Origin of the sequence: Buttiauxella brennerae ATCC 51605 (assembly GCF_001654925.1) — a bacterium.
Classification (GTDB): domain Bacteria; phylum Pseudomonadota; class Gammaproteobacteria; order Enterobacterales; family Enterobacteriaceae; genus Buttiauxella; species Buttiauxella brennerae.
This window is the reverse complement of the sequence record NZ_LXER01000023.1, coordinates 1-57,671: the sequence shown is the minus strand read 5'-3', so window position 1 is coordinate 57,671 and position 57,671 is coordinate 1. Positions and strand designations below refer to the sequence as shown.

At 49.8% G+C, this 57,671-nt stretch carries 49 protein-coding genes, 1 other RNA gene, 1 pseudogene and 1 other annotated feature (1 of these 52 running past the window's edge); of the genes and pseudogenes, 22 read left to right on the top strand and 29 right to left on the bottom strand.

Features of this window, described 5'->3' with window-relative positions; genetic code table 11:
- Together nrdH and M975_RS14300 are read right to left on the bottom strand one after the other, a co-directional pair.
- Nucleotides 1–47, bottom strand: the start of a protein-coding gene (nrdH, locus tag M975_RS14305) for a glutaredoxin-like protein NrdH (RefSeq protein ID WP_064560471.1). 190 nt of this gene lie to the left of the window's left edge; 47 of the gene's 237 nt are visible here — the first part of the coding sequence; its start codon is at nt 45–47; the stop codon falls past the left edge of the window.
- Between the two features lie 184 nt (nt 48–231).
- Nucleotides 232–663: a carboxymuconolactone decarboxylase family protein gene (locus tag M975_RS14300; RefSeq protein WP_064560469.1), complete on the bottom strand. Its 432-nt coding sequence runs from the start codon at nt 661–663 to the stop codon at nt 232–234.
- 89 nt (nt 664–752) lie between these two features.
- Here M975_RS14300 and pdxR point away from each other — a divergent pair, with 89 nt between their 5' ends.
- Nucleotides 753–2,126, top strand: coding sequence for a MocR-like pyridoxine biosynthesis transcription factor PdxR (gene pdxR, locus M975_RS14295; RefSeq protein ID WP_064560467.1), 1,374 nt, complete (start codon nt 753–755; stop codon nt 2,124–2,126).
- Between the two features lie 84 nt (nt 2,127–2,210).
- On the opposite strand, the gene M975_RS14290 is transcribed toward pdxR, so the two are convergent.
- Complete coding sequence (locus M975_RS14290) at nt 2,211–2,537, bottom strand: ElaB/YgaM/YqjD family protein (RefSeq protein WP_034457412.1); 327 nt, start codon at nt 2,535–2,537, stop codon at nt 2,211–2,213.
- Nucleotides 2,538–2,697: 160 nt separating this feature from the next.
- Here M975_RS14290 and M975_RS14285 point away from each other — a divergent pair, with 160 nt between their 5' ends.
- Nucleotides 2,698–3,039, top strand: a complete 342-nt coding sequence (locus M975_RS14285) for a DUF2002 family protein (RefSeq protein ID WP_034497867.1) — start codon at nt 2,698–2,700, stop codon at nt 3,037–3,039.
- Between the two features lie 46 nt (nt 3,040–3,085).
- Here M975_RS14285 and alaE read toward each other — a convergent pair whose 3' ends face one another.
- Nucleotides 3,086–3,541: an L-alanine exporter AlaE gene (gene alaE, locus M975_RS14280; protein ID WP_064560465.1), complete on the bottom strand. Its 456-nt coding sequence runs from the start codon at nt 3,539–3,541 to the stop codon at nt 3,086–3,088.
- Between the two features lie 335 nt (nt 3,542–3,876).
- On the opposite strand from alaE, the gene M975_RS14275 reads away from it, so the two are divergent.
- On the top strand, nt 3,877–4,164 hold the full coding sequence (locus M975_RS14275) for a DUF2623 family protein (RefSeq protein WP_064560463.1): 288 nt from the start codon (nt 3,877–3,879) through the stop codon (nt 4,162–4,164).
- Nucleotides 4,165–4,281: 117 nt separating this feature from the next.
- Here M975_RS14275 and M975_RS14270 read toward each other — a convergent pair whose 3' ends face one another.
- Both M975_RS14270 and M975_RS14265 read right to left on the bottom strand, forming a co-directional pair.
- A complete protein-coding gene (locus M975_RS14270; protein WP_064544059.1) occupies nt 4,282–4,461 on the bottom strand; it encodes a hypothetical protein in 180 nt (59 codons plus the stop codon).
- Between the two features lie 81 nt (nt 4,462–4,542).
- Nucleotides 4,543–5,067: a rhodanese family protein gene (locus M975_RS14265; protein ID WP_064560461.1), complete on the bottom strand. Its 525-nt coding sequence runs from the start codon at nt 5,065–5,067 to the stop codon at nt 4,543–4,545.
- A gap of 148 nt (nt 5,068–5,215) precedes the next feature.
- Between M975_RS14265 and M975_RS14260 the strand changes: the two genes are divergently transcribed.
- Nucleotides 5,216–5,917 (top strand): GNAT family N-acetyltransferase, encoded by a 702-nt coding sequence (locus M975_RS14260; protein WP_064560459.1) that lies wholly within the window; start codon nt 5,216–5,218, stop codon nt 5,915–5,917.
- Between the two features lie 72 nt (nt 5,918–5,989).
- Here M975_RS14260 and M975_RS14255 read toward each other — a convergent pair whose 3' ends face one another.
- The 6 genes from M975_RS14255 to M975_RS14230 all read right to left on the bottom strand — a co-directional run bounded on the left by M975_RS14255 (nt 5,990) and on the right by M975_RS14230 (nt 13,066).
- Nucleotides 5,990–6,850 (bottom strand): PA4780 family RIO1-like protein kinase, encoded by an 861-nt coding sequence (locus M975_RS14255; protein WP_064560457.1) that lies wholly within the window; start codon nt 6,848–6,850, stop codon nt 5,990–5,992.
- A gap of 219 nt (nt 6,851–7,069) precedes the next feature.
- Complete coding sequence (locus M975_RS14250) at nt 7,070–7,714, bottom strand: Qnr family pentapeptide repeat protein (RefSeq protein WP_064560455.1); 645 nt, start codon at nt 7,712–7,714, stop codon at nt 7,070–7,072.
- Nucleotides 7,715–7,885: 171 nt separating this feature from the next.
- On the bottom strand, nt 7,886–8,290 hold the full coding sequence (locus M975_RS14245; protein WP_064560453.1) for a hypothetical protein: 405 nt from the start codon (nt 8,288–8,290) through the stop codon (nt 7,886–7,888).
- 237 nt (nt 8,291–8,527) lie between these two features.
- Complete coding sequence (locus tag M975_RS14240) at nt 8,528–10,753, bottom strand: sensor domain-containing phosphodiesterase (protein WP_064560451.1); 2,226 nt, start codon at nt 10,751–10,753, stop codon at nt 8,528–8,530.
- Nucleotides 10,754–11,253: 500 nt separating this feature from the next.
- Nucleotides 11,254–12,348, bottom strand: coding sequence for a GGDEF domain-containing protein (locus tag M975_RS14235; protein WP_064560449.1), 1,095 nt, complete (start codon nt 12,346–12,348; stop codon nt 11,254–11,256).
- Between the two features lie 427 nt (nt 12,349–12,775).
- A complete protein-coding gene (locus M975_RS14230; protein WP_064560447.1) occupies nt 12,776–13,066 on the bottom strand; it encodes a helix-turn-helix domain-containing protein in 291 nt (96 codons plus the stop codon).
- A gap of 494 nt (nt 13,067–13,560) precedes the next feature.
- Between M975_RS14230 and uraH the strand changes: the two genes are divergently transcribed.
- The 4 genes from uraH (at nt 13,561) to M975_RS14210 (ending at nt 16,379) form a co-directional block, all read left to right on the top strand.
- Nucleotides 13,561–13,962: a hydroxyisourate hydrolase gene (gene uraH, locus M975_RS14225; RefSeq protein WP_064560618.1), complete on the top strand. Its 402-nt coding sequence runs from the start codon at nt 13,561–13,563 to the stop codon at nt 13,960–13,962.
- A gap of 133 nt (nt 13,963–14,095) precedes the next feature.
- On the top strand, nt 14,096–14,509 hold the full coding sequence (locus M975_RS14220; protein ID WP_074388378.1) for a phage polarity suppression protein: 414 nt from the start codon (nt 14,096–14,098) through the stop codon (nt 14,507–14,509).
- Nucleotides 14,510–14,862: 353 nt separating this feature from the next.
- Nucleotides 14,863–15,720 (top strand): hypothetical protein, encoded by an 858-nt coding sequence (locus tag M975_RS14215; RefSeq protein WP_064560616.1) that lies wholly within the window; start codon nt 14,863–14,865, stop codon nt 15,718–15,720.
- Entirely contained in the window at nt 15,720–16,379 is a 660-nt protein-coding gene (locus M975_RS14210) for a hypothetical protein (protein WP_064560442.1), read from the top strand. Before M975_RS14215 ends, M975_RS14210 begins: the two co-directional genes overlap by 1 nt.
- Before the next feature lie 29 nt (nt 16,380–16,408).
- Here the strand turns inward: M975_RS14210 and M975_RS14205 are convergent, their stop codons facing one another.
- The 7 genes from M975_RS14205 to smpB all read right to left on the bottom strand — a co-directional run bounded on the left by M975_RS14205 (nt 16,409) and on the right by smpB (nt 35,631).
- Nucleotides 16,409–17,602, bottom strand: coding sequence for an integrase domain-containing protein (locus M975_RS14205; protein ID WP_064560440.1), 1,194 nt, complete (start codon nt 17,600–17,602; stop codon nt 16,409–16,411).
- A gap of 205 nt (nt 17,603–17,807) precedes the next feature.
- Nucleotides 17,808–18,171: a transfer-messenger RNA gene (ssrA, locus tag M975_RS14200) on the bottom strand.
- 57 nt (nt 18,172–18,228) lie between these two features.
- Nucleotides 18,229–19,392, bottom strand: a complete 1,164-nt coding sequence (locus M975_RS14195; RefSeq protein WP_157093391.1) for an HlyD family type I secretion periplasmic adaptor subunit — start codon at nt 19,390–19,392, stop codon at nt 18,229–18,231.
- 7 nt (nt 19,393–19,399) lie between these two features.
- Entirely contained in the window at nt 19,400–21,586 is a 2,187-nt protein-coding gene (locus tag M975_RS14190) for a type I secretion system permease/ATPase (protein ID WP_064560436.1), read from the bottom strand.
- On the bottom strand, nt 21,583–22,989 hold the full coding sequence (locus tag M975_RS14185) for a TolC family outer membrane protein (RefSeq protein ID WP_064560434.1): 1,407 nt from the start codon (nt 22,987–22,989) through the stop codon (nt 21,583–21,585). Before M975_RS14185 ends, M975_RS14190 begins: the two co-directional genes overlap by 4 nt.
- A 150-nt stretch (nt 22,990–23,139) precedes the next feature.
- A complete protein-coding gene (locus tag M975_RS14180; RefSeq protein WP_064560432.1) occupies nt 23,140–34,374 on the bottom strand; it encodes a BapA/Bap/LapF family large adhesin in 11,235 nt (3,744 codons plus the stop codon).
- A gap of 774 nt (nt 34,375–35,148) precedes the next feature.
- Nucleotides 35,149–35,631, bottom strand: a complete 483-nt coding sequence (gene smpB / locus M975_RS14175; protein WP_034457335.1) for an SsrA-binding protein SmpB — start codon at nt 35,629–35,631, stop codon at nt 35,149–35,151.
- A 154-nt stretch (nt 35,632–35,785) separates the two neighbouring features.
- Between smpB and M975_RS14170 the strand changes: the two genes are divergently transcribed.
- Nucleotides 35,786–36,223: a type II toxin-antitoxin system RatA family toxin gene (locus tag M975_RS14170; RefSeq protein ID WP_064560430.1), complete on the top strand. Its 438-nt coding sequence runs from the start codon at nt 35,786–35,788 to the stop codon at nt 36,221–36,223.
- Nucleotides 36,216–36,494, top strand: a complete 279-nt coding sequence (locus tag M975_RS14165) for an RnfH family protein (protein WP_064560614.1) — start codon at nt 36,216–36,218, stop codon at nt 36,492–36,494. The genes M975_RS14170 and M975_RS14165 overlap by 8 nt, the downstream gene beginning before the upstream one ends.
- Before the next feature lie 49 nt (nt 36,495–36,543).
- On the opposite strand, the gene bamE is transcribed toward M975_RS14165, so the two are convergent.
- The 3 genes from bamE to nadK form a co-directional block, all read right to left on the bottom strand.
- The gene (bamE, locus tag M975_RS14160) at nt 36,544–36,885 is read right to left on the bottom strand and encodes an outer membrane protein assembly factor BamE (protein ID WP_064560428.1); all 342 of its coding nucleotides are present in this window, start codon (nt 36,883–36,885) and stop codon (nt 36,544–36,546) included.
- 223 nt (nt 36,886–37,108) lie between these two features.
- The gene (gene recN, locus M975_RS14155; RefSeq protein ID WP_064560426.1) at nt 37,109–38,770 is read right to left on the bottom strand and encodes a DNA repair protein RecN; all 1,662 of its coding nucleotides are present in this window, start codon (nt 38,768–38,770) and stop codon (nt 37,109–37,111) included.
- 86 nt (nt 38,771–38,856) lie between these two features.
- A complete protein-coding gene (gene nadK, locus M975_RS14150) occupies nt 38,857–39,735 on the bottom strand; it encodes an NAD(+) kinase (RefSeq protein WP_064560424.1) in 879 nt (292 codons plus the stop codon).
- A 142-nt stretch (nt 39,736–39,877) separates the two neighbouring features.
- Between nadK and grpE the strand changes: the two genes are divergently transcribed.
- Nucleotides 39,878–40,462 carry a nucleotide exchange factor GrpE gene (gene grpE, locus M975_RS14145; protein WP_034459893.1) on the top strand — a complete coding sequence of 195 codons (585 nt, stop codon included), beginning with the start codon at nt 39,878–39,880 and terminating at the stop codon, nt 40,460–40,462.
- A gap of 70 nt (nt 40,463–40,532) precedes the next feature.
- Here grpE and M975_RS14140 read toward each other — a convergent pair whose 3' ends face one another.
- Both M975_RS14140 and M975_RS14135 read right to left on the bottom strand, forming a co-directional pair.
- Nucleotides 40,533–41,822, bottom strand: coding sequence for an HlyC/CorC family transporter (locus M975_RS14140; RefSeq protein WP_064560422.1), 1,290 nt, complete (start codon nt 41,820–41,822; stop codon nt 40,533–40,535).
- Between the two features lie 25 nt (nt 41,823–41,847).
- Complete coding sequence (locus M975_RS14135) at nt 41,848–42,636, bottom strand: cytochrome C assembly family protein (protein WP_064513211.1); 789 nt, start codon at nt 42,634–42,636, stop codon at nt 41,848–41,850.
- A 191-nt stretch (nt 42,637–42,827) separates the two neighbouring features.
- Between M975_RS14135 and ffh the strand changes: the two genes are divergently transcribed.
- The 5 genes and pseudogenes from ffh to rplS all read left to right on the top strand — a co-directional run bounded on the left by ffh (nt 42,828) and on the right by rplS (nt 46,347).
- Complete coding sequence (gene ffh / locus M975_RS14130; RefSeq protein WP_064560420.1) at nt 42,828–44,189, top strand: signal recognition particle protein; 1,362 nt, start codon at nt 42,828–42,830, stop codon at nt 44,187–44,189.
- A 137-nt stretch (nt 44,190–44,326) separates the two neighbouring features.
- Nucleotides 44,327–44,575, top strand: coding sequence for a 30S ribosomal protein S16 (gene rpsP, locus M975_RS14125; protein ID WP_064560612.1), 249 nt, complete (start codon nt 44,327–44,329; stop codon nt 44,573–44,575).
- A gap of 18 nt (nt 44,576–44,593) precedes the next feature.
- The gene (rimM, locus tag M975_RS14120) at nt 44,594–45,142 is read left to right on the top strand and encodes a ribosome maturation factor RimM (protein WP_064513207.1); all 549 of its coding nucleotides are present in this window, start codon (nt 44,594–44,596) and stop codon (nt 45,140–45,142) included.
- A gap of 45 nt (nt 45,143–45,187) precedes the next feature.
- Nucleotides 45,188–45,956: pseudogene (gene trmD, locus M975_RS14115) on the top strand (tRNA (guanosine(37)-N1)-methyltransferase TrmD).
- Nucleotides 45,957–45,996: 40 nt separating this feature from the next.
- Nucleotides 45,997–46,347 (top strand): 50S ribosomal protein L19, encoded by a 351-nt coding sequence (gene rplS / locus M975_RS14110; protein WP_064513203.1) that lies wholly within the window; start codon nt 45,997–45,999, stop codon nt 46,345–46,347.
- Nucleotides 46,348–46,404: 57 nt separating this feature from the next.
- Here the strand turns inward: rplS and M975_RS14105 are convergent, their stop codons facing one another.
- Nucleotides 46,405–46,791, bottom strand: coding sequence for a DUF2799 domain-containing protein (locus tag M975_RS14105; protein ID WP_083967898.1), 387 nt, complete (start codon nt 46,789–46,791; stop codon nt 46,405–46,407).
- Between the two features lie 253 nt (nt 46,792–47,044).
- On the opposite strand from M975_RS14105, the gene aroF reads away from it, so the two are divergent.
- The 3 genes from aroF to M975_RS14090 all read left to right on the top strand — a co-directional run bounded on the left by aroF (nt 47,045) and on the right by M975_RS14090 (nt 50,197).
- The gene (gene aroF / locus M975_RS14100; RefSeq protein WP_064513198.1) at nt 47,045–48,115 is read left to right on the top strand and encodes a 3-deoxy-7-phosphoheptulonate synthase AroF; all 1,071 of its coding nucleotides are present in this window, start codon (nt 47,045–47,047) and stop codon (nt 48,113–48,115) included.
- Between the two features lie 11 nt (nt 48,116–48,126).
- Nucleotides 48,127–49,248: a bifunctional chorismate mutase/prephenate dehydrogenase gene (tyrA, locus tag M975_RS14095; RefSeq protein ID WP_064560414.1), complete on the top strand. Its 1,122-nt coding sequence runs from the start codon at nt 48,127–48,129 to the stop codon at nt 49,246–49,248.
- 76 nt (nt 49,249–49,324) lie between these two features.
- A complete protein-coding gene (locus tag M975_RS14090) occupies nt 49,325–50,197 on the top strand; it encodes an SMP-30/gluconolactonase/LRE family protein (RefSeq protein WP_064560412.1) in 873 nt (290 codons plus the stop codon).
- Nucleotides 50,198–50,229: 32 nt separating this feature from the next.
- On the opposite strand, the gene pheA is transcribed toward M975_RS14090, so the two are convergent.
- From pheA to bamD, 4 genes are all read right to left on the bottom strand, one after another.
- Nucleotides 50,230–51,390, bottom strand: coding sequence for a bifunctional chorismate mutase/prephenate dehydratase (gene pheA / locus M975_RS14085; RefSeq protein ID WP_064560410.1), 1,161 nt, complete (start codon nt 51,388–51,390; stop codon nt 50,230–50,232).
- 21 nt (nt 51,391–51,411) lie between these two features.
- Nucleotides 51,412–51,539: a sequence feature (Phe leader region), on the bottom strand.
- Complete coding sequence (locus tag M975_RS23215) at nt 51,491–51,538, bottom strand: hypothetical protein (RefSeq protein WP_209438134.1); 48 nt, start codon at nt 51,536–51,538, stop codon at nt 51,491–51,493. Its footprint overlaps the feature before it by 48 nt.
- A 106-nt stretch (nt 51,540–51,645) precedes the next feature.
- Nucleotides 51,646–51,984 carry a ribosome-associated translation inhibitor RaiA gene (gene raiA, locus M975_RS14080; RefSeq protein WP_064513185.1) on the bottom strand — a complete coding sequence of 113 codons (339 nt, stop codon included), beginning with the start codon at nt 51,982–51,984 and terminating at the stop codon, nt 51,646–51,648.
- A 270-nt stretch (nt 51,985–52,254) separates the two neighbouring features.
- A complete protein-coding gene (gene bamD / locus M975_RS14075) occupies nt 52,255–52,992 on the bottom strand; it encodes an outer membrane protein assembly factor BamD (RefSeq protein ID WP_064560408.1) in 738 nt (245 codons plus the stop codon).
- A 130-nt stretch (nt 52,993–53,122) separates the two neighbouring features.
- On the opposite strand from bamD, the gene rluD reads away from it, so the two are divergent.
- The 3 genes from rluD to clpB all read left to right on the top strand — a co-directional run bounded on the left by rluD (nt 53,123) and on the right by clpB (nt 57,535).
- Nucleotides 53,123–54,103 (top strand): 23S rRNA pseudouridine(1911/1915/1917) synthase RluD, encoded by a 981-nt coding sequence (rluD, locus tag M975_RS14070; protein WP_064560406.1) that lies wholly within the window; start codon nt 53,123–53,125, stop codon nt 54,101–54,103.
- Nucleotides 54,100–54,831, top strand: a complete 732-nt coding sequence (gene yfiH / locus M975_RS14065; RefSeq protein ID WP_064560403.1) for a purine nucleoside phosphorylase YfiH — start codon at nt 54,100–54,102, stop codon at nt 54,829–54,831. The genes rluD and yfiH overlap by 4 nt, the downstream gene beginning before the upstream one ends.
- Nucleotides 54,832–54,961: 130 nt before the next feature.
- Nucleotides 54,962–57,535 carry an ATP-dependent chaperone ClpB gene (gene clpB / locus M975_RS14060; RefSeq protein ID WP_064560401.1) on the top strand — a complete coding sequence of 858 codons (2,574 nt, stop codon included), beginning with the start codon at nt 54,962–54,964 and terminating at the stop codon, nt 57,533–57,535.
- The last annotated feature ends 136 nt before the right edge of the window (nt 57,536–57,671 follow it).

Sequence of the window (57,671 nt, the reverse complement as noted above, 5' to 3'; positions counted from 1 at the left end):
GCGTGGCATTGGACACAGTCATTTCGAGTGTATATGGTAATGCGCATGATTCTTATTCTCTGTGTTGTTGAGAATATGAATACTAGATGTGGGAAATAAAATAATCAACCATACAAGATATAGTATTTTTAGATAACGATAGAAAGGGTGATGAGCGTGGCGGGATGTAAACAACCCTCACCCTAGCCCTCTCCTGGGGGAGAGGCCGGGGTGAGGGCTGAGGGCAAAAAATTACATCCGCATACTGATCGCCAGGCGGTTGAACGCATTCATCAGGCTTGCAGTGAAAGTCAGATCGCTAATCTCTTGCGCCGTGAAGAATTGCAGCAGCGGTTGGTATACCGCATCTTCTGCGCCACCTTCGCTAATTAAGGTTATTGCTTCGGCCCAGGCCAATGCCGCGCGCTCTTTTTCGCTGAAGTGATTACTCACTTTCCAGCCGGCCAGGGCATCTAGCTTGGTCTGGTCTACGCCATCTTTGCGCAGCGCTTTTGAGTGCATCTCGAGGCAATAGGCGCAGCCGTTAATTTGCGAGACGCGCAGGAAAACAAGTTCAATCAGGGTTGAGCCGAGCGAGCTTGATTCCAGGCCTTTCAGTGCCTGAAGCATAGGCTTAAATACGGCTGGGGAAAGGTCGTAATAAGGCTGGCGTAATTCAATCATGGGGTAATCCTCGTGTTGGTGTGCGGGCAATTTAGCACTATGATGGACTACTAAAGAGAGCCATAAATTAACTGATTAAGCAGGCCATAATGGCAAGGTCAATTGAACCCGTAGTGAGTGCTCACCATTCGATTCCGCGTTACCAGCAAATCGCAAGGCAACTCAAACAGGCTATCAGCGACGGTGAACTCAGTGCCGGTAGCCGCCTGCCATCGAGCCGAACCATGGCGCTTGAACTGGGAGTGGCGCGTGCGACGGTAGAAAATGCCTATGGGGAGCTGGTCGCTCAGGGCTGGCTGGAAAGACGTGGCCAGGCGGGAACTTTTGTCAGCCCATCAGCCACCACCGGTGCTAATAACCCGACATTTTCGAGCAGCCAACCGCAAGGTGCGCCGCTCCCATTTCAGGCAGGCTTACCGGCGCTGGATGCTTTCCCGCGAGCGTTGTGGGCGCGGATTATGGGGCGGCGTGTTCGCCTGCAAACGCGATATGATTTGGTCCTGCCGGAAGCTAACGGGGAGTCCACATTGCGTCAGGCGATTGTCGACTATCTGCGTTTTTCGCGCAGCATAGATTGCCAGCCGGAGCAGGTTTTTATCACCGCAGGTTTTCAGGCGGCTATGCGCCTGGTAGTGCATACACTGGCGAAACCCGGTGATGGGATCTGGCTGGAAGATCCAGGCTATCGTTATGTGCGCCCGGTTTTTGCCGAAGCGGGGATGGCGCTGCACGCTGTACCGGTTGATGGTGAGGGGATGCAGATTGACTACGGTATCAACCATTTCCCGGATGCGCGTTTTGCGTTACTGACGCCTGCGCACCAAAGCCCGCTGGGAGTGGCGTTGTCGCTGACTCGCCGCCGTCAGTTGCTTGACTGGGCTGCGACTAACGAAAGCTGGGTGATTGAAGATGATTACGACAGTGAATTTCGCTACCAAGGGAAACCGTTACCGCCGATTAAAAGCCTCGATGGCCCGCAGCGCGTTATCTACGCCGGGACATTCAGCAAATCCCTGTTTCCCGCTTTGCGCGTGGCCTGGCTGGTGGTACCGCAACAGCATGTTGAGGCGTTCTCACGGCATACGCACTACTTGCCGTGTACCGCTCCGTTATTGATTCAGCAAACCATTGCTGACTTTTTACGCGAAGGTCACTTCTGGCGGCACCTTAAAAAAATGCGTCTGTGCTATAGCGAGCGGCGGTTATGGCTCGAACATGCGCTGCAACAGCAAGGTTTCGATGTGGTTCCCCAGGCAGGCGGGATTCAACTGGTCATGGGCGTAAAGGGTGACGACCGTGCGCTGGTGGCAAAAGCGCGAGAAGCCGGGCTTGCCGTGCAGGCACTGAGTGACTGGCGTATGGTTTCAAAAGGGGAAGGGGGGATTTTGATGACTTTTACTAATCTGACTTCAGAAGCCATGGCCCATCAAGTGGTGAAACAATTGCGTGAAGCCATTTCCTGAAACAACCTGAAATTATGACGCATAAAGAAACCCCGGAAATCTCCGGGGTTAAGACGCATCTTTATTATCACTACACTTTTATCGCTAGCGGCGGGAAGCTAACAACGCTCCGATGAAGATACCGACAGCTGCGCTGATACCCACGCTTTGCCATGGTTTGTCGCGCACATAAGTATCGGCACAACCGACTGCATCACAGGCGGCCTGTTTCACACGAGTGCGGCCATGCAGGCGTGCACGTGTCTCTTTCAATAGAGACTCCGCTTTTTTACGGGCGGCTTCCCCTTCTTCTTTAACATCGCTACCGAACGATTTTAGAACCTCTTCTAGCGTATCGGCCAGCTGGTTCACGTCACGGTTAATATCATCAACGCCTTCGTCTACATCATTTCGATTTACGCGGTTAAACATTGGTTTCTCCCTTTTTGCGATGTACTTCTCAGTGTAGACCATAATTTTTAGTAATGAGCCGTGTTGCGTTCTTTCGGGGTCTTTATGGACTAATCTGAAAGCGTTGCTAATGCTGGTTATTGTAAGGTTGCGCTGCAATAGAAGCTGATGAGGAAAAATTATGTATTTACGACCTGATGAGGTGGCCCGGGTTCTTGAAAAAGCCGGTTTTACCATGGATATCGTGACACCAAAAACGTACGGATATCGCCGCGGTGAGAATTACGTCTACGTGAACCGCGAAGCGCGCATGGGGCGCACGGCGTTAATTATTCACCCAACACTAAAAGAACGAAGCCAGACCCTGGCAGACCCGGCGACAGATGTAAAAACCTGCGACCATTACCAGCAATTTCCGCTCTACCTGGCTGGCGAAACTCATCAGCATTATGGAATTCCGCACGGCTTTAGTTCACGCATTGCCCTGGAACGCTATTTATCAGGTTTGTTCGGCGAGCATTAATCGCCAGAGGCGTTGCTGCGCTTACGCGTCAACGCTTTTTGCGTTATCAAACCCCCGCTTTTGCGTTCCGGTAACCACTGATACGGAACAAGCGACGGCAATAATCGAGAAAATAGCCATAAGCTGCACCCATGAGCATCGACACGATAATGTTCGAGCTGACCGCAGCGGCTATCTGGTTCCAGTCTGCACCCACCGACCACAAAATGGCGACGTAAATTGGCGACTGAAAGGTCACGTAAGCCAGCACATCAGCGAGATTTTTTGCCCACGTAGCCTGGCTGTAGCGTTTGGTAAAACGCATGAAAGCGTCACGGTAAAAACCGTATGGCCAGGCGATCAGGATGTTGACGGGTACGGCGACCAGCCTTGACGAGAGCGACTGCTCAAAGCTCATGCCTGAGAGAAAGATCTCAATCATCATGTTCACCACCGAGCAATACACTACCATCGCAAAAGTATCTGCGACTGCATGGCGCAGGCGTGACTCAGGAGAAAACATTATTCCAGCTCCGCATGATAATAAGAGATATACACTGCCATTATGGGTTAATGGCAGTGCTAACAAATGTGATTATTTGACGTGGCTAGATTATATCCCTACGTGCAATTCGACAATTAGTGATAAATTTTTATTTAATGGCGTTTCGTCAATAAAATCCGCTAAATGAGACTTAACAGGCAGCGTTTCCTGATTTTGTCGCTCCGCTTCTTCTTTTTTATTTAAAATCATAGAGTTAATTTTTTACGTCATGCTGATGTGTTTTTGGCTATCCAGTGATGAAAAAATCGTTATATAATTATTTATATAACGATATAAATAACAGGAGCAAAAGCGTGGATAACCATTTTGGTAAGGGATTGATGGCAGGGCTGAAAGCCCGTGAAGCTGACAGTGTCACCAGGGTGACTCGCTTCTGTTCTGACTACAAACGCGGGTTTGTGTTGGGGTTCAGCCATCGCATTTCAGAGCAGACCGGCGACCGCCAGCGTGCTGCATGGGAAGCTGGGGTTTTGACGCGCCGATACAATCTCGATAAAGACCTGGTGGCTGACTTTTTCAAAGAAGTTAATGCGGATGCAGCAGTGAAATGTTTTTTTGCGGGCTATGAAAGAGGCTATTGATTTTATTGGCTCATTTTCGCCATGCCCGGTTGTTGATAACTGGCGACGACAAGGACAGGGCATATTTTATTGCGTTATTTCAGGCGGGTAAGCACAGCCCGCCTGAAGATGAAAACATCAGCAAACCCCAAAATCATCGTCTTCTTTATACAAAACAACGTCTTCAGCTTTTAACGTGACCTTTTCGCCGCTCAAGATATTTCTCGGTGTACAGAACAACGTGTCGCCCTGAACATCCAGTACTTCATATTTCGGGCCGCCTTTTTTGGGTTGCACGAGATCGCCTGCTTTGAACATAGTTAACCTCATTCAATTAAGAGAAATGAACAACAGATACCGTTAACCATAGCCCAGCCAACCGGGTTATATCGAGTAAACTTAACGCTTATTCCACGGCATTTTTTCCAGTAAGCGAGCCATGCCGCAAAATCCGCTGATCCCGGCAAATACTAAACCTGCGCCAACAAAACCAGACAATAAAAAGAAAGCGGGATTAACCGCAAACCCAAGTACAACTCCTGCCAGTACCAACGTCCCGGCAGCGATTTGCACCTGGCGCATGAGCGGTAGCGGTTGTGATTTATCAGCCAGAATTTCCTGCCCGTCTTTCTTCCAGGCATCTAACCCACCGGCGAGAAGCAATACTTTTGCCGGATCCACGGCATCGGCCAGTTTTTGTGCATTTTGAGTCGTGCGCATTCCGGACTGGCAATGAAAAATCACGGTATCGAAAGGGTCGAATGGGCCCAAACGGTCACCGTTTTCGATGGCCGAAAGCGAGAGCAAATGCGCCTCCGGGATATTCTCACGCGCATGTTCGTCGCGTTCGCGGATATCAATCAACGCAGCCCCTTGGGCGACCAGAATTTTGGCTTGCGCCGGGGAAATAGTCTCAATAGTCATGCGCTTCCTCACGGACAATAAATAGCTTTAAGCGTGCCCTTAAGGTATCACAGCCAGCAAGTTAAGTTTTATGCTCGGGGGTTTAGTGGATAAACTGCGGCTATCGGTATAACTGACTGGCAACGCATTTTTTTGTGGAGATGGCGTATTGAACACCAACGAATATGGGCAACCGGTTGGTTTTGCTCTGCCTGACTGGCAGCCACTGGTTTTCCCGGCACGCATTCAAATCAGCGGCCAACATGGTCATCTGGCACCGCTGGATATCAACCATTGCGAAGATCTTTTTAAGGCATTTTCATTAGCAACAGATGACCGCGACTGGACATGGCTTGGCGCGCAGAAACCCGCTTCTTTGCAGGACATGACGCAGTGGGTAGAAAACAAAATTAACGATGCCGGGCTCGTCCCCTGGGCTGTTCTTGACGCAAAAAATGGCTCCCCGGTTGGTGTTGTTTGCTTTAGCAATATTGATACCGACAACGGTATTCTGGAAATAGGTCACGTAACCTGGTCGCCTCTGATGCAGCGAACAGCAATAGGTACTGATGCCATTTATTTATTGCTGAATTATGCCTTTTCACTGGGCTACCGGCGTGTTGCCTGGCGTTGCGACTCATTGAATCTAGCTTCGCGGCAGGCAGCAGAAAGAGTGGGGTTCACATTTGAAGGCCGCTTCCGCCAGGCTATGACACGCAAGCAGCGTAACCGTGATACTGACTGGCTTTCAGTCATTGATAGTGAATGGCTGGCAGTGAGTAAGGCGGTTTCTGGTTGGCTTTCGCCGGAGAATTTTACTAAGGATGGGCTACAGATACGCAAGCTGGGTGAGTTTTTTAACGGTGTCTGAATTCAGGTGCTTTAGCTGCTGACGGCTTCTGTTGCAACGAGCCTTATCTGCCGCTAAAGCGCCTTAATTTCATTATTCGTACTGCTGATCGCGTTCTTTAGCTGCCCGCTGACGATCGTAATACTCATCTTCGGCGGTAATGATCTCATCAATCAGTGAATCCATATCCACGTCATGCTGTTCTTCAACGAAGAGGCCGGTTAGCACTGATTCTGGTGTGAGTTTACCGTCTTCATATAACGCCCAGATCTCTTTTGCATAGCGTGTCTGCAACAGGTGCGGTGCAAACTGACCGTAGTATTCGGTGATGTTATTAACATCACGTTCAAACATGGATTCAGCGTGGTTGTTGGCGGCGGCATCGACAGCTTGCGGCAAGTCGATGATGACCGGGCCTTGCTCATCAAGCAGCACGTTAAACTCTGACAAATCACCATGCACAATGCCTGCACACAACATGCGCACGATATTGCGGATCATGGTATCAAAGTCAGCAACGGCGCTCTCTTCGTCCAGCGTGACATCGCTAAGACGTGGGGCAACCGCGCCGTTAGCATCCGTGACCAGCTCCATCAATAACACGCCGTCAATGCACATATAAGGCTGTGGTACACGCACTCCGGCGTTTGCAAGGCGGAACAATGCCTCAACCTCGGCCGTTTGCCAGGTTTCTTCCTGTTGCTTGCGCCCGAATTTTGAGCCTTTCTGCATAGCGCGGGCATTACGCGTATTCCGGACCTTTCGTCCTTCCTGGTACTGCACCGCCTGCTTAAAGCTACGTTGTGTGGCTTCTTTGTATACCTTGGCGCATTGGATCTTGTCACCGCATAAAACGGTGTAAACATCTGCTTCTTTACCGCTTTTCAGGCGCTGAAGCACATCGTCGATCAGGCCATCATCAACCAGCGGTTGGATTCTATTTGGGATTTTCATGCCGCTTTATACCTTATTTCAGCCGCTTTTCGTACCAATAACACAACCAGCGATGCGGGAAAAAGAGGGCAATTTTCTGGCTGAACAGGGTTGATAACGTAACTGTTTGTATTTTATTGCTTGTCCGCAGGTGTGCGTTTGATTGTATGCATATCATACAATATACCGGGCCGTTCCACAGTGAAACTCACCAGCCAGGCTAACATTTCCCTGGCAAGCCTAGCCGATAATGGTGATTCCCAGGCGTTCCATTATTTGGATCACCTGATAATTGTCCAGTTTGACCCCTTCTAAATCGGTGCCTCTTACATCCAGTTCACCGAGTTCTGAGTTGGTCAGATCGCAATGAGTAAAGTTGGCTGTACGCCAGTCGAATGAAGCAAATTCGCCCCCGGAAAGGTCGGAGCCACTAAAGGTCGCACCCAATATCTGAGCGCCATTCCAGCGGTTTTCCCACAACTCGCACTTTTCAAGCACCACCTTCGTAAAGTTGGCGTAGCTCAGGTTGGTTTTGGTGATGTATGCACTGCAAAACCAGGTGCGTGTGGTGATCATATTCATAAAACTTGCGCCACGAAAGTCTGCGCCTTGCGCTCGACAGTCGCGGATTTCAATGCCCAGTGCGGTTACGTTTCTGAAATCAGCCATTGATAAATCACAGTTTTTGAAAGCTGCGTCTTTCAGTATTGCCCGGTTAAAATTTCCCCCTTGCTGGCTTTCCCGGTCATAAAACTGGCAGCCAATAAACTCGGTTCCGGTCAGGTCAGTGCCTGAAAAGTCACAGTTGTAAAAAGTACTGTTCTCAATTTTCGCGCCGGTAAACTCATTACGGCCAATCTTTTTGCCATTTAAAGCCAGATTCATTGCAATTAACCTGTTTATATATACAGCTATAAATGGATTGTAACCTGAATTGAGGGGGCAGAAAATCGGTTTGGGGCTCTTTTTTAGCGTCAGGTGCGACAGGGCGTTAAGAATGAGAGAGAACTCGCAAAACCGCTATTATAATGCGGGTAAACATAGCCGTCACCTGCATCAGGACGGAAGGGCTGTAAACTCGAGCGCCAGGCCAATCAGCGTCATATTTTGCACTGAAGGCTCCGTCGTTGCCGCAATCAGGGTACCCTGGAATTTCAGTTTCTTGAATGGCCCGTTAATGATGAGCCTTGCGCGCAGACTGGGAAGCGCCAGAGAACTGACAGGGTAAACAATGCGCCCTTTAATCGGGACAGGGATTTTTCGCAGATCAATACGTTGCAGTACGCCAATATTGGCATAAAGCACGGCAATCGGTGTGACGGAAACCAGCGGCTGTGCAGATACACTAATAAAATCCAGCAACAATTCGGGTTGCAGGAAATGTAACCCGCCATGCGGTACGGTAACACCCGGGATTTCTGGCATCGGGAAAGACAGTGGCAGGTGTGATGAATCAGTCATGAATACTTGTCCATTAACAAGGGGCCGTTGTTCCGTATCAGCAGCTTGCGCCAGTCGCTCATAAAACTGCACGATTACCTGCTAAGGGTAGATCATCCAGAATAAGATGAACCTTCCGTTAATGTGGAAATAGATCTGTATCACTGACATCGCGAATGTGTCGGGATACTTACACACCGACCTGAAAGATGTGTTCAGGCCGGTGTGCTGTTAATCCGCTCATTGTTGGCGATAAAACTACAGTTCCGCTAACTCGACCGGGACGGGTTTCCCAATGTGATAGCCCTGTAGCCAGTCGATACCCATTTCCGCCAGCTTCAGCGCGATTTCTTCGTTTTCCACGAACTCGGCAACAATTTCCATGTTTTTTAATTTCGCCATTTCGCAGAATGATTTAACAGCACAATAGCTGAATGGATCATCAATAATGTTTTTGATAAAAGAACCGTCAATTTTTAATATGTCTGCATTCAGAAGTCGTAATCGTTCATAACTCGATGCCCCGGTACCAAAATCATCAATGGCTATTTTACTCCCGGCATTACGCAGGGTTCTCAAAACATCTGATACGTTATCATTATCAATGAATTCAGATTCGATAATTTCAAAAATAATACGACAAGGCGCGATATTGTATTTTTTGAATAGTGTGGTGATATTATCCAGGAAATCAGTCTGGTTTAATGACTCAGGTGTCAGGTTGATTGAAAAATGGCAATCAGGATCTGAGTCTTTTCGCGTCTGCATAAACCGGAAGGTCTGCTCAATTACGGTAATATCCAGTGCAGGTAGCAGACCACCTTTACGGGCTAATGGCAGGAATGTATCCGGGAAAATCAATTTATCTTCAGCCGTTTTCAAGCGGATAAGGATTTCATGGTAATGAACTTTACCCCGCAAAGACATCACGGGCTGCGCAGTCAGCATGGTTGATACAATTGGCTGTGCCATTAGCATCAATGATTTTCTGTCGATGGCCTGCTGTAAAACATCACGTATAATCCCTGATTCTACAATATTGTCACCGGGAACGGTCGGGCTCAGCGACAAAGGTCTTCCATGCATAAGAGAGATATAGCTATTAATATTTAATTGCTTTATTGCAGCGGATAAATTTCGGATTAAACTTTTTTCACAAGTATATGCCACACCACAATTAAGACCCAGTATCGCTTCTTTCCACTGAAAACGGAAATCTCTGAGTGACTGGTAAAACACTGGGATATTGGGAAGCGTGTTAAGTCTGACTATCAACCCATGGCCGGGACTGTAATAAATTTGGCCGCTACAGTGCAGTAATTTTGTGATGTAAAAACTGAGTGCTTTTACAAACTCAAAACGAAACTCAACACCATAAGTCTGTTCCAGTTCGTTCAACTCTGGACAACGGATTAAGCATAAAGCCTCTGCGGAGTGCTTATCTAAGTCCATGCTCAGAGCCTGAAAGTTTAATAGCCCCGTATGTGGCTCAGAACGGTAAAGTCTGCTGATATGTTGGGTGTATTTCAGGTTGCGTGCAGACATCACTCCCGTACCAACTATGGTCAGCGAGAAAATGAAAATCGTTGTTGAGGATATGATGAGGCTGTGCAGATGATTGGCATCGGTGAGGGTATTGGCGATTGAGATATATCCATCAATATAGTTTCCCAACAGCATGAGTATTATTACCCATAGCGGAGCCACCAGAGCGTGTCCAATCCGCACCGTTCCCCATAACATAACGGGCAATAACCACAGCAAAGAGTAGTCAGTAAAGAGCAACGTGTTCAGGTTTTCTGAAATCAGGCAGTACATAATGACGAGCAGTAAGAACCCCCAGCCTGCCAGATATAAAGTCGGCGGCCCTGATTTTACTGTCGCCTTGACGTGCCTGAGGTACTGAAGCCCCCATGAAGGCTTATGACAGATCCGCAGTACCAGATAACAAAAGGGGATGCCTGTAATGCAGGAGTTCATCATCCACTGGAGATTAATCAGTGTCTGTACCGTAAAAATTTCAGTCGTTGATGCGGGATCAAAATGCGCCTGCAAACATTTATGAAAAAGTACATACAACAGAGAGTTGCAGCAGACCAGCCAACCTATGCGCTGTGGCGTTAACTTGCTTCGCCCAAAACTGACCGTACTGCGTTTTCCCGTATTCCAGTAATACAGTACCTGGCTGATGAGTGCTGCCAGTAACTGGGAAGAGAGTACTAATGTCGCTGCCAGGGGGTGACAAAAAAATGAGTAAAGGAAAAACAATCCCAATATGGGAAGTGCCTTTGTTCTGTAGAGCACCAGCAATGCAGAAATCAGCGGCAGTGTGAGATCATAGAATCGTATAGTGACATCTGCGATATGCTCCTGAGCCGTAAGGAACTCAGCGAGAAACTGAAATAGGAAAAAAGCGATTCCTGAAAAGATAGGGATTTTCATTCTTTTCAAAAAAATATCATCTTTGGCTACAGCCAATAACATATTTATTTTCTCTGTTTAATGAGTTTGTTTTTTGCAGATGGACATCTCGGAATGTGTAAAAATACACATTAAATTCTGTTGCAACTGCTGGGTTTTTAATATTTCTTTGCCATGATTTAAATGGAAAAGGATGTGAAGACATCGATTCTGCTTTGCGTGGATAACTAATCAACCCCAGGAACCTGGCTAAACAGTCGAATACAATTCTAAAGAGATACTGCCTATTATATTAGCGATTGCCTAAGGCGATCAATAAATCAATGCTAAAGATATGTCATTAATATTTTATTATGTTCATTAACTGAGCGTTCAATTGTTAAAAACTATCGAGTAATGCATGTCTGTATCGGGATTTATGAGGGCTGCACTACGTAGCGATAAGCTGGCGATGAGCATTAAGAACCAGATACGGAGATCCAGCATGACAAAGCCAACATTCGGTTATCGAACATTGGCTTTGCCAGTAGTAAAATTCATCATCACTTTCTGGCAGATATCTATTATTCGACTACTTGATAGCAATTCCTGCCATTTTGTTTTGCCTCATAAAGAGCGCTATCAGCACAACTAATAATATCGTTTACACTTCGGGCATTGTCGCAAATGGCTGCACCTTGAGTGACTGAAATACACTTATCGCCAATCGATTTTAAACTGTTTTCATTGATGGAATTTTTGATGTTATTGCAAATCATCTCGACCTTTTCAGAGGTCGCTTCATTGACGATAATAATAAACTCATCTCCACCATATCGAGAAATGCTGGATACGAAAAACTTTAGGCACTTTTGAATTTTATCGGCAACGGCGATAAGACACTCATCGCCAGCAACATGACCAAAAGTGTCATTGATCTTCTTAAAATAATCAATATCAACCAGTATGATTGCAAAAGGTTTTTGTTCAATCACACATTCTGAAACCGCTTTTTTAAACTCAACTTCAAAACCCCGGCGATTAAAAACGCCTGTCAGATAATCTATTTGAGCATTATGACACGCATTAAATGCTTTCTTTTCTAAAATTAATGAAGTGGCTATCTCTTTATTTATCCTTTTTTTAATTAAAGAGTCGCTGGTTTTGATAATGAACCAAACCCCCGATAATATGATGCACATGTATAGGGAATGAAGTAATCCATCTTTTAAATATGTTGATATTAGCAATGAACTAAAAATAGGTAGGCTGTAAATGCCAATGAGCGTTAGGCTATAGCCAGATACAATGCCACAAAATAATATAATCACGCAAAGAAAAACAGGCCCAAGAAGGCGACTCTCCATGACATAACAAAAAACGATGCCTCCCCATATGATCCCATTGATGAAAATGAGTATTGATGCGTTTCTCATCCAATTTTTATCGAGATAAAAAGGATTCAAAGTACGAACGACCCATAACGTCCCAATAAATAAAATGTACGTTAATGCGAAATATTTGCTGTAGCTATTTGCTGTTATATGTTGATTGTCGTCAAGAAAATATGAATAAAATAAAACAAAAGAAGACAGTGTTAATGTCACAATAATAAACCATGCGCCACTGAGTGAGACCATTTTACGTCTCTCTTCATCAATAGCATCATCATAATTCATAATAGCATCACTCTTTTTTCATTTACTGGTGTTTGTTAACATTTGTAATTTTTTTATACAAAAACGTTTTTATAATATCACAAGTTACTTATAGGGTAATAACGCTACCTGAGTAATAGATGCACGCGCTGGCTCGCAGTGTTAAATCAACCTATCCAGATATACGGATTTTTTTATCCGCTGCATTATTTATAAATTGACGCCTCGGCTCCATCCAATGGCTCTGATAAAAATTGACAGGAAAGATGTCGGCAGAACAGGCTTGTTCCTTCCAGCAGCATTAGCAATCTGTCTATTCATTGCTTGCCTGGATCATTTCTGCCTGGAAATTCATGCTCACGTTTAACCTTCATCCGTTTTGCTGGAATTACAGCGCAGGTAGCATAGCGCCATCCGCATAAAGAACCGGGCAGATGGCGCGAATGAGTTATTTCGGCTGATGTGTGCGCATTGGTCTGGCGATAGGTTTATTGGTCTGCGGATCAAAATAACGGCTTGGCCAGATGGTTTCGGCAGGTACGCCAATCGCTTTGCTTATTAGTCGTTCACCCTTGGGCCAGGGGCGGGTTAGCGCGTTGGCAAGTGTTGAAGAACTTAAGCCCGCAGCGCGTGATTCTGCTGCCAATGAGGTACCTTTTTTACGTAACGCCGCGATGATATCGGCTTTGTGCCAGTCTTGTTGAAAGGGCAGGAAAGTAGGGCTGTGTGAAAGTGTCATAAACATCTCCTTGTAGTGATGACGACTACCACTAGAGGTGCAAATCTCTTGGTGGTAGCCCAGACAGGGTTTGCACTACCGGCCTACAAGGACACCGGCCAGCCCGAAGGCTGCCCTGCCTGAGCCACCATTGAACGGGTGTGCAGAGGCATTGACACTCAATGCGAACACTGAGTAATCCTTGTAGTTTCTGGCGGGGTGCAAATCCCGGCTGCGGATTTTGCCGCAGCGAGCTGACTATAACGCAAATCGAAGATGTTAACCAACCCGCTAATAACGGGAATGCGAGTTGTTTTCCAAAGAATTTTTTGAGTTTCATGAGTTACATGACTATTCACGCGCTCCTTCCAACCCTTGATAATTTTCTTACACCAGGGCTATCGCTGCTCAACGGCAATTTCAGCCTTAAAACGCAGACATATAACAAAAAGTTTAATTTTATTATGTGTGTAGGTTCATATAATCCGTTAACAAATTCACAACAGGTTAACCCGATGAAAATCTTAGCGGCTTCTATTCTCTCCTTGCTCAGCTTCAGTGCACTTGCAGCACCAGAAGGAACTCTCAGTGTTCATATTCTCAATCAACAGACTGGTTTACCTTCCCAGGGCGTAGTCGTTGAATTGGACAAGCAAGAAAGTTCTTCCTGGAAGCATCTCGCGACTTCAAAAACGGATACCGGCGGCAGAATCAAATCACTTTTTCCAGACACCGGTGATATGGAACCAGGCATCTATAAAGTGACCTTTAAGGTGGGGGATTACTTCAAGGCAAATAATCAGGAAACATTCTTCCCGTCAGTTCCTGTGATTTTCAACGTCACTAAGACGAATCAAAAGCTCCATATCCCTTTGTTGTTGAGCCAATACGGTTACTCAACTTACCGGGGGAGTTAAGATCAATCATCGTTAATTGAGCCTGAGTTTATGGATGGCCACTGGCATTTGCTGGTGGCTTTTTGTTTTATGGGGTCAGTCCATAACTTTCGTTAAGCGGGCTTTCGATTTCATCGGATGGTTCTGGTAACCACTGACGGAGGATTTTGGTGGGCGGCTGGCCCGCTATATCCGTTCACAGGAAGTGGTGCAACACATCAGCATCGGGAATGCACTGGGCGCGTTTATGACGCAGAACGGGGCGGTGCTGGTCTGCACGCTGGCACCGGAATTAATGGGGATTAATAAGCTTCCGGCGTCTGTCAGCGAGCTGGCCATACGGCGAGCGACGCATTACCTCGGGGAAGCCCTGCGGGATTATCTGGTGACTGGCCCGGAAATTCATTACACAGCGGAAAACAGCGACATTTTGACAGCCATCGGATTCAGGCCTGAAAAGGCTTCGCGGGCTGATAATCAGCAGAAATATACACCGGCACAAAACCATGTTTACGCGCACCAGCAGCAACCACCCGCAAACAATCGACCTGAAATTCCCGCCATTTAATTCAATTAAACCATGCATTACGGTGTATGGTCTTGCATGTAAAACCCCGTATTTTTCACACCTCATCACCCCAGAGCTGGCGCGGCTCCGGGGTGTTGATGCACCTGCATTAAAAGCCACCCATGAAGCGGGCAGGCGTGGCGGGGATAGCATTGCGCGCATAAATAAGAAATTAATTTGTTTTATACCAACAGCTTACCGTTGCGATTACACAAGGTAGATTAAATTGCATTCGACTTACAATAATGCCCATAGAGCTCTTGTGACGCTCATTTTTAAGAGGTGGATCCGGGCTTCATCTAAACATAAGATGGTATCCTTACTGGTCTATTATGCGCACGGAGCAAAATGAAGTGGCTATAGTTGAATTGCACTTTGATGGTGACATTGCACAAGATCACCAGGTTTCTTTAAGGACTCTTTCAAAAAGCTTAGGACACTTGCAGAGTGCCCTAGATAGAGCATATCTGGATATCAAATATGGTAATCTTTGGAAATATGCAAAGATGCACCATGAATATTACAAAGATGTTGAGATGTTGGTACAGCCTCCCAGGGAAGGCGGATATATTATCGATTTCTTTTCGAAAAAAGAAATTACCAAGAAGGTTGTTGCTAGGGTCTCAAATGCAATAAATAACGCCATAAGCGAAGCACAGCAAGATGGTTTAGAAAATGCTGATACTATCAGTAAAAGTTTAGAAACAAAACGGGCACAAATTTCGGATGATTTAATTGAGCCTCGTGAGTATCAAGAGCTTCTTGAGAGGCCTGACGCTGCTGTTAATCGCCGTTATGGGGATAGAGCGATTGTAAGAGAAATAGATCAAATGTTAGCAGTTATTAGGTCTCAACACTCTGGTGATAGCACTTTAGAAATTTCTTTGACAGCAGATCGCACGCAAGTTTATGAATTTAACAGATCTAAAGCTAATGCTTTTCATAGAGTTGTTACTAGGAAAAAACTGGGAGACCCTGTAATTTATCGTGTGAAGGTATCAGAAATGGATTTGGACTATCTTTCTGCTAAAATGAGGAATACTTTCAATGATGCAGTGAGTACACTCAGATTTGCTTCAAAGGAAGACTTTCAAGAGGTGCTTCCTTATTTTCAAAATGAAGAAGAAATAATTTTTTTAGGCGCACCTTACATTGAATATGGCGCTTTTGACCCATCTTGCGGAGATGTATATTTTATACAGGTGTATTAATGGATGAGTTAGCAAAGAAAGTTCAAGAAAAATATATCGAGGATCTTACTAATAAGTATCCGCTGCATCGGTTTTTGATATTGTTTATTGTTATTTTCTTTATGCTAACTTATCAAACTGGTAATGCTGATATTTACAACATTCTGGATGAAACAAATGTGAAGGAAGTCTTTGATTTTCAAGGAGGGTTGCTGTCAAAATTATCTATGCTCCAGTTGATTCAATGTCTATTGATCTCTTGTTTTTTGAATTATTCGCATAAAAAGATAAACATTTCAATGTTCAACTGGTTGATTTCGTTTTGTGATTTTAACAAATACACATCCGGCATTCATGGTAAATATAAATCCTTAAAACGAAATGATGCATATGATCTTTTCCTCGTCAAAGAGATAGATAAAAAAATAAGTGAAAAAAAATCGCAGTTTCGCATTGTTTTGATTAATTCAGAACTTGTCTTTTCTTTTTTGTTTTGTGTGCTTTGGAGTTTTCATGGTTCTTTTGTTAACATCATTTTGGTATTTTCATTATTGATTCTTTGGGCTTATATTCAGTGGGCGTGTTATAAATTTTATATAACTGATTTTTTTCCGCTGTATGTAGCAAAAAAATACTTATTAGATGAGCCGATAATTATTGCAGATGGCTTTCATGATTGAAAGCCATTTTATTTTTTCAAACTTCTAATTTAGTTGTATCCTTCTATCAATAACCCCCACCATGAAAGAAGTTCTCTACGCTGTTCGATGTACAAGGCTCGATTATAGGCTCTTCTTACTTCATCCTTATCAACATGGGATAGGGCAGCCTCAATAACATCGGAATTAAAACCGGCCTCATTTAGAGCTGTACTTGCGATAGAACGTAACCCATGAGCAACCAATTTCCCACCATAACCTATTCGCTTAAGTGCAGCATTGGCCGTTTGACTATTCATAGGCTGTTTTGGATCATTTCTGCTGGGAAAAACATGTTCTCGATGTGCGCTAATAGGTTTCATCACATCCAGAATTTCTAATGCCTGAGAAGATAAAGGTACGATGTGCTCTCGCTTAGCCTTCATTCTTTCGGCTGGTATCGTCCAGAGCTTTGCATCAAGATCGATCTCTGCCCACCGAGCACCGGAAGCCTCAGAAGGGCGCACAAGGGTAAGGAGCTGCAACTCAATTAGACAGCGAGTAGGAACAGACAGATTTGACATAACCAATGTGCGCATCAGCTTTGGAAGTTCTTCCGGTCGCAGTGTTGGCATGTTTTGTTTTTTGGGCTTCTCAAAAGCCATCCCCACACCTGACGTCGGATTGGCATCAAGCAAGCCTGTATTTACAGCATAAATCATAATTTCGTTAATACGCTGTACCAAACGACGTACTGTCTCCAGTGCACCGCGTGCTTTGATTGGCTCAAGTGCTTCAATGATAGTTCTGGCTTTGATCTCCTGAACCGGTATTTCGCCAATAGCAGGAAACACGTCTTTATCTAAAGAGCGCCAAATGTCTTTTGCATAATCCGGTGTGACACTTTTGCTCTTTAGCTGGAACCAATTGGCGGCAACAGTAGAGAAAATGCTATCCAGCTCTATTTGGCGCTGTTCTGAAACCATTTCTTGTTGCTGCTGAGGGTCTTTACCATGTGCCAATAGGGACAAATGCTGATCGCGTATCTGACGTGCTGCTGCAAGCGTAAGGGCAGGATATGCGCCAAGGCTCAGATTTGTGCGGCTGGCACTGTTTGGTCGCTGGTAGCGAAAACGCCATAACTTTTTACCCGAGATTTTTACGAGCAGGAACAGACCATCACCATCATGAAGGGTGAAGTCTTTCTTACGTGGTTTGGCTTTGAGAATTTCATTATTAGTGAGAGGGCGGGTTAGCCGCGCCATGGCTGGACTCCTTCCATAATTGGTACACGCTTTTAGGCCTACAGTATAGCGTGTACCTAAACGTGTACCAATTCTCTCTGGATTCAGGCGGATATTCTCGGATGGTTACGGACAAATAACAGATACAAAAAAGCCCGCAAGGCTTACGCTGTGCGGGCTTTCAGGACTTCCTCGGACGACTCTGGTAATCGTTGAGGGAGAATTTTGGTGGAGCTGGGGGGAGTTGAACCCCCGTCCGAAATTACTACGCCGTCGGTACTACATGCTTAGTCATATCTTTACATTCGCCGGGCAACTGCGGATAGACACGCCATTACCAAACTATCCTGATTAGTTTTAGTGCTTCAACCCCAGGCAAGGTTTACACACGATCTCTTTTGGGTTTGACTTCTCTTGATCCCCGTCTTAAGAGCGGAAGCTAGGGAGAGAAGGCTCTAAGCAGGGTATTAAGCTGCTAGTGCGTAGTTTTCGTCGTTTGCGACTATTTTTTTGCGGCTTTTTACGAGGCAAACCGCCCCTCGGCATGCACCTTGGGTTTCGCGAATCCCGTCGAATCCAGAATCAGCCCCACAAGTGTTTTGTAAGTATAACAGAGTTGTAGCGCAACTTACTACCCCTCACGCCGGTTAACGTTCGCGCAGCGCTTCCCGGGCGCGGTTAAACGGTTTAATCAGGTAATCGACAATGCTTTTCTGCCCGGTTTTGATGTCAACGGTGGCGACCATCCCCGGCGAGATAGAGAAATGGTGTCCGGCTTTGTTCACCAGGTAGTCTTGTTTGGTCCGGATAAATACCCGGTAGTAGACGATTTCAGGTTTTACTTTGTCCTGAATGGTGTCCGGTGAGATGGTTTCTACCTCGCCTTCCAGCCCGCCGTAAATGGCGTAGTCATAGGCGGTGACTTTTACCAGCGCACGTTGGCCGGGGTGAATAAATGCAATGTCGCGTGGGGAGAGGCGCGCTTCAATCAGCAAGTGATCGTCGAGCGGGACAATTTCCATCATCTCCCCGTTCGGTGGGATCACGCCGCCAATGGTCGTGACCTGGATATTTTTCACAATGCCGCGCATCGGCGAGCGCACGGTCATGCGCGATACAGAATCTTCGCGGCCTTTGATGACGGCAGATAACATATCCACTTCGGCGTTTGCTTTGGAAAGCGCCTCGCGGGCTTGTACGTAATACTGTGAACGCAGATCGGTGATTTTGAGTTGCAGGTCGCTTTTTTGCCGCTGGAGGCGCAGCACTTCAACGTTACTGGCGGCACCGCTTTTTGCCAGGCGTTGCGTTATTCCCAGCTCTTTATTCACCGAAACCAGGGCATCCTGGATGTCAGATGCGGAGTCATTGAGCTGCGCGCGGCGGCTTTTATACAGGCGCATTTCAGAAGCGGTCAGCTCCGGCCAGGCTTTGAGTGAGTCGGGGAAGACCAGCGGGAGATCGTTCACTTCCGCGTTCAGCCGCACGCTGGAAGCCAGTGATGCGCGATACCGTGCGGTGCTTTCGCCAACGTTGGACTGCGAGCGAGTCGGGTCGAGCCGGGCGACAACTTGCCCCGCCTGAACTTTGTCGCCTTCGTGGACCAGCAGTTCAGTCACAATACCGCCGTCGAGCGATTGCAATACCTGTTCACGCGAGCTGGGAACCACTTTCCCGGTACCTGTCGACACCTCATCAAGTATGCCAAACCACGCCCAAACGCCGAGCAAAATAAACAGCAGAATGCTAATTGTGATAATGCGGCTTGCGCCGGAAAACTCGCTTTCCCGCTGAATATCGGGGTCGTCCATTGCGGCATCATGCTGACTGGTTTTCATTTTTCCACTCCCGTTCGTTTGGCTGCCCGGTAGCGCGACTGTTGCTCAGTGCTTGCGCCTTTGGTGCGTCCATCACCAGTTGCCCTTCCTTCAGAACCAGAACACGTTCTACCAGTTCCAGCATCGGCACCCGGTGGGTGGCGACAATTAGCGTGCGGTTGCCAAGCCATTGCCCCAGGCGCTGAATAAATTCACGTTCGGTGTGGTCATCAAGGGAAGCTGTCGGTTCGTCGAGCAGTACAATATTGGGGGAGCGCAGCAGCATGCGGGCCAGCAAAATAGACTGGCGCTGGCCGCCAGAAAGCCCGGCACCGCCTTCCATAATGCCGTGATCGAGCCCTTTCGGCAGGTGCTTAACAAAATTGCCCGCACCGCTGATTTCCAGTACTTCGAAAATAGCTTCATCGCTGGCGTGTGGTGCGCCGAGCGTCAGGTTTTCACGCAGCGTGCCGTAAAACAGGCGGGCGTTCTGGCTGAGGAAACCGATATTGCGCCGTAAATCGGCCATATCAATTTGCGTCATGCTCAGGTTGTCGAGGCGCACATCACCATTCACCAGGTCGACGCCGCCCGCTAAAGCCTGAAGCAATGTGGATTTACCTGCGCCGTTGCGCCCCAGCACGGCCACTCTTTCGCCTTGCTGGATTTCTAAATGGGCAATGCGCAGCGGAATACGCTGGTCGTCGCTGTGGTAGCGGAACTGTGCATTTTCAAACAGATAGTGACCGTGAAAGATATCCTGGTGCACCAGGCTTTCATCGCGCTGGGTTTCGACAGGCAGTTGCATAATGCTGTCCAGCCCTTGCTTCGCAGCTTTGACCTGTTGCCAGCGCGCCAACACGCCGCACAGGTTTGCCATTGGCGCAATCATGCGCGATGCAAGCATGGAGGCGGCAACCATCGCACCGGTGGTCATATCGCCTTCAATAACCAGCGGCGCACCGAACAGGATCACCGCGGCGTACACCAGGCTTTGGATGGTTATTCCCCAGCTAATCAGCCCCTGCGAAAGCTGGCGGGTGCGCAGGCCGGATTCCGCCGTAATGCGGATGTAGCTGTTCCACTGTTGCAGAAAGCGGTTTTCCGCCTGCATCAGTTTGATATCTTCAAGCCCTTGCACGCTCTCCACCAGCACCGCATTGCGCAGAGTCGCTTCGTGCGCCGACTGGTTGGCGAGCATCGCCAGTTTTTTCTGAAGCAGGATGCCGGGCAAAACCATCAACACGGCAGCGACCGGCGCTATCCAGGCCAGTTGCGGGGCGATGATCGCCAGCACGATGATAAACATAAAAAAGAACGGTAAATCGACGATCGTTGAGATCGTTGATGAGGTGATCATTTCGCGGATCTGTTCGAGTTCGCGAAGCTGGGAAATAAAGCTGCCGGTGGAGCGGGGGACCGCGCTGTTACGCAGGCGTAGCGCATGGCTGAAAACCCGGTCAGAGACGCGAATATCCGCCCGCTTGCCGAGCACATCCATAATATGCCCACGCGCCACGCGCAGCAGGAAACCAAAGATCACTGCCAGTAACACGCCCGATGCCAGCACGTAAAGAGTGGGGTAAGACTGCGCCGGGATCACCCGGTCGTAGACTTGCATTGAGAAGATAATCCCGGACAGCGACAGCACGTTGACCAGGAATGCGGCCAACATGACCGGGCCATAAGGGCGAACATCCTGCATCACCAGCTGTTTTAGCCAGTCCGGGCTGAAGCGCGAAATGTATGCGTCTACGCGGCTGTCTTTTAATGCCGAGAGCGGGCGCAGGGCGGCTACAAAGCGGATTTCCGGCAGGAGTTCGCTCAGCGCCACCCGGTTGGTCTGGCGTTCATTATCAATCACGCAGATATCAACGGTATCTTCGCCATCAAAATGTTCGATAACCGCCAGTTGGCCACTTTTTAAGTCCACCACCACCGGCAAGCGCCACTGGGTAATGGCAAGCTGCGGGGCGCTTAACAGGTGAAAAGAGAGCCCCGCCTGGCGTGATAACTGCGTCAGCGCAGAAAGCATGCCTTTGCCCCTGAACCACGGGGCGTTGGCCTGAATAGTGCCGGGTGAGCAGACCACGCGGTAGTGCGCCGCAACGTGGCTGATGGCATGCGCCCAGTTGCTTAGCGCCTGCTCGGTAAGTGACTCATCAACAGGAGGGGGAATTTGGCTCATGGCTGGATCTCCAGTGACTGGATAGTGCGATGTTCCAGACCAAATGCGTTACGCAACCGGCCGCTGTTATACAGGCAATTGAGCTGCAATTGATGAAGTTGGCTGAGGGTTTGCTGTTGTGCGAATCGCGCCTGGTAAACTTCCTGTTCGGCGTTGAGCACATCTAACAGCGGGCGCGAGCCTAAACCGAGATATTGCTGCTGATACAATTCACGCGTCTGCGCGCTTAACTCTTCCTGGCGTTGTAAAACCTGAATCGCCCCCATCAGGCCGAGAGCCTGACTGCGTGATTCCATCAGTTTTTGGCGGATATCCAGGCGCGTGCGCTGAACGCCTGATTGCGCCGCTTCCACCGCATGGCTTGCGGCGTTACGGCGTGCGGTTAAACCACCGCCCTGGTAAAGGGGCATTTCGACTTTGATAAACGCCGAATATTGCGTGCGGTCCAGCACTTCGTGGCTGGCGTATTTGTCGTTCAGATAGTGCTGAACCTGAGGCTCGAGCGAAATAGTCGGGGTCATTTGCGCATTGGCGTAATCCAGGTTGGCCTGTGCGACGCTGGCCTGCGCCCATGAAGCCAGAACGGCAGGCACTAAGCGGTCATCGGGTTTGTCGATGTCACAACTTTTGCTGAGTTTGTTCGGGAAGTCATTGCTGATGCCGTTGAGGTTGTTCCACCCCAGCCAGCTCATTAACGTGGCCTGGGCACTGTCGAGGTTGGCCTGGTATTGAATTAACTGCGAACGGGCGGATTCAATACGGGCGTTGGTTTGCACTACGTCTGACATGGACGTAGCGCCTTCGTCGTTACGTTGCTGCGTCAAATGGCCGACGGCGCTCAGGGCATCCAGTTGCTCTTTGGCAATATCGACCATTTGTTGCCACATCTGCACCTGAACCATGGCGGTGGCGGTGTCGTGCCCCACGTTATCAATGCTGACCAGTACGTTCGCTTGCTCCTGTGCCACACCCGCGCTTTCGGCCCGCACCTGGCTTGAGACTTTGCCGAAGTCGTAGAGCATCTGGGAAATCGACAGCACCAGCGATGGGCTGAATCCGCTGTCTGTGTAACTGTTGCTGTAGCCGTTATTCACACCCGCGCTAACTTGCGGATAGTATTTTGATTTTGCGACATTGACTTGTTCGGACTGGCCGGCAAGTTTGCCGATAGCTTCATTAATAGCGGGGTGCCAGGTAACAGCGCGGTTTACCGCATCGTTGAGGGTCAGCGTTCCGGGCGCAGGGGCGTTTAACGGCAGGCTTGATGAACCGTCAAGAGAGGGAAGCTCATGCTGTTGGGCAAGTCCCTCAGGCGTAATGAATTGTTGAGTGTCATCGGCATACGTTTGGGCTACACACAGGCTGCATGTCAGCCACAGTGCAAACGGCTGTAATTTTCCCATAATTTATCCCTATTAAAAGTCATTACGTTCAAATTGGTGCTGCCATTGCTGTTGTGATCGTGTCGGATGTCGCTTCGCTAATCCGACCTACGACTGCTGTTTTTTTACTGTTCTACCCGGGCGTCTTTGCGCCCGGGTTATTCTTGGCTATCAGGTAATAATGTGGTTCTGTTGCACCAGTTCATCGAGCGTGACGTGGGTGTTCTCCAGTGTGACCAGTTGGGTTGAGCTGTGGGTTGCAGCGGTGCCGTCGCGGTCGATGGAGATGATCGTGCTGGTACCGTTGTAACTAACGCTCAAGTAGTTGGCGATGTTGGATGTTGCCGGGTTCCAGCCGGTAAGCAGGTCGTGGATATTGATTTTGTCGCCATCCGCCATATGGAAATCCTTCCAGGTATCGGCACCGTTGCCGCCTGTCGCATTTGCGCTGTTGAGCAGATGATAAACAAGCGTGTCGCCATAAGCTGAGCCGTTAATCACATCGCCTTGCGCGGTGCTGACAAATTGCGGGTTCATATTGATGGTGAGCGTCGCCGTGTCGGAATGGCCATTCTGGTCGTTCAGGGTGTAACTAAATGTCTCCTTGGTGGTCATTGACGCAGGCGAAACACCTGCATTGAGCGTGTAGGTGTACGCGCCATCAAGCCCCATCACCAGCGTGCCGTAATGTCCCTGAATCGTGGCGGTTGAGCTGCTGTCCGTCAGTGGGTTAAGCGTAGTAGTCGTGCCGTTGAAGCCGGTAATACTGAGAAATGTGTGAACGGTACCGAGCTGGTCAATCGCACCTGAGGAGTTGCTACCGTCATAGATATTGCCGTTGACCGAGCTGCCCGCAAGCGTTGAGTAGCTGTCCAGATCGATGGTGGTGCCGGTGACCGATGGGGTGATGGTAATGCCGCCAACCGCCAGTATACCTGCGTTACCGGTATAGCTGAGTGTCCAGGTGCCGGAGTGCAGATCCATGCCACTTAAATCAACCGTTGGTGAGCCACCCAGAATTGCAGGGCCACTGATGGTGCCAGTTCGGGTGATGCCTGCACCATCCGTCAGCGTCCAGTTTATCGACACGCCGCCTAGCGGCAGCAATGAAGCAATGTTGAAATGCAGTATCGGGTTATGCAGTACATCATTGTTGCCTACCACAAAGGTGCCGCTACCATCGCCATGGGTGGCGAATAATAGCGAGGTCGTCCATGTTGCGTTTCCTACAGTCGTATCCGAATAAACCGCCGTAGTTTGTGCCGTATTAACCGCCATCACGCCGCTGATGTCATTAAACGCATCCACGGTATGTGGTGTGGCCGTGATATTCAGCGATGCGGAGTCGGTATCGCCGTTAGATGACGTCACGGTATAAACGAAGCTGTCCGGCGTTTTGATGCTGTCGGCACCCAGGCCACTGTTCAGCTTGTAGGTGTAATTCCCTGCGGCATCAATCGTCAGCGTGCCGTATTCGCCAACAATAGTGGTGGTTCCGCTGGCCGCAACAGCGACGCCGTTGACCTGCGTGATGTGGCCGGTATTACCTGCGGTAAAGACGTCATCCGTCAATACGTTACCGTTTGTCGTCGCGGTGACGCTTTCCACCGCATAAGTATGATCCTGCAAGATATTCAGGGTGTAGCCGGTCAGCGCCGTTACGCCCGTGGCGTTATTCAGCAGGAACAGATATTCGCCGCCCGGTAACGTGAGGGTTAATTGCCCTGACGTCCCGCCCAGCAACGGCGCGGTCAGCCAGGTATTCACCACTTTATATTGCTCATATTGCTGGATGGTTTCGTTGAACTTGTAGACGTAAAGGTCGAAGGTTGACAGCAATGCCACGCCGCCAACGCTTGCCTGTAACGTCATGGTGCGCGTGGATCCATCATCGACATCAAAGATTATCGGGTTGGCCATGTTAGCCAGCACGTTCGCGTTCAGCACATTCCCCAGCCCCACAGAAACCACCGAGAAGCCGCTTTGCTGCGATGCGCCGTGGTTTACTGCTTCCACATCGGTGTTGTAGGTCAGTGCCGCGGTGTTATCCGTTGCCGTTACGCTGCTGGCTGGTGCGCCGTTACCGAGTGTGACCACCAACTGAGCGGTGTCGCTGATGCCGTTTTGGGTGATGGTGTAGCTGAAGTTTTCGGTGTGCCCGAGTACAGCCGCCGTGGTGTTATTCAACGTGTAGGTGTAAGTGCCGTTCTGGTTGATATGCAGAGTGCCGTACACCCCATTAATATCGGCACCGCCTGCGCCAACAGCCTGTACTTGCCCCTGTGCGTTAGTGACCGATGTGACAACCGTACCTGCCGGGGCGGTATCCTGCCCACCGCTCGGGTCGATATCGGTTATGACGTTCCCCTGATGCGATGTTTCACCCGTCACAACACCTGGGCCAACTTGCTCAACGGCGACGTCGAGACTGGTGAGTGAACCGGTCGCCAGCAGATTAGTGTTGTAACTCAGCACGCGATAAGTGCCTTCAGGCAGGTTATCGACTTTGAACGTAATGCCGCTGGCCCCAATGGTTAACAGGTTGGCAAATTCTGCCTGCGATGAGTCGTAAAGGGTGGTCCATGTACCTGTACCTAAATCGAACCGTTGAACGGCCACTTCCAGCGAGTTGAGTAGCGTCAGCACTATACCGGTTGCGGCAGCTTCAATCGTGATATTCCCGGTTCCTGCGCCAACGTTAAACTGCACCTGCGCCGTGTCATTGCCGAGCACCTGTACTGAGTTGCCCAGCGCACCGACTAACAGCACGCCATAGTCGTTGTAATGGACCGGTGGCGAGACAGTCGCAGTGCTGCTCAGCGCCAAATCAATCACGTTGTCATTGGCGGCAAGTGGCAGAGTTGGTGCGATAGCGGTGACGGACGGCGACGTGTTGCCTGCGGCATCGCTGGCGGTCACTGAAAGCTGCTCGCCGCCAATTTCACGCGTTGGCAGTGTCAGGCTGTACGCCCCGCTGCCGTTAGCCGTGGTCGTGATAACGGTGCCACCAGGCAGCGTGATGTTTACTGTGCTGTTGGCTTCGGCAGTACCGCTGATCGTGGTGCCATCAGCACTGATGGTTGCCGTTGGGGTGAGTGGTGCAATGGTATCCACAACGACCGTTGCCGGAGTGGAGAAGCCGCCGGTGCCGTTGACGTTGGTGGCCGTCGCGGTAAAGGCATGGGAGCCTTCACTCAACGCACCCGTTGGTGTATAGCTCCAGACCCCACCGGCTCCCGCAATCGAGGTGCCCATCAGGACGCCATTGTTGTAGACGTTGACGGTCGCCCCGATATCCGCGATGCCGTTGATGGTTGGCATAGCATCGTTAGTGCTTTGCCCGTTGGCGACATTCCCGGTCACAGCGGCGAAGTCATCCACCACGCTGGTGATGACCGGCACGCCCGGTAACGCGGTGGAAGGCGCGGTTACACTGGCTGATGCCCCGATATTGCCCGCCGCGTCCTGAGCAAAGGCGATCAGGGCTTGCGAGTTGGTCTGTGCAGGTGAAATTGATGCGCTAAATTTACCAGTGCCATCAGCCGTCGCGGTGCCGAGAACAACTCCTCCGCTGCCGGTAATGGTGACAAGACTGCCTGCTTCGGCATTCCCGGTCACGATGGTTCCCGTTCCATTAACGGTCATGCCCGTTGGTGCGACTGGTGGCGTGATATCAACCACAATCACTGATGGCAGCGACGTGGTGCTGATGTTGCCCGCCACATCGGTCGCGGTGACGGTGAAGGTGTGGCTGCCTTCCGCCAGCACTGCCGTTGGTGAAGTGTAGGTCCAGTTGCCGCTGCCATCGGCGGTGACGGTGGTATACAGCGCACCGTTATCGTAAATGGTGACCGACGATCCCGCTTCTGCCGTGCCGTTGAGCGTTGGTTTGTTATCGTTGGTGACTTGCCCGCTACCGAGCGCGTTATTCACCACGCCACCCGCGACATCATCAACAATTGACGAAATAACCGGTGTGGTTGGGGCTGTGGTATCGACGGTAATGGCAAAACCGGCTGTCGGGCCACTGACGTTCCCCGCCGCATCCGTTGCGGTAAGGGTGATGGTATGCAAGCCCGTCGGCAGTGGCGTGGTCGGCGTAAAGGTCCAACTGCCGCCGGCAGGAACCGTTACGGTGCCAATCGGTGTGCCGCCATCGAGGATGGTAATGGTCGTGCCCACTTCACCCGTGCCGCCGATCGTTGGGCGCGCATCGTTAGTGACTTGCCCATTTGTGAGGTTGGCATTAAACACGCCGCCTGCCACATCGTCATACACAGTTGGCAGCGCAGGTGTTGCCGGTGTGCTGGTGTCGATAGTCAGCGTAAAGCTGCCAGAGACAGCCCCGACGTTACCTGCCGCATCGGTGGAGGTTGCTGTAAAGGTATGCAGGCCATCGTTCCGGACTGGCGGTGTATAGCTCCAGGTGCCCGTCGCGCTGGCAGTCACTGTGTCGAGAAACACGCCATTGTCAGAAATACTCACTATCGAGTTGGCTTCCGCCGTCCCGCTCAGCAACGGCTGGTTGTCGTTGGTCGACTGCCCATTGACCAGTGCGCCAGTGACCGGGCCGACATCATCAAACGCCTGAATAACAATCGGTGCCGTTGGTGCCGCCGTATCGACGATGATATTGAAAGTATTAGACGGTGAGCTGACGTTGCCCGCGCTATCCGTTGCGGTCACGGTAAATGCGTGGTTGCCGTTAGTGAGTAGCGCATCCGGTGTGAAACTCCATGTGCCGTCTGTGGCGCTGGCGTTAACGGTGCCAATCAGCGTGCCGTTGTCGTAGATTTTTACGCTCGCGCCGTTTTCTGCCGTACCGCTAATCAGTGGCTGGGTGTCATCAGTGGATTGGCCGCTGGTTAAATCACCTTTTTCGGTACCCACATCGTCTGCAATATTGGTAATAGCAGGAGTACCCGGTGCGGCCAAATCAACCACCACGTTAAAGATTGCCGATGGCGCACTCACGTTGCCTGCGGCATCTGTTGCGGTTACGGTCAGATTATGTGAGCCGCTACTTAACGCGGTTGGTGGGGTAAAGCTCCAGGTGCCACCCGCGCCAACAGTTGCGGTGCCAAGCGGAGTAGGGTTACTGCCATCGTAAATTTTGATGGTGGAACCCACTTCTCCCGAACCGGTGATAGCAGGGCGCGTTTCGTTGGTCGGCTGGCCACTGGTGATCGGCCCAATATTTGGCGCGGTATTATCGGTAACCGTCACAATTAACGGTGCGGTTGGGGCGACGGAGTCAACGACGACAGAAAATATGCCGGATGGATTACTGACGTTTCCGGCAGCGTCAGTGGCGGTGACGGTCAGGTTGTTACTGCCCTGGAGTAACTGATGACCGGCGTCTGGCGTGAATGACCATCCGCCTGTGCCGTTGGCGGTGGTGCTGCCAAGCAGCGTAGTGCCAGAATAAACATTAATAGTGGCATTAGCTTCACTGGTGCCGCTGATGGCCGGTTGCGTGTCTTTGGTGAGCTGGCCGTTGGTCAGAGGGCTGTCGAGGCCCACTTGAGTCTGATCATCCACCACCAGAGTAATGACAGGCACCACTGGAGCTGCCGTATCTATGACGGCATTAAAGGTGGTTGCCGGGCTGACGTTGCCCGCGGTATCCGTGGTGATAATGGTCAGATTATGGCTGCCATCACTAAACGCTGGGTTCGGAGTGAAGTTCCAGTTACCTGTGCCATCAACCAGGGCTGTACCGATAACGTTACCGTTTTCACTAATGGTGATAGTGGAATTCGCCTCGGCTGTTCCGGTAAAGGTTGGTGTGTTGTCGTTGGTCGGTACGCCAGAAATGACTGGCGCAGGTGTTCCTACGTTGTCAGTGACACTGCTGATCACAGGCGCTGTTGCGAGCGTATCAACGTTTACCGAGAAGCCAGCAGAAGGTGCGCTGACATTACCGGCCGCATCAGTTGAAGTGACGGTTATCGGATGTAAACCCGGGCCCAAATCGGTGGTCGGCGTGAAGGTCCATGTCCCTCCAGTGCCGACTACGGCGGTGCCGATCGACGTGCCATTATCAAGGATCGTGATAGTTGACCCAATTTCACCGGTGCCAGTGATTGTTGGGCGAGGATCATTGGTGGCCTGGCCGCTGTTAACGGTTCCAGTAATCGGGGCTACATCGTCGGTGACGGTAGTGATGGTGGGTTGCGTTGGTAGAACAGTATCAACAGTAATCACAAAGTTCGGTGATTTGCCGCTAAACAGGCTGCCGTTGTCCTGGCTAACGGCGAAGGTATGCTGACCCTCTGACAACGGAGTCGTAAACTGGTAAGTCCATAATCCTGATGCATCGGCTGTAACCGGTGGTTGTTCGATCCCATCAATATAGACCGTTACGTCGGCATTGCTTCCAGCCAGGCCGCTGAGCGTCGGCAAGTTATCGTTGGTGCTTTGCCCGCTAGTCAGATTGCCAGTGTTCGGCGCGACATCATCCAGCACCTCAATAGTTGGCGGCTGTAGAGCATTAGAAGTAACGGCCGAGAATGGTGTGCCAGTACTTTGGTTGCCTGCCAGATCCTGAGCAATTGCGGTTAACTGCAAACCAGTAGTTTGTGCAGGGGAGAGCGTCACGGTAAATGCGCCAGTGCCCGGATCGGCGACGGCAGTGCCCAAAACAGTTCCACCACTGTTCTTGATAATGACCGTACTGCCAGGTTCGGCAGTGCCGCTGACGAGGGTACCCGTCTGATCGGTTGGGCTTGTGACAACCGGCGCTGGTGGTGGCAGGGTATCTACGTGCAGAGTGATCGGTGTTGCAGCGGTTATGCTATTACCCGTAGGATCGGTGGCTTTGATTACCAGATCGTGATTGCCTTCCGTAAGCGTTGGGGTAATCGTCCATGTGCCACCAGCACCGACGGTAGTGCTGCCAAGTGCGGTTGTACCATCGGTATCATAAATGGTGACGGTGCTGCCAACCTTACCCGTACCGTTGAAGGTTGGCGTAGTGTCGTTGGTGTAACTTCCACTGGTTAGCGAAGTGGTGACCGGTGAAACATCATCAACAATGTCAGTCACCACTGGGGCGGTGAGCGGCGTGCTATCGACCGTGAGCGTAAAGTTTGCTGATGAGTTACTGATATTGCCTGCCGCGTCGGTTGCCGTCGCGGTGAAACTTTGCAGCCCTTCCGGCAGTGTTCCCGTTGGCGTCAGGGACCAGGTTCCACCGGCGACCACAACCGCCGTGCCAATGACCGTGGTGCCGCTATACAGCGTGATGGTATCGCCCACTTCGCCAGTGCCCTGGAAGACGGGCTTGTTGTCATCGGTGACCTGGTTATTCAATACATTGCCCATTCTGCCGCCGACATCATCAACAGCGAGGCTAATGACTGGTGCAGCAGATGGCGTGAGATCGACTGTAAAGGTGAAATCAGTCGACGCCGGGCTTGCGTTGCCCGCGGCATCGATTTCCTTGACGGTCAGTCTATAGGTTCCCGCAGTGAGCGGCGTGGTTGGGTCAACGCTCCACGAGCCGTCTGCCCGCACCGTGGTTTCGCCGAGTTTTAGCACCCCGTTGTAAAGCGCAATGGTATCGCCCGCAGTGGCACCAGTGCCGGTAAAGGTTGGCGTGGTGTCGTTGGTGCTGCCGTTATTGGCGATGACGCCAAGGCCTGGAGCCTGGTCATCAATGACCGTGAATGTGGTGGGTGCCAACGGTGCTAAAGAATCGACGGTCAGGGTAAATGCCGCAGACGGCAGCCCGACATTGCCCACCGGATCGGTCGCTACGGCCGTCAGCGTGTGTGGGCCTTCACTCAGCGCAAGATCGAATGACCATGTGCCGCCTGCTGGAACGATAACTGTACCAATCGGCGTAGTGCCACCGTTGTCATAGATATTGATTGTCGCCCCTTCCTCCCCGGAGCCCGTCAGTGTTGGCGTCCCATCCTGCGTACTGCCACCGGTGTTAATCGTGGCGGCAGCACCGCCAACAACGCCTTCCGCCGTGAGGATCAATGGCGCATCTGGCGGGGTGGTGTCTACCGTTAAATTAAAGTCGGCAAGTAGACTTGCGTTGCCCGCGGCATCCGTAGCGACGGCATGCAGATTATGCGGGCCCTCGGTTAATGGGTGGTCAGGCGTGATGCTCCACAGCCCATCGTCACCCACTGCGAAGGTGCTAATCGGGGTGTTGCCGTCATAAAGGGTAATAGTTGTGCCCGCAGGCCCGGTGCCGCTCAGTTCAGGCAGGGTGTCATCCGTTGATGCGTTGTTCAAAAGAGGGAGCGTAATGCTGCCCACATCATCAACCGCACTGTCGATAGTCGGAGTGTCTGGCGTGGTGGTGACGACGGTAATCACAAACTCGGCTGACGGCGCGGTGGTGTTGCCCGCAGCGTCAGTGGATGTCACGGTGAAATGGTACTCTTTGTCATCGAGCGCCGTAGAAGGGGTGAAAGTCCAGGTACCTGATGCGTTAACGGTGACCGTTTCCTGAATGGCTCCGCCATCAGTAATGGTCACTTCAGTGCCGGGTTCGCCGGTCCCACTTAGCGTCGGGGTTGAATCATTGGTGAAACCGTTATTCGGTACCGAGCCTATGATCGGCGAAGCGTCATCGCTGATTAGCGTGATCGCCGGGGCTTGTGGGGCAATTGAGTCAACGGTAAGCGTAAATGAAGATGCAGGACTTGTGTTGCCATCGGCATCCGTCGCGGTGACAGTCAGGTTATGCAAACCCTGAGCAAGAGGTGTGCTGGTATAACTCCAGTTGCCGTTGCTATCGGCAACCACGCTATCTAATAGTGCACCGTTATCATAGATTTTCACCGTTGCACCGGCTTCGGCTTTGCCCTGAAGCTCCGGTCTTTCGTCATTGGTAGTCTGCCCACTCGTCAGATTGCCGACGTAAAGCGGGACATCATCGACGACTGCGCTGATAAGCGGAGCAACAGGGGCGGTGGTATCAGGGGCATCAACAAGTGTTTCCGGGCCAGTATTCCCTGCCGGGTCGGTTGCAGAAACCTCGAGTGTTTCGCCGTTGGTTTGTGACGGTGAAATAGGGACAGTAAAATTGCCGTCTGAACCTGTCTGGGCACTGCCGAGTGGGTTACCGTGATCATCTGTGACATTGACGGTGCTACCCGGTTCGGCTTTGCCTGAGACGACACTGCCTTCATCGTTAACTGTGACGTCAGTCGGCGCTGCAGGCGGGGTGTGGTCCTGCGCAAAGACGGTGGCATTGTCGCTGACGTTATCTGCGCTATCCGTTGCCGTGACCAGCAGCGCTTGCGCATTGAGCTGTGCTGAAGTTAAAGGAGTGACATCAAATAGACCGTCATCGCCGGTAACGCCTGTTCCCAGAACATTACCGTTGCCATCGGTAACAGTAATGGTACTGCCCGGCTCCGCGCTGCCGGTGACATGTAGACCATCATCGGAAACCAGTAAGCCCATTGGGGGCGAGGGGGGCGTTGTGTCAACATCAACCGTAAACCCAGGCGACGTACCACTGGTGCCAAATAGGTTAGTGGCATTGAAAGTGAGGGCTTGTGGACCATCGGTGAGCGGCTGGGTTGGGGTAAAGGTCCAGTGGCCTGTTCCATCAACCAGTGACGTTCCCAGAAGCACGCCGTTGCTAAAAATGTTTACCGTACTGCCCGCTTCGGCCGTTCCGCTAATGGTTGGCGTATTATCGTCAGTGGCCTGGCCGTTGCTGAGTGGGCCTGTGGTCACTCCTGCATCATCTTCAACACTATCCAGCACTGGCACCGTTGGGACCTGGGAGTTGGAAGCATTAAAACTGGTATCAGGGCCGACATTACCTGCCTGATCCTCAATGTGTGCAACCAGCGCTTCGGCATGCGTTTTGGCAGGATCGAGGGTAAGAGTAAAGTTGCCGTTGTTATCGGCGGTCGCAGTTCCTAACTGAACATTATTACCATCGGTGACGGTGACAATGGCGCCCGCTTCGGCGGTACCGGTCACTGTCGTGCCATCGAGGCTCACGTTATCAATGACAGCTGCGGCTGGTGGCGTGTGGTCGACAGTAAACGTCGGGCTGGTTGTGGTACTACTGATGTTCCCCGCCGCATCGGTTTGAATCAACGTAATGGTGTGGGTGCCGTCGGCAAGCGGCTGGGAAGGGGTGAAGGTCCAGTTGCCACTACCATCAACGGCGACCTGAGCGATCTGCACGCCATTATCAAAAATGGTGACTTTATCGCCTGGCTCGCCTTTACCGTGGATCCCCGGCTGGTTTTCATCAGTCGGCATACCATTAGTGATAACACCGGTAATCCTTCCAACATTATCTTGTAGTTGCGCGAGTTCAGGTGCTTCCGGGGCAACGGTATCGATAGTTATCGTGTAACTTCCCGAAGGTTCACTTTCACCTTTGGCATTAATGGTGGTGACACTAAAAGAGTGGGAACCATCAGCAAGTGCTGTGGTTGGCGTGAAGGACCAGCTACCGTTGGCAGCGACGACTGTGGTGCCAATTTCTTGACCGTTGTCGTAAATATGGATGGTTGTCCCCGCCTGGCCTGTGCCCTGCAGCGTCGGAGTATTATCGTTGGTCGGGGCGAGTGGGGCATTATTCGGTACGGTGCCTGTTACTGGCGCAACGTCATCAACCACACTGGTGAGTGTTGGAGCTTCCGGTAATGGGATGTTCGGCGCAATAACAGTGCCATCAGGACCCGTATTGCCTGACGGATCGGTGGCATGCGCGGTGAGTTCTTCACCGCTAATTTGTGGGGTGGTGAGTGGAATGGTGAAACTTCCGTCGCTGCCCGCTGTACCAGTGCCGATAACCTGACCGTTGCTATCGGTAATGGTTACCGTGCTGCCTGGTTCTGCGTTGCCGGTGAGCGTTTTACCGTCAGCCGAAATACTCAGATTGGTAGGAGCATCCGGTGGTGTGACGTCATTGGCTGGAGGTGGCGGGTTTGGATTGCCCGGGCCTCCATTGGAATTGCCATTATCATTATCTCCGCCGCCTCCACCACCGCCTCCGCCACCCGCAGCAAGAGCAATACCTCCCGCAACAGCGACGCCACCTAAAACCCATGGCCAAATGGCAGCGCCACCGTGGTTTTCTGCACCTGTGGCTGCCATGAGTTCATCGATATTGTTGATATGTTCGAAGTGAAAGGCAGAGTCTGTATCCTGCACCCACCACAATGCGCCATGATTGTCTTCGAGCACCAACTGGTTGCCGCCCTGATCGGCGAAAGCGTAGAAATTTTTAACGGTAATCACTTCACCATCATGCAGAGTAATGATCATATCGTTGTTGGTGCGAACGATACTGGCTATATCAGAACGTTCGGCTTTAAGTTCAACGATTGATGGAGAGCTCAGCGTAATTTCAGACGCTTCAACATTATTCGTTACGCCCGTTAGCTTTGAGATGATTGATATTGAACGCATTGTTATCACTCCATTCTGTGTGAAACTGGGGCTGCCTTAAGCTTTGCTTATGCATACGAATAATTTCCCCCGGAACGAAGTGTTAAAATGATCCCATTAAAGTATGAAATTTTAAGCAAACGAGTCCCGCCGTCAGAATATTAACGACTAACATTATTGATAAATGTTGTGTCTGGCAGGGCGTTAACTCATATAAATTTGAGGTTCATACTTATGTATCATTTCATTTCAGGGTTAATGAAGATATAGACAGGATTGAATGAAAGCGCAAATTAAGCCGCGCTAAAGCAATGTTTTAGAAATTGTTAATAAATTTTTTCATTGAAAAAAAGTTATAGAAGCATGAGTTTTATTGATAATCATAACGAGTGATTCTATGTGTAATTGATTGATTTTATTTGTTTAATTTTTGTTTCTTGCACTTTGCGATTCTGTGCCGTTCTTCATTTATTATCAGGTATTAACACTTTTTTTATTGTGGTTACTGGCGTGTGGGTAAACGATGAGGTTATTTTGTTGAAATAGAAATGAATTATGATAACTGTGAGGCAGGGCAGGTATATTTATCAAATTGAAGTGCAAATATTAAATGGGCCCAGCGGTTTTATTTGAGTAGCACAGAAAATAATAAAGGTGAGGATCTATTTTTATAACAGTTGCTTTCTGGAAGTAATTTTAGATAGGGAAGTACAGTTTTGGGTTTATTTGTTAAAACATTAATGAGGTTTATCAGTGCTGGCCTTGTAAAGCTAAAGCCAGCACTGCAAGAGATGCTTAACGACCAGCGTGTTTCATAATGCGCGCTTTATCTACCGCCCACTCTTTGTCTTTCAAATCGTTACGCTTGTCATGCTGTTTTTTGCCTTTAGCGACGCCGATTTTCACTTTACACCAGGCGTTCTTCCAGTACATCGACAGCGCAACAACGGTATAACCATCACGGTTAATACGCCCGTATAGGTTATCGAGCTCACGTTGGTTAAGCAGAAGTTTACGGGTACGCGTTGGGTCGCAGACCACGTGGCTTGAGGCCACATTTAATGGGGTAAAGTTTGCCCCGAACAGGAATGCTTCGCCATCTATCAAAATGACGTAGCTGTCACCGATGTTGGCTTTCCCTGCACGTAGAGATTTTACTTCCCAGCCTTGTAGCACGAGCCCCGCTTCAAACTCATCTTCGATAAAGTATTCATGGCGGGCGCGTTTGTTTTGCGCAATGGTGGCTGAACCTGGTTTGAATGCTTTTTTCTTTGTCATAGTGCTGCTCAGTATAAGTAATCCAGGAGTTCAAATACACCCCGCTTCGCTGCGAGGATGAAGGCATATCTTAGCACGGCTCTCGCCTAAGAGTTTTTCTTTGCGTGATGATAAATGTTATTATTTGCCCGTTTTGTGACACTCAGGAAATGCTATGCCTCAGATTACCCGTACTGCGCTGGTGCCTTATAGCGCGGAGCAGATGTATCAATTAGTGAACGATGTGAAATCCTACCCAGATTTTTTACCGGGTTGCACAGGCAGCCGGGTTCTTAACGCGTCGTCTGATCAGATGACGGCAGCGGTAGATGTTTCCAAAGCGGGGATCAGCAAAACCTTCACGACGCGCAACACATTGACCAGCAATCAAAGTATTTTGATGCATCTTGTCGATGGGCCGTTTAAGTCATTGATGGGTGGCTGGAAGTTTACGCCACTGAGTGCTGAAGCATGCCGTATCGAATTCCAGCTCGATTTTGAATTTACCAACAAACTGATCGAACTGGCGTTTGGCCGTGTCTTCAAAGAGCTGGCAGGTAACATGGTTCAGGCGTTTACCGTTCGTGCCAAAGAGGTCTACAGTGTTGCCTGATATTAACGTTGAAGTCGTTTACGCGCTGCCGGAAAAGCAGTATTTGCTTAAGGTCAGGCTTAAAGAGGGATGCACTGTTGAGCAGGCGATTACTGCTTCAGGCATTCTTGAAGTGCGCACAGATATTGACCTGGCAAAGAACAAAGTCGGCGTTTTTAGCCGCCCGGTAAAATTAGCGGATACGGTTAATGATGGTGATCGGGTAGAGATTTATCGGCCCTTGATTGCGGACCCGAAAGAGCTAAGACGCCAACGAGCGGCTCAGAAGTAGACAAAAGAAGTAGCCAAAAAAAGGTGCCAATTGGCACCTTTTTTGTGGGCTACTGTTTTTCCAGCTTCGGTTTGTTGTCGATGTTGGTCAACACACCGCTGCTGTTAAAGGTCAGCGTCAGCGTTTGCTGAGAGACATTTTCATGCCCTGGCTGCTGGCGGAAAACGTAGAACCAGGTACTGGTACCAAATGGATCAGTCATCATTGGCGTACCCAGAGCATAGGCAACTTGCTGTTGAGTCATGCCAGTACGAATCTTTGACACGTCGTTTTGTGTCAGGTAGTTCCCCTGGTTAATGTCGGGGCGGTAAACCACTCGCTCCAGAGTGGAACAGCCTGCGGTCAGCATAAGAAGAACCGCTGCGGCAGCAGTCAGCGTTTTACAGCGCATAGTGATTTGATTCCTTTTCGGGCCCGAGCAGCACATGGCTCATTCATAATATGCCGATGATAATAAACCTTTACGCAGTTTAAAACATTAAGGCGCTTAACTCTGACCCTGGTTCGGCAAAAAAGTTGGCTTAAAACCTGCTCAATTAACAATATGCTAGCAAAGTGGTTGTTTTTTGAACGACACACATCATGCCCGGCATAATGTGTGTCAGCAATATCTATTAAGCAGCCAACAACTCTTTTGCGTTGGCAAGTGTATTGCGCGTGACTTCACTGCCACCAAGCAAACGTGCCAGCTCTTGTAAACGTGAGCGTTTATCCAGCGGCTGCATATGGGTTTCGGTCATTTCACCGTCGGTTTCTTTACTGACAAAGAAGTGATGATGACCACAACCCGCAACCTGCGGCAGGTGGGTGACACACATGACTTGAGTGGACTCGCCTAACTGGCGGAGTAATTTGCCCACCACGGCAGCCGTTGGGCCACTGATCCCGACATCGACTTCATCGAAGATTAACGCTGGGGTTTCCATTTTACGGGCAGTGATAACCTGAATAGCGAGTGCAATACGTGAAAGTTCACCACCTGAGGCCACTTTTGCCAGCGGTTGTAATGGCTGGCCTGGGTTGGTCGTGACGCGAAAATCAATACGGTCTGCACCTTCAGCGGTGAGGTGGTTTTCGTTAAATTCTACGTCAATCGCCAGTTGCCCGTGCGGCATAGACAATGAATGCATGCTTTCGGTAATCAGTTCGCAGAGCTCAGCGGCATAGTGCGCACGGCGCTGATGCAATTCGCGTGCGATATTCAGTGCTTGCTGGTGATGAAGTGCAACCGCCTGCATTAGTTCGTCTTGTGAACTGGCCTGGTTATCAAGCAAGCGTTGCTCATCAAGCAGCTGCTGATGGAAAACCGGTAACTCTTCCGCTGAAATGTGGTGCTTGCGGGCCAGTGAGATTTGTCTGGAGATACGTTGCTCCAGTTCATATAAACGGTTCGGGTCGAGATCCAGACGGTCACAATAATGGCGCAGTTCATCGCTGGCTTCAGATAACTGAATATTGGCTTCTTCCAACATATTCAGGACACCCGTCAGTTTTCCATCCATTCCGACCAACTCTTCCATCAGATGGCGAACGGTATACAGCTGACTTTGCAGATTGTTGTCTTCGCCATCGGCGAGGATCGCCAACGCTTGTTGGCTGGTGGAAATCAATTGCCCACTGTTTGCCAGGCGTTTGTACTCTTCATCAATTTGTTCAAACTCACCCGTGACTGGGGAAAATTCATTGAGTTCTTTCAGTTGATAATTAAGTAGTTCAGCACGTGCTGCACGCTCCTGAGCGAGCTGCTGATGCTGTGCCAGAGTGCGGCAGCTTTGGTGCCATTCACGGTAGCTTTCAGCCATTTGCAGTAGCAATGCAGATTCCCCGGCATAACCATCCAGCAGGTTTTTTTGATGTTCAGGTTTCAGTAACAGCTGGTGCGCATGCTGACCGTGAATTTGAATCAGCATTTGGCCGAGGTCACGCAGTTGTGAAAGGGGAACGGCAGTACCATTGATAAAACCACGCGAACGGCCGTCGACGCTAATGACGCGGCGCAGTAAACACTCGCGCCCATCATCAAGCTGGTTTTCTTCCAGCCAGCGCAGGGCTGCAGGGGTATCTTTCAGGGAAAAGCGGGCACAGAGATCGGCACGGCTGGCACCCCGGCGCACCATATCTGCTTCAGCGCGGCCACCGAGACACAGCCCTAAGGCATCAATCGCGATAGATTTGCCAGCACCCGTCTCACCGGTAATGGCGGTCATACCGTGGTGAAAATCAATTTCCAGTTCACGAACGATGGCGAAGTTACTGATGGTGAGTTGTGCCAGCATAATAGCTTTCCTGTATGAAAAGACATGACTGTGTTTTCATACAGTATAAACTGGTTTTATATACAGTAAAGAGCCTGGGGGCACTTTTAGAACAATTTTTTTGACCAGCCGAGTTTAGAGCTCAATGTATTGAAATAACTGTAATCTTTCGGGTGGATAAGGTTCAGATGGTAATCGCAGCGGCGAATCAGCACGTCTTCACCTTCCTGAATTGGCAGCGCAATCTGGCTGTCACAGCTGATTTCCAGGTCGCTACACATATGTGAAAACCGCAGGCGGATAGTGCTGCTGCTGTTAATCACCAGTGGGCGGGCAGACAGCGTGTGCGGGAACATTGGCACCAGAGTAATGGCATCAAGCGACGGTGTCAGAATCGGGCCACCTGCCGACAGGGAATAGGCGGTTGAGCCGGTTGGCGTCGAGATAATTAACCCGTCGGAACGCTGTGAGAACGCGAAGATTTCATCGATATAAACTTCGAATTCAATCATATGGGCCACTTTACCCGGGTGAAGCACCACTTCGTTAATCGCAGTACTCAGGCGGGTAGGGGTATCTTGCTGGCAAACCTGGGCTTCCAACAAAAAGCGGCGTTCTGCGATGTAATGCCCTTCGAGGACATCGGCCAGTTGCTGTTGCGCGTTATCCGGGTCAAGGTCAGTCAGAAAACCGAGGTTGCCGCGGTTAATACCGATGACTTTGATATCATAGCGAGCAAGAACTCGGGCTGCGCCAAGCATATTGCCGTCACCACCAACGACCACCGCAAGATCGGCCTGTTGGCCGATTTCTGCCAGCGTGCCGGTTTTAACGCTTGTGAGGTTAAGTTCCTGGGCAATTTGCTGCTCGACGATAACATCGTAGCCTTTGGTGCATAGCCAGCGATACAGCATTTCATGCGTGGTCAGGGCTGTTGGGTGACGAGGGTGCCCGACAATACCAATGCAGTTGAAATGTTTGTTCATTATGCTGATGGTCCTTATGCGCAGATATGCAACGCGAAATCCGTTGGTTATATGACAATATCTCACGTTCCCTTGAATCCAGGAAACTGATCCCCATAATAAGCGAACCAGCGAGATGAATGCTAAAAACGCGGAGAAATTCATGAGTAGTAAAGATCAGAAAACACCAGACGAGCAAGTCTCGGACGAAATTGCAATGGAAAGCCACGAAGAAGTCGAGGCCGTAGAGGGTGCCGAAGTGGTTGATCCGCGCGATGAACAAATTGCCGATTTAACAGCGCAACTGGAAGAAGTTCAGCAGCGCGAGCGTGACCTGGCGTTACGCAACAAAGCGGAAATGGAAAACCTCCGTCGCCGTACCGAACTCGATATTGAGAAAGCGCACAAGTTCGCGTTAGACAAATTCGTCAACGAACTGCTGCCTGTTATCGACAGCCTTGACCGCGCTCTGGAAGTGGCTGACAAGTCCAATACCGATTTAGCCGCCATGATTGAAGGCATCGAATTAACTCAGAAATCGATGCTGGATGTGGTGCGTAAATTTGGTGTGGATGTGGTTGGCGAAACCAATGTGCCATTCAACCCGGATGTACACCAGGCTATTGCGATGGTTGAATCTGAAGATGTAGCACCAAACCATGTACTGATGGTGATGCAGAAGGGTTACACCCTGAATGGTCGCACGCTGCGTGCTGCAATGGTTTCTGTTGCAAAAGCAAAAGCGTAATTCGCCCGATTATTTTAAATAAAAACTGCCTTAAATAAAAAGCCAGCCTTCGCGGCTGGCTTTTTTGTCTCTACTTTTCTTCTACGCTCTGGCGCAGTGGTGTCACGGGTGTGACCCGCACTTGCTTAATCATGTTGTCCTGAACATCAAGAATATCAATATCGTAGTGGCTTAACCGCACCCGTGTTGCGATGGCTGGAATCTCTTGTAGCTCTTCTAGGATCATGCCGTTAACCGTCCGGGCTTCATCTTCCGGCAGCGTCCAGTTAAAGGCTTTGTTGATTTCACGGACGTTTGCGCTGCCTTCGATAATGACGGAACCATCGTTTTGTGGCGTAACTTCTTCGGCAAGGGTCGGTGACATTGACGTGGTGAAGTCACCGACAATCTCTTCAAGAATATCCTCAACCGTCACCAGCCCCTGAATATCACCGTATTCGTCGACGACCAGGCCCACTTTCTTCTTGTTGCGCTGGAATTTCACCAGCTGAACGCTCAGTGGCGTGCCTTCCGGAACGAAATAAATTTCATCTGAGGCGCGTAGCAGCGTTTCTTTAGTGAACTCCTGCTTTTCCGTCATTAAACGGTAGGCTTCACGCACGCGCAGCATGCTGATTGCATCATCCAGCGTATCGCGGTAAAGCACGATGCGCCCGTGCGGGGAGTGTGTCAGCTGGCGAACAATAGATTTCCAGTCGTCGTTAATATCAATCCCGACGATTTCATTACGCGGCACCATGATGTCGTCGACACTGATTTTTTCCAGATCCAGAACGGAAAGCAGCATGTCCTGGTTGCGGCGAGATATTTTTGAATGGGACTCATGCACCAGGGTACGTAATTCGTCTTTGTTTAGCGCGCTACTGACGGTGCTGACGTTTTTGATACCCATAAGGCGCATCAACATACGCGTGATGATGTTCAGTAACCACACCAGGGGCATCATCAGGATTTGCAGTGGGCCGAGCAGGAAGCTGCTTGGGAATGCGACTTTTTCTGGATACAGCGCGGCGATAGTTTTTGGCAAAACTTCAGCGAAGACCAGTACCACAAAGGTGAGGATACCGGTGGCGATAGCAACGCCAGCATCACCGTATAAACGCATGCCGACGATAGTGCCTATGGCTGAGGCCAGAATGTTGACCAGGTTATTACCAATGAGTACCAGGCTAATCAGGCGATCTGGTTTGCGAAGCAGTTTTTCGACCCGTTTAGCAGCACGGTTACCTTGTTTGGCGAGGTGACGCAGCTTGTAACGGTTAAGCGTCATCATGCCGGTTTCAGAGCCGGAGAAGTACGCTGAAACGACTACCATGATGATCAATGTGACAATCAACGTAGTCGTTGAGATCTGTTCCAAAAGGATTTCCTTTATAAAGACAACATTAGCCGACGAATTGTTGCAGGACGCGGCTACCAAAATAGGCGAGTGTCAGAATCGCTGCACCTGCGACGTTAAACCACACCACGCGGCGGCCTCGCCAACCTTCATGATAGTGTCCCCAAAGTAAAACGATGTAGACAAACCATGCGAGAATCGACAATACCGCTTTGTCGACGTTTTCCAGGCTGAAAAGATTTTTCAGATAAAACAGGCCGGTGCAAAGGGTTAACGTCAGCAGAACAACACCGACTTGAGTGATGTGAAACATTTTGCGCTCAATGCTCATCAACGGCGGCATTTCAGCACGGAAGGCGAGTTTTTTATTTTTGAGCTGATAATCAATCCAGGCCAGCTGCAATGCGTAAAGCGCAGCAATAATCAGCGTAGCGTAGGCAAAGAGCGACAGGCCAATATGCACCATCATTCCTGGCGTCGCTTCCAGGTGAGTGATGAATTCGTTAGGCATAAAGGTGGCAAACGCCAGATTGATTAAGGCAAAAGCGTAAACAATGGGTAACAGCAGCCAGCCGCGATTTCGCGACGCCACGATAGTCATCACGGTACAAATCATCAAACTGACGAGCGAGCCGACGTTCAGCAAGCTGAGGTTCTGACCCCCATCGGCGTTAAAAATACGTGCTTCAAGCGCCAGACCGTGGCTAACCAGCGCAATAACGGCTGATATAATGGCAAAACGGCGCCATCCGCTGTTTTTTGTCAGCAGGGCGGGGATAATCAGCGCGAGGCTGCTGGAATAGGCTACAAGCGCAAGGATGGCGAAAACAGGCATATAAAGTGTCGGTCAATTAGCCAGAGATGAAAAAAAGCAGTATAACGTTACCTGCCGCCTGCTCCAAATCTAACCGTTGCATCCAGCTATAACCGTTGCATCACACCAAAGGCGGCTTCATGGTATAATCCGCCAAATTCTGTTTTGTGTCGCAAGCTGCGGCCCTAAGTTACCACGTTAGGCAAAAGACAATGTTTGATAATTTAACTGACCGTCTGTCGCGCTCATTGCGCAATATCAGCGGCCGCGGGCGGCTGACTGAAGAGAATGTAAAAGAAACTCTGCGCGAAGTGCGCATGGCATTGCTGGAAGCTGACGTTGCGCTGCCGGTGGTGCGTGACTTTATCAGCCGTGTAAAAGAAAAAGCGGTTGGTCATGAAGTTAACAAGAGCCTGACCCCGGGTCAGGAGTTCGTCAAAATCGTTCGCACCGAACTGGTTGCAGCGATGGGCGAAGAGAATGCGAGCCTGAATCTTGCAGCACAGCCGCCAGCCGTTGTGCTGATGGCGGGTTTGCAAGGTGCGGGTAAAACCACAAGCGTCGCGAAATTAGGTAAGTTCCTGCGCGAGAAGCACAAAAAGAAAGTGCTGGTGGTTTCTGCCGACGTTTATCGCCCTGCGGCGATCAAACAGTTGGAAACGCTGGCTGAACAAGTTGGTGTCGATTTCTTCCCGTCTGATGCTGGCCAAAAGCCGGTTGATATCGTTAATGCGGCGCTGAAAGAAGCGAAGCTGAAATTCTTTGATGTGCTGCTGGTGGATACCGCCGGTCGTTTGCACGTTGACGAAGCGATGATGGATGAAATCAAACAGGTTCATGCTGCGATTAACCCAGTTGAAACCCTGTTTGTTGTCGATGCCATGACCGGCCAGGATGCGGCAAATACCGCAAAAGCCTTCAACGAAGCATTGCCACTGACCGGCGTCGTACTGACGAAAGTCGACGGTGATGCGCGTGGCGGTGCGGCGCTGTCTATCCGTCATATCACCGGCAAGCCGATTAAATTCCTCGGTGTGGGCGAAAAAACGGAAGCGCTGGAGCCTTTCCACCCGGATCGTATTGCCTCTCGTATTCTGGGGATGGGCGATGTTCTGTCGCTTATCGAAGATATTGAAAGCAAAGTTGACCGTGCTCAGGCGGAGAAACTTGCCAGCAAGCTGAAGAAGGGCGATGGGTTTGATCTCAACGATTTCCTTGAGCAGCTCAAGCAGATGAAAAACATGGGTGGCATGGCGAGTATGATGAGCAAATTGCCAGGAATGGGGCAATTGCCGGATAACGTTAAGTCGCAAATGGACGATAAAGTTCTGGTTCGTATGGAAGCGATTATCAATTCCATGACGCTCAAAGAGCGTGCGCAGCCAGAGATTATCAAAGGTTCACGTAAACGTCGTATCGCGGTGGGTGCGGGCATGCAGGTGCAAGACGTCAACCGTCTGCTTAAGCAGTTCGACGACATGCAACGCATGATGAAAAAGATGAAGAAAGGCGGAATGGCGAAAATGATGCGTGGCATGAAAGGTATGATGCCACCAGGTTTCCCAGGCCGTTAATTTCTGTAATTTTTGTTTGGCTTGCAAAACAAAAATTGATTTCCGCTCAGGAATGAGTACAATTTTCGGGCTTTTAATATGACACCAGGCTCCATCCCTCGATGGGGCCTGGTGTTTTATTCACTAAAGAGGATGTTATGGTAACTATTCGTTTAGCACGTCACGGCGCTAAAAAGCGTCCGTTCTACCAGGTTGTTGTTACAGACAGCCGTAATGCACGTAACGGTCGCTTCATTGAGCGCGTTGGTTTCTTCAACCCTATCGCTAGCGAAAAAGACGAGGCTACCCGCCTGGATCTGGATCGTATCGAACATTGGGTTGGCCAAGGCGCAACCGTTTCTGATCGCGTATCTGCGCTGATCAAAGCAGCAAAAAAAGCAGCTTAATCTGTCACGGTGGTCATGATGAGCAATCAACTCGCTGTAAAGGCTCCTGTTAACCCAATCGTGTTGGGCAAGATGGGTTCCTGCTATGGGATTCGTGGTTGGCTCAGAGTGTTTTCCTCCACCGAAGACGCCGATAGCATTTTTGACTATCAGCCCTGGTTTATCCAGAAGGCGGGTCAGTGGCAGCAAGTACAGCTGGAAAGCTGGAAGCACCACAATCAGGATCTGGTCATCAAGCTGAAAGGTATTGACGATCGGGATGCAGCGAATCTTCTGACCAATTGCGAAATTGTCGTCGATTCAACGCAATTGCCTCATCTCGAAGAGGGTGACTACTACTGGAAAGACCTTATGGGTTGCCAGGTTGTCACTACTGAAGGATACCAGCTCGGTAAAGTCATCGATATGATGGAAACCGGCTCCAATGATGTTCTCGTCATTAAGGCAAACCTGAAAGATGCGTTCGGTATCAAGGAGCGGCTGGTTCCGTTCCTCGATGGGCAGGTTATCAAGAAAGTCGATCTCGCTACTCAAACCATTGAAGTAGATTGGGATCCTGGTTTCTAAAACCTCCGGATTAACGGTAAAAGTCGGCGTAATGGGGATTGGCTTGTGTTTATTGGTGTAGTTAGCCTGTTTCCAGAGATGTTTCGTGCAATTACCGACTTCGGGGTAACTGGCCGGGCAGTGAAAAATGGCCTGCTGAGCATCCAAAGCTGGAGTCCACGTGACTTCACTTATGACCGACACCGTACCGTGGACGATCGTCCTTACGGCGGCGGACCGGGTATGCTCATGATGGTAAATCCTTTGCGGGAAGCCATCCACGCAGCGAAAGCAGCGGCAGGGGAAGGTGCTAAGGTTATCTATCTTTCACCTCAGGGGCGCAAGCTTGATCAAGAAGGCGTCAGTGAACTGGCAACAAATGAGAAGTTAATTCTGGTTTGTGGTCGTTACGAAGGGGTAGATGAGCGCGTAATCCAAACCGAAATTGATGAAGAATGGTCAATCGGCGATTACGTTCTCAGTGGTGGTGAATTACCAGCAATGGTACTGATTGACTCGGTTTCACGGTTTATTCCGGGAGTACTGGGGCATCAGGCATCAGCAATCGAAGATTCGTTTGCCGATGGATTGTTGGATTGCCCGCACTATACTCGTCCTGAAGTGTTAGAAGGCATGGAGGTTCCGCCAGTTTTACTGTCGGGCAACCATGCGCAGATTCGCCGTTGGCGCCTGAAACAGTCGCTGGGCCGCACCTGGCTTAGAAGACCTGAACTTCTGGAAAACCTGGCTCTGACTGAAGAGCAAGCAAGGTTGCTGGCGGAGTTCCAAAAGGAACACGCAAATACAGCAACATAAACATGATGGGATGGCGTAAGCCCCCGAATATCAGTTTACCCAGGATAAGAGATTAAATTATGAGCAACATTATTAAGCAAATTGAACAAGAACAGATGAAACAGGATGTACCTTCATTCCGTCCGGGTGATTCCGTGGAAGTGAAAGTATGGGTCGTTGAAGGTTCTAAAAAACGTCTGCAGGCATTTGAGGGCGTGGTTATCGCTATCCGTAACCGCGGTCTGCACTCTGCATTCACTGTTCGTAAAATTTCCAACGGCGAAGGTGTTGAGCGTGTATTCCAGACTCACTCACCAGTAATTGACAGCATTGCTGTTAAACGTCGTGGTGCCGTTCGTAAAGCTAAACTGTACTACCTGCGTGAGCGTACTGGTAAATCTGCTCGTATCAAAGAGCGTCTTACCAAGTAAGATTTCGCTAGCGCGACATCCATATCAAGGGCTGCCATTTGGCAGCCCTTTTTTTGTTTAATGCATAAACGATGCTTGTAGCCCGGTATTACTGGCTTTTTCCCATTGGGCGCGACGCTGTGCCACGTCTGGCAGTGATTCACAGCTGGCAGGGAATGATTTCCCGCTTTCCCCAAGAATGGTTAAGAATTTCGGATCACAAATCCGTTGCTGGCCTACTGCATACCCTTTTAACCACTCCTCTCGATCTACTTTTTCATCGTTATGCAGATAAGCAATCACGAGATTGCTTCTGACCGGTTGCCCGGACATCGCATCATCCCAGCCGGCTTGATACCAGTCGGTAGGCTCAGGGGTGGGAGCATGTGTGTACGGATCAACATAACAGGCCGACAGGAATAAGATCGGAATTAAGGCGATGTAACGCATGGTGGGAATATCCATTTCAAAGAGTATTCTCTGAGCATAGAGGCTATTTCATTGAATGCATGTTTACGCGAAAAAGAAGCGTATTTATGGATTGATGTATAATTAAGTTTACATGCATTGCTGTTTTACGTGCTTTAAGCGGCAATTATTTTATTGTTGTAACGTATTGTTTACGTAATATGGATTGCAATCTTTACTAAAGCTGGTAATGTAGTCGCATCCTCACTGAGGAAACGACTATCGCAAACGAGCTAACAGGATCGCCATCATGCAAAAAGACGCGCTGAACAACGTTCATATTTCTGACGAACAAATACTTATCACTCCGGATCAACTGAAAGCGGAATTCCCGCTGACTGCCGCCCAAGAAGCGCAGATTGAACAGTCCCGTCAGACGATTTCCAACATTATCGCGGGCCGTGATCCTCGTCTGTTGGTGGTGTGTGGACCTTGCTCGATCCACGACCCGGAAACCGCGATTGAATATGCTCGTCGTTTTAAAACGTTGTCTGAACAAGTTAGCGATAGTCTGTACCTCGTGATGCGCGTCTATTTTGAAAAGCCACGTACTACTGTGGGCTGGAAAGGGCTGATTAACGATCCGCACATGGATGGTTCGTTTGATGTCGAAGGCGGTTTGAAAATTGCTCGTCAATTGCTCGTAGAGTTGGTGAGCATGGGTCTGCCACTGGCAACTGAAGCGCTTGATCCAAATAGCCCACAATACTTAGGCGATCTGTTCAGCTGGTCGGCAATCGGTGCGCGTACTACTGAGTCCCAGACTCACCGTGAAATGGCTTCAGGGCTGTCAATGCCGGTTGGCTTCAAAAATGGTACTGATGGCAGCCTCGGCACAGCAATTAACGCAATGCGCGCTGCATCCATGCCACACCGTTTTGTCGGTATTAACCAGGCAGGCCAGGTTTGCTTACTGCAAACTCAGGGTAACCCTGATGGACACGTGATTTTACGTGGCGGTAAAGCACCAAATTACAGCCCCGCAGATGTCGCGCAGTGTGAAAAAGAGATGGAACAGGCAGGACTCCGCCCAGCCTTGATGATAGATTGCAGCCATGGCAACTCAAATAAAGACTACCGCCGCCAGCCGGGCGTGGCTGAATCAGCTGTTGCTCAAATTAAAGATGGCAACCGTTCGATTATTGGCCTGATGATTGAAAGTAATATCCACGAGGGTAATCAATCTTCAGAGCAACCACGCAGTGAGATGAAGTACGGTGTTTCCGTAACAGATGCTTGTATTGACTGGGAAACCACTGAGACTTTACTGCGCGAGATTCATCAGGATCTGAACGGTACGCTTGCGGCGCGTCAGGCATAAGAGGTTTTACTATGGTGGCTGAATTGACCGCGCTGCGCGATCAAATTGACGAAGTGGATAAGGCGTTGCTGGGGCTACTGGCACGCCGCCTTGAACTGGTAGCGGAAGTTGGCGAAGTCAAAAGCCAGTACGGTTTACCGATTTATGTCCCGGAGCGTGAAGCGGCAATGTTGGCTTCGCGCCGCAAAGAAGCACAAGCACTGGGTGTTCCACCGGATCTCATTGAAGATGTATTGCGCCGCGTAATGCGTGAGTCTTACTCAAGCGAGAATGATAAAGGTTTTAAAACTCTGTTTCCTGCGTTGCGCCCGGTGGTTATCGTCGGCGGCGGCGGGCAAATGGGGCGCTTGTTTGAAAAGATGCTCACACTTTCCGGTTACCAGGTTCGAATTCTTGAAAAAGAGGACTGGGATAAAGCACCAGAGCTAATGGCCGATGCGGGTATGGTGATTGTGAGCGTGCCAATTCACATCACCGAACAAGTTATCGCTCAGTTACCACGCTTGTCTGATGACTGTATTCTGGTTGATCTGGCATCGGTTAAAAATGGTCCTCTACAGGCTATGCTGGCTGCGCACCATGGCCCTGTTCTGGGTTTGCACCCAATGTTTGGGCCGGATAGCGGCAGCCTGGCAAAGCAAGTTGTGGTGTATTGTGACGGTCGCCAGCCCGAAGCTTACCAGTGGTTCCTGGAACAGATTCAAGTTTGGGGCGCGCGTTTACATCGCTCCACTGCAGTTGAACACGATCAGAACATGGCGTTTATTCAGGCGCTGCGCCACTTTGCAACCTTTGCATACGGCTTGCACCTGGCAGAAGAGAATGTTCAGCTCGAGCAGTTACTGGCGCTTTCATCACCGATTTATCGCCTGGAACTAGCTATGGTCGGGCGCTTATTCGCTCAGGACCCCCAGCTTTATGCAGACATTATTATGTCTTCCGAGAGCAACCTGGACCTGATCAAACGTTACTATAAACGTTTTGGTGAGGCGATTGGCCTGCTGGAGCATGGTGATAAGCAAGCGTTCATCGACAGCTTCCGTAAGGTTGAACACTGGTTTGGTGATTACGCGCAGCGCTTCCAGAGCGAAAGCCGTACTTTATTACGCCAGGCAAATGATAGCCGACCGTAATCGCAAAATAGTCTTATAATCTAAAGCCATCAGGGAAACCTAATGGCTTTTTTTATTGGCAATTAAGGATAGAAAAATGGCTCAGCCGCAAGTTCTGTTCGATTACACCGGTCACTTACCTGAATGCCCAACCTGGAGTGCTGAGGAAAATTGCCTCTACTGGACGGACATTCTCGAAAACGAAATGCATCGCTATAACATCGCCAGTAAAAAACACGATGTGATTCAGTTTTCAGAAGAAGTTGGATGTTTTGCGCTGTGTGAAACAGGCGGCTTTATTGTCGCGTTGCGCAGCGGAATTTATCTGACCAACCGTACAGGGCTTATCACTCGTAAAGTGTGTGACAACCCCAATAACCCTGCATTAGCTCGTTTTAATGATGGTGGAACGGATAGAGACGGACGCTTTTATGCCGGAACATTTTGGGGGCCGGGAGATTACAACGGGGCATTGTTATGCCGCGTGGATAACGATCTGACTCCGCATGTTATTCAGCATGATATTCATGGTGCCAATGGTCTGGCGTTTAGTGCCGACAAAAAATGGATGTACAACTCGGATACGCCGAATCGCGTGATTTATAAAACCCCGCTTGATGAGCTTGGTGAGCCGGGTAAACGTGAGGTCTTTAAACGTTTTGAGCCAGGGCAGGGGATTCCAGACGGAGCAGCAATTGATGAACAAGGTGGCTACTGGACGGCGCTATTTGATGGCTACCGTATTGCTCGTTTATCGCCAACGGGAGATCTACTGGAAGAGTATCAGTTACCGGTACGCTGCCCGACGATGGTCTGTTTCGGTGGCGATGATATGAAAACGTTGTTTATCACGACCACGCGGGAAAATATGGGCGATGCAGAAATTGCAGAAAGGCCGCTTTCTGGCGCGATTTTTACGCTTGAAGTTGCCGTCGCAGGGCTGCCAAAGCTTAAATTTAAACAGATTTAGTAAGCCAGCATAGTGCTGGCTTACTACCCGTGTTATACCGGATCGACAGGCACCACATTCTCGCTTGGGTAACAGCCCAGCACTTTCATCGAACGGGTGATTTCGCCCAGCTCGCGCAGTGCTTTTCCCATCGCTTCATCGTTCAGGTTCGCCTGAACATCCAGATAAAACATCTCTTCCCACGGGTTGCCGTTTATTGGCCGTGATTCCAGTTTTGTCATAATCAAATTGTGATTACGTAGAACCAGAAGTGCTTCTACCAGCGCACCGGCTTGTTGGCCTGTTGCCATCAGCAGGGTGGTTTTCGCCGGAACCTGGTCGGTCACTTCAACAGATTTGCGCGCCAGTACGATGAAACGGGTGATATTTTGCACCTGGTTCGCAAGGTTGCGCTCCAGTACTTGTAGGCCATACAAGGCCCCGCCGGCTTCGCTGCCAAGCGCTGCAACATGCGGTGATTTTGCCTGTGCGACTTTTTCCATTGCCGCAGAAGTACTTTCGCAATACTCAATTTTCCAGTTCGGGTAGCGGTTGATGAACTGGCTACATTGCTGGAAAGGTTGCGGGTGGCTATAGACCGTTTGAATCATGTCTAAGTCGGTAGTTCCATTGACCAATACGCAATGGTCGATAGGAACAGTCATTTCAGCCACGATGGACAAACTGGTGTGTTGCAGCAAATCGTAGACATCGTTGATTGCGCCAGAACTGGTGTTCTCTAGCGGTACGACGGCATAATCGGCTTGGCCGGTTTCAACTTGGTTGAAAATGTCATGGAATTTGGCACAGCCACTTTCAATAAACTGTTCAAAATGGCGTGCTGCATACTGGCGGGCAGCCAGGTGCGAGTAAGAACCTTTTGGGCCGAGGAATGCAATTCGTGCTGACTGCGGGTTCGTTTTATTCAGATGTTGCTGCAGGAGCGTTTGCTGCGTCAGGACGGAGTCTTCAATGATTAGCTGGAACAGGCGAGTGATGTAATGCGCGTCCAGGTTATGTGTTTTGCCCAGAGTAATCAGGCGCTCCAGTAAATCCCTCTCGCGGTCGATATCGCGCACCGGGCGGTGAGTGGCAAGTTTCGCTTTGCCTACTTCTACAGCTAATAAGCGACGCTCTGCCAGCAGTGCCAGCAGTTTTACATCCAGGGCGCTGATTTTATCGCGCAGTGCCAGCAATGGGTTTGTCTCACTCATATCGCTACCTTTTCGAAATCCATAAAAAAAGCCTCCCGGGTTTCGGGAGGCTTGTTTGTTCGTCTTCGCATTCTTTATCACACGACGAATTGCCTCCCATTCAGGGGAAGGTAAAAAAGAATGCGAAGAAAAACGGAAATAAATTCATGGTCAATTCCTGATAAGTCAGACAAGTAAGGTACCCGGTCTGTTTTCGCTCTGTCAATAAAAAACGCGCCCGGAGGCGCGTTGTTATGGTTGATAAGGCTAAATTGATTACTCTTCTTCAACTTCCGCGATAGCAACGTCTTTCACTGAGCCTGCTGTGCGACGCGCTTCACCCTTGTGTTGCACTTTATTCAACTGCCGCTCCAGTTTGTTGATCAAATCGTTGATAGCCGTATACATATCATCGTGTTTGGCGCTCGCTACGAGCTGGCCATTTGGCGTATTAATGGTGGCATCTGCCACGAAACCTTTCGGCTCTTTGGACAAAACAATGTGTGGGTTAATTAAATGTGTTTGCCACTTGTCCAGTTTAGTTAGACGGTCTGCGACGTGCTGACGAATAGCTGGGGTGATTTCCATTTGCTTGCTGGTAATGTTCATTGTCATAAAGTTACCTCTTGTCATTCCCGTCTTGGTAACTCCAGCATACCTTTCTGAATGTCAAAATGTGTGATTTAAGTCACATTATTTTGTCACTTTTTGTCAGTAAACCCTTTTTGTGAGGCAGGACAGGATCTCTGTTTTTAATGCTTGTGGAACCGGGGAATAGCGTCCATATTTGATTGGATGACCTGACGCTAAACCGTTTCAGTTTCGCGTTTCAGGCAATAAAAATGGCAGCCAATTGGCTGCCATTTTGTTTTGCAATTCGGTCTGTCAGGTATTGCTGCCGTTGGCCGCGATAATTTTTGCAACTTTTTCAGCTTGAGCTGGCATTTGCATTTCACGGTAGGCATTTTCCATCAGCTTCAGGCCATCACGAGTGGCTTGAGTATCAGGGAAATCACGCAACATTCCTTCGACACGGTTAACTACTGCAACCCACGCGCCGCGTTTAGTGTAGTATTGCGCCACGGAAAGCTCATATTTCGCTAAACGATCTTTCAGGAACACCAGACGCTTGGTGGCATCGGTGACATACTGGCTGTTCGGATAACCACGAACCAGCTTAGAGAAATCTCTGAATGCATCGCGCGCATGCGCCGGATCCCGGTCTGAACGATCTACGCCAAAGAAACCTTGTAATGCGCTATCATCTAACGCCATATCCGTCAGACCGCGCATGTAAAGTACGTAGTCAATGTTTGGATGGGTAGGATTAAGGCGCATAAAGCGGTCAATCGCTGCCTGAGCCAATGGCAAATCAGCGTTCTTATAGTAAGCATAAATAAGATCTAACTGCACTTGTTGCGAGTAAGGCCCGAACGGATAACGGTTATCCAGCGCTTCCAGTTGCGTTATCGCCGCTTTAAAGTTACCGTCCTGCAACTTTTGCTGCGCAGTCGCATAGATCTCAGAAGGTGGACTATCAGGAACCTCATCCTTGGAACTGGAGCAACCAGCCAAAGCCAGGCTCAACGTGGCTGCTGCCACCAGATATTTCATACGCGTCATGACGTTTTGACTTTCCTCAGAATGTTATCCGGGAGGCTCTCTGTTCCAGCTCCCGATAAAGACCAGCTACAATAGCACACTATATTAAACGGCATTGCCGTAAAACCCAACGTTAACGAAGAAGCTGTCTATGGCACAACTAGTACAACTCACCGCAACAGTGTCCGAATCTCAACTCGGTCAACGCTTAGATCAAGCTTTGGCCGAATTGTTCCCGGATTATTCAAGATCTCGTATAAAAGAATGGATTCTTGACCGGCGCGTGCTGGTCAATGGCAATATTAGCGACAAACCAAAAGAAAAAGTATTGGGTGGCGAAGCTGTCACTATCAATGCGGAAATCGAAGAGGATGTGCGCTGGGAACCACAAGATATCCCGCTTAATATCGTTTATGAAGATGACGATATTTTGGTGATTAACAAACCGCGTGATTTCGTTGTGCATCCTGGTGCGGGTAACCCTGATGGGACCGTACTGAATGCGCTGCTGCATTACTATCCGCCGATTGCCGATGTTCCACGTGCAGGCATTGTTCACCGCCTGGATAAAGACACGACTGGTTTGATGGTAGTGGCAAAAACCGTTCCTGCGCAAACTCACCTGGTTGAGGCTTTGCAATTACGTGAAATTACACGTGAATATGAAGCGGTCGCAATTGGCCACATGACGGCTGGCGGCACTGTAGAAGAGCCAATCAGTCGACATTCGACCAAGCGTACTCATATGGCCGTGCATCCGATGGGTAAACCTGCGGTGACGCATTATCGAATCATGGAACATTTCCGTGTGCATACGCGTCTGCGTCTGCGTCTGGAAACGGGCCGTACTCACCAGATTCGTGTTCATATGGCGCACATCACTCATCCATTGGTTGGCGATCAGCTCTATGGTGGCCGTCCACGTCCGCCGAAAGGCGCGTCGGAAGAGTTCGTCAGCGTACTGCGTAAGTTTGACCGCCAGGCTCTGCATGCAACCATGCTGCGTCTTCATCATCCGATTAGCGGTATGTTGATGGAGTGGCATGCGCCGATTCCTCAGGATATGGTTGAACTGATTGAAGCATTGCGTGCTGATACAGAAATCCATAAGGATCAACTGGACTGGCTATGAGCAAACTGATCGTCCCGCAATGGCCACTCCCGAAAGGCGTTGCCGCTTGCAGTTCGACACGTATTGGTGGTGTGAGTCAGCCGCCTTACGACTCGCTTAATCTGGGCGCTCACTGCGGTGATAATCTGGATGATGTCGAAGAAAACCGTCGCCTTTTCTACGCGGCTGCGTCGTTGCCCTCGAAACCCATTTGGTTAGAGCAGGTACACGGCAAAGAAGTGTTGAAACTCGCCGGCGGGCCATATCTGTCTAAACGCGCTGATGCTTCTTACAGTTCAACGCCGGGAACAGTTTGTGCAGTAATGACAGCAGATTGCCTACCAGTGCTATTCTGTAATAAGGCCGGAACGGAAGTTGCGGCGGCTCATGCTGGATGGCGTGGCCTGTGCGAAGGTGTTCTTGAAGAGACGGTCGCATGTTTTAACGATGCACCAGAAAACATCATTGCGTGGCTTGGCCCGGCTATCGGCCCTGAAGCATTTGAAGTTGGCCCTGAAGTGCGTGAAGCGTTCATGGCTAAAGATATTCAGGCAGATAGCGCATTTCTCCCGTCAGGGGAAAAATATATCGCTGACATCTACACGCTTGCACGTCAGCGTTTGTCTGCTGTAGGCATTAACCATGTTTATGGTGGTGATCGTTGTACCTACAGCGAAACGGGTGATTTTTTCTCGTATCGACGCGACAGAACAACAGGCCGTATGGCAAGTTTTATATGGCTGATATAACCTATTGAATCAAGACGATCCAGTGCGGGTAATTAACGCTTCAAATATTTCAGGTCATTAACCTTGAATAATTGAGGGATGACCTCATTTAATCTCCAGTAGCAAATTTGACCTGTATATGGGAGGAGTTATGCGTCTGGATCGTCTTACTAATAAATTCCAGCTTGCTCTCGCCGATGCCCAATCTTTAGCTCTCGGGCACGACAACCAATTTATCGAACCCCTTCACTTGATGAGCGCACTGCTCAATCAGGAAGGCGGATCTGTACGCCCTTTACTGACCTCTGCTGGTGTCAATGCCGGGAAACTGCGTACTGAAATTGAGCAAGCCTTAAGCCGTTTACCACAAGTTGAAGGAACGGGCGGAGACGTTCAGCCTTCGCAGGACTTAGTCCGTGCTTTAAACCTGTGTGACAAACTGGCGCAAAAACGAAATGACAACTTTATTTCGTCAGAGTTATTTGTTCTGGCAGCACTTGAATCGCGCGGAACATTAACTGATTTACTGAAATCAGCAGGTGCTACCACGGCAAATGTGACAGCAGCAATTGATCAAATGCGTGGAGGCGAAAACGTGAACGACCAGGGTGCCGAAGACCAACGTCAGGCATTGAAAAAATATACCGTCGATCTGACTGAGCGTGCCGAACTTGGCAAGCTCGACCCAGTAATCGGCCGTGATGAAGAAATTCGTCGCACTATCCAGGTATTGCAACGGCGTACCAAAAACAACCCGGTACTGATCGGTGAACCAGGCGTGGGTAAAACCGCGATTGTTGAAGGCCTGGCACAGCGCATCATTAATGGTGAAGTACCGGAAGGGCTGAAGGGCCGTCGGGTATTAGCACTGGATATGGGCTCGCTGGTAGCGGGTGCAAAATATCGCGGTGAATTTGAAGAGCGCCTTAAAGGTGTATTGAACGACCTTTCCAAACAGGAAGGTAACGTCATTCTGTTTATTGACGAGTTGCACACTATGGTTGGAGCAGGTAAAGCCGATGGTGCAATGGATGCCGGTAACATGCTTAAGCCTGCACTGGCTCGCGGTGAGTTGCACTGCGTCGGCGCGACAACACTTGATGAATATCGTCAGTATATAGAAAAGGATGCCGCGCTTGAGCGTCGTTTCCAGAAAGTGTTCGTTGCTGAACCTTCTGTTGAAGACACCATCGCAATTTTGCGTGGGTTGAAAGAGCGCTACGAGCTGCACCACCATGTGCAGATTACTGACCCGGCCATTGTTGCGGCGGCGACTTTATCGCATCGCTACATCGCCGATCGTCAGTTGCCGGATAAAGCCATCGACCTTATAGATGAAGCTGCTTCCAGCATTCGTATGCAGATTGACTCGAAACCTGAAGAGCTCGACCGTCTTGACCGCCGTATCATCCAGCTCAAACTGGAACAGCAGGCGTTGAAGAAAGAGTCTGACGAAGCCAGCCTGAAACGGTTGAGTATGCTTGAAGACGAGTTAGGGCAGAAAGAGCGCGAGTATTCAGTGCTGGAAGAAGAGTGGAAAGCTGAGAAGGCATCACTTTCTGGCACCCAGACGATTAAGGCTGAGCTGGAACAGGCAAAAATAGCGATTGAACAGGCCCGCCGCGTAGGGGACCTGGCTCGCATGTCTGAACTGCAATACGGGAAGATACCTGAACTTGAGAAGCAGCTTGAAGCGGCAACTCAAAGTGAAGGTAAAACCATGCGACTGCTGCGTAACAAAGTTACTGACGCAGAAATCGCAGAAGTGCTTGCGCGCTGGACAGGTATTCCTGTGGCTCGCATGCTCGAAGGTGAACGCGACAAACTGCTGCGGATGGAACAACAACTTCATACTCGTGTCATCGGGCAGAATGAAGCTGTAGAAGCGGTATCGAACGCTATTCGTCGTAGCCGTGCTGGTTTGTCTGACCCGAACCGTCCGATTGGTTCGTTCCTGTTCCTTGGGCCAACCGGTGTGGGTAAAACTGAGCTGTGTAAAACGCTGGCAAACTTTATGTTTGATAGCGACGACGCGATGGTGCGTATCGATATGTCTGAGTTTATGGAAAAACACTCAGTCTCTCGTTTAGTCGGTGCGCCTCCAGGTTATGTGGGTTATGAAGAAGGTGGCTATCTGACAGAAGCGGTTCGCCGCCGTCCTTACTCTGTCATTTTGTTGGATGAAGTAGAGAAGGCGCACCCGGATGTGTTCAACATCTTATTGCAGGTGTTGGATGATGGACGCTTAACTGACGGGCAGGGTAGAACGGTCGACTTCCGTAATACGGTGGTGATTATGACGTCTAACCTGGGTTCTGACTTAATTCAGGAGCGCTTCGGCGAGCTGGACTATGGCCATATGAAGGATCTGATTCTTGGTGTTGTGAGTCAGAACTTCCGCCCAGAGTTCGTTAACCGTATAGATGAAGTCGTGGTATTCCACCCACTGGGTGAGAAACACATTGCTTCTATTGCGCAGATTCAGTTGCAGCGCTTGTATAAGCGCCTTGAAGATCGTGGCTATGAAGTCACTATCTCTGAAGATGCCTTGAAGCTGCTTAGCGAGAATGGTTACGACCCGGTATATGGTGCAAGACCGTTGAAACGCGCTATCCAGCAGCAAATAGAGAACCCACTGGCTCAGCAAATCCTTTCAGGCGAGCTGATTCCAGGGAAAGCCGTTCATCTGGAAGTAAAAGACAATCATATTGTGGCAGTGCAGTAAGTCACAAAAAAGATAAAACGAGCCCTTCGGGGCTCGTTTTTGTTTAAAAGCCAGGCGATATTGTCTTTCTTGCTTGTGTTTTGATTGAAAAATGAACGAACGATAGGTTTTTTGAATTTTATACTTGTCAGCTTCA

What these genes read in the sequence shown, in the direction of transcription:
- M975_RS14300 (WP_064560469.1), bottom strand. Translation starts at nt 663, where the DNA reads ATGATTGAATTACGCCAGCCTTATTACGACCTTTCCCCAGCCGTATTT.
- pdxR (WP_064560467.1), top strand. Translation starts at nt 753, where the DNA reads ATGGCAAGGTCAATTGAACCCGTAGTGAGTGCTCACCATTCGATTCCG.
- M975_RS14290 (WP_034457412.1), bottom strand. Translation starts at nt 2,537, where the DNA reads ATGTTTAACCGCGTAAATCGAAATGATGTAGACGAAGGCGTTGATGAT.
- M975_RS14285 (WP_034497867.1), top strand. Translation starts at nt 2,698, where the DNA reads ATGTATTTACGACCTGATGAGGTGGCCCGGGTTCTTGAAAAAGCCGGT.
- alaE (WP_064560465.1), bottom strand. Translation starts at nt 3,541, where the DNA reads ATGTTTTCTCCTGAGTCACGCCTGCGCCATGCAGTCGCAGATACTTTT.
- M975_RS14270 (WP_064544059.1), bottom strand. Translation starts at nt 4,461, where the DNA reads ATGTTCAAAGCAGGCGATCTCGTGCAACCCAAAAAAGGCGGCCCGAAA.
- M975_RS14265 (WP_064560461.1), bottom strand. Translation starts at nt 5,067, where the DNA reads ATGACTATTGAGACTATTTCCCCGGCGCAAGCCAAAATTCTGGTCGCC.
- M975_RS14255 (WP_064560457.1), bottom strand. Translation starts at nt 6,850, where the DNA reads ATGAAAATCCCAAATAGAATCCAACCGCTGGTTGATGATGGCCTGATC.
- M975_RS14250 (WP_064560455.1), bottom strand. Translation starts at nt 7,714, where the DNA reads ATGAATCTGGCTTTAAATGGCAAAAAGATTGGCCGTAATGAGTTTACC.
- M975_RS14245 (WP_064560453.1), bottom strand. Translation starts at nt 8,290, where the DNA reads ATGACTGATTCATCACACCTGCCACTGTCTTTCCCGATGCCAGAAATC.
- M975_RS14240 (WP_064560451.1), bottom strand. Translation starts at nt 10,753, where the DNA reads ATGTTATTGGCTGTAGCCAAAGATGATATTTTTTTGAAAAGAATGAAA.
- M975_RS14235 (WP_064560449.1), bottom strand. Translation starts at nt 12,348, where the DNA reads ATGAATTATGATGATGCTATTGATGAAGAGAGACGTAAAATGGTCTCA.
- M975_RS14230 (WP_064560447.1), bottom strand. Translation starts at nt 13,066, where the DNA reads ATGACACTTTCACACAGCCCTACTTTCCTGCCCTTTCAACAAGACTGG.
- uraH (WP_064560618.1), top strand. Translation starts at nt 13,561, where the DNA reads ATGAAAATCTTAGCGGCTTCTATTCTCTCCTTGCTCAGCTTCAGTGCA.
- M975_RS14210 (WP_064560442.1), top strand. Translation starts at nt 15,720, where the DNA reads ATGGATGAGTTAGCAAAGAAAGTTCAAGAAAAATATATCGAGGATCTT.
- M975_RS14205 (WP_064560440.1), bottom strand. Translation starts at nt 17,602, where the DNA reads ATGGCGCGGCTAACCCGCCCTCTCACTAATAATGAAATTCTCAAAGCC.
- M975_RS14195 (WP_157093391.1), bottom strand. Translation starts at nt 19,392, where the DNA reads ATGGACGACCCCGATATTCAGCGGGAAAGCGAGTTTTCCGGCGCAAGC.
- M975_RS14190 (WP_064560436.1), bottom strand. Translation starts at nt 21,586, where the DNA reads ATGAGCCAAATTCCCCCTCCTGTTGATGAGTCACTTACCGAGCAGGCG.
- M975_RS14185 (WP_064560434.1), bottom strand. Translation starts at nt 22,989, where the DNA reads ATGGGAAAATTACAGCCGTTTGCACTGTGGCTGACATGCAGCCTGTGT.
- M975_RS14180 (WP_064560432.1), bottom strand. Translation starts at nt 34,374, where the DNA reads ATGCGTTCAATATCAATCATCTCAAAGCTAACGGGCGTAACGAATAAT.
- smpB (WP_034457335.1), bottom strand. Translation starts at nt 35,631, where the DNA reads ATGACAAAGAAAAAAGCATTCAAACCAGGTTCAGCCACCATTGCGCAA.
- M975_RS14170 (WP_064560430.1), top strand. Translation starts at nt 35,786, where the DNA reads ATGCCTCAGATTACCCGTACTGCGCTGGTGCCTTATAGCGCGGAGCAG.
- bamE (WP_064560428.1), bottom strand. Translation starts at nt 36,885, where the DNA reads ATGCGCTGTAAAACGCTGACTGCTGCCGCAGCGGTTCTTCTTATGCTG.
- recN (WP_064560426.1), bottom strand. Translation starts at nt 38,770, where the DNA reads ATGCTGGCACAACTCACCATCAGTAACTTCGCCATCGTTCGTGAACTG.
- nadK (WP_064560424.1), bottom strand. Translation starts at nt 39,735, where the DNA reads ATGAACAAACATTTCAACTGCATTGGTATTGTCGGGCACCCTCGTCAC.
- grpE (WP_034459893.1), top strand. Translation starts at nt 39,878, where the DNA reads ATGAGTAGTAAAGATCAGAAAACACCAGACGAGCAAGTCTCGGACGAA.
- M975_RS14135 (WP_064513211.1), bottom strand. Translation starts at nt 42,636, where the DNA reads ATGCCTGTTTTCGCCATCCTTGCGCTTGTAGCCTATTCCAGCAGCCTC.
- ffh (WP_064560420.1), top strand. Translation starts at nt 42,828, where the DNA reads ATGTTTGATAATTTAACTGACCGTCTGTCGCGCTCATTGCGCAATATC.
- rpsP (WP_064560612.1), top strand. Translation starts at nt 44,327, where the DNA reads ATGGTAACTATTCGTTTAGCACGTCACGGCGCTAAAAAGCGTCCGTTC.
- rimM (WP_064513207.1), top strand. Translation starts at nt 44,594, where the DNA reads ATGAGCAATCAACTCGCTGTAAAGGCTCCTGTTAACCCAATCGTGTTG.
- rplS (WP_064513203.1), top strand. Translation starts at nt 45,997, where the DNA reads ATGAGCAACATTATTAAGCAAATTGAACAAGAACAGATGAAACAGGAT.
- M975_RS14105 (WP_083967898.1), bottom strand. Translation starts at nt 46,791, where the DNA reads ATGGATATTCCCACCATGCGTTACATCGCCTTAATTCCGATCTTATTC.
- aroF (WP_064513198.1), top strand. Translation starts at nt 47,045, where the DNA reads ATGCAAAAAGACGCGCTGAACAACGTTCATATTTCTGACGAACAAATA.
- tyrA (WP_064560414.1), top strand. Translation starts at nt 48,127, where the DNA reads ATGGTGGCTGAATTGACCGCGCTGCGCGATCAAATTGACGAAGTGGAT.
- M975_RS14090 (WP_064560412.1), top strand. Translation starts at nt 49,325, where the DNA reads ATGGCTCAGCCGCAAGTTCTGTTCGATTACACCGGTCACTTACCTGAA.
- pheA (WP_064560410.1), bottom strand. Translation starts at nt 51,390, where the DNA reads ATGAGTGAGACAAACCCATTGCTGGCACTGCGCGATAAAATCAGCGCC.
- raiA (WP_064513185.1), bottom strand. Translation starts at nt 51,984, where the DNA reads ATGACAATGAACATTACCAGCAAGCAAATGGAAATCACCCCAGCTATT.
- bamD (WP_064560408.1), bottom strand. Translation starts at nt 52,992, where the DNA reads ATGACGCGTATGAAATATCTGGTGGCAGCAGCCACGTTGAGCCTGGCT.
- rluD (WP_064560406.1), top strand. Translation starts at nt 53,123, where the DNA reads ATGGCACAACTAGTACAACTCACCGCAACAGTGTCCGAATCTCAACTC.
- yfiH (WP_064560403.1), top strand. Translation starts at nt 54,100, where the DNA reads ATGAGCAAACTGATCGTCCCGCAATGGCCACTCCCGAAAGGCGTTGCC.
- clpB (WP_064560401.1), top strand. Translation starts at nt 54,962, where the DNA reads ATGCGTCTGGATCGTCTTACTAATAAATTCCAGCTTGCTCTCGCCGAT.